We start from the raw sequence: 44229 nt of genomic DNA on the forward strand, positions 1-44229 counted from the left end.
AGCACCCCGGATGGGTGTCAGGCACCAACAAGATAAGGATGTGGAATGAACGAAAAGTACGCCGCACTACGCGCCAACGTAGGTATGCTGGGTCAGCTGCTGGGTAAATCCATCAAGGATCATCAGGGTCAGGCCTTTCTCGACAAGATCGAAACCATTCGCCAATTGGCCAAGTCCTCCCGCAAGGGCAATGAATCAGACCGGGAACGTCTGCTCGATACCCTGCGCACCCTGAGCGATGATGAACTGCTGCCGGTGGCCCGCGCCTTCAGCCAGTTCCTCAATCTGGCCAACGTGGCGGAACAGTTCCACACCATCTCCCGTCGCTGTGAAGAGCAGGTCTGCACCCCGGACCCGCTGGAGCAGATGTTCGACAAGCTGAAAGCGTCCAACCTGTCGCAAGAGGCCATCATTCAGGCCGTGCGCGAGCTGGATATCGATCTGGTGCTGACCGCTCACCCCACCGAGGTGACCCGTCGCACCCTGATCCACAAGCACGTACAGCTCAACGACTGCCTCGAGGCGCTGGAGCTCTCCGACCTGCTGCCCCGCGAGCGGGACAAGATCCTCAATCGCATCGAGCAGCTCATCAATCAGGCGTGGCACACCAACGAGATCCGCGAACAGCGCCCGACTCCGGTCGACGAGGCCAAGTGGGGCTTCGCCGTGGTGGAGAACAGCCTGTGGCCTGCCATCCCCGAATTCATGCGCAATCTGGACGAGCGTCTGCAACACCATCTGGGTGTGCGGCTGCCGCTGGATGCCGCGCCGGTCAAGTTCACCTCCTGGATGGGCGGTGACCGCGACGGCAACCCCTTCGTCACCGCCAAGGTGACTGCCGAAGTGCTGGAGCTGGGCCGCTGGATGGCGGTGAGCCTGTTCTACAAAGACATCAAGGAGCTCACCTCCGAGCTCTCCATGTCCGACTGTACCGACGCCGTGCGCGCTCGCGTTGGCGATCACCCCGAGCCCTACCGTGCGCTGGTGCGCGAGCTGCGTGAAGCGCTGCGCGAAACCAAGGAGCATCTCACTGCCAAGGTGCAGGGTCAGGCGAGCGAGAGCCAGGATCTGGTCAAGACTACCGCCCAGCTGCGCGAGCCGCTGGAGCTCTGCTACCACTCACTGCACGCCTGCGGCATGGGCAACATCGCCGATGGCATGCTGCTGGATGTGCTGCGCAAGGTCGCCTGTTTCGGCATCCATCTGGTCAAGCTGGATATCCGTCAGGATGGCGAGCGTCACGGGCTGGTCTTCTCCGAGCTGACCCGCTATCTGGGTCTGGGTGACTACGCCGAGTGGAGCGAAGATGACAAGCAGGCCTTCCTGCTCAACGAACTGAACTCTCGCCGCCCGCTCATTCCCCACGACTGGGAACCGAGCGCCGAGGTGCGCGAGACGCTCGATACCTGTCAGGTTATCGCCGAGCACGACCCCGATGCGTTCGGCATCTACATCATCTCCATGGCCGGTGCGCCGTCCGATGTGCTGTCGGTGCAACTGCTGCTCAAAGAGGCGGGCTGCAAGTTCCGCATGCCGGTCGCCCCGCTGTTTGAAACCCAGGATGACCTGATGGCAGGCACCGCCGTGATGGAGCGTCTGCTCTCGGTGGACTGGTATCGTGGCTACATCCAGGGTCGTCAGTACGTGATGATCGGCTACTCCGATTCTGCCAAGGATGCCGGCATGATGGCTGCTGGCTGGGCCCAGTACGCCGCCATGGAATCCCTGGTGGGACTTGCCGAAGCCAACAATATCCGCCTCACCCTGTTCCATGGCCGTGGCGGTACCGTCGGTCGTGGTGGTGCGCCTGCCCATCAGGCCATCCTCTCCCAGCCGCCGGGATCCCTGCGCGGCGGTCTGCGTACCACCGAACAGGGGGAGATGATCCGCTTCAAGTTCGGTCTGCCGAAAGTGGCGATCAAGAGTCTGGAGCTCTACACCAGCGCCGTGCTGGAAGGGAACCTGCTGCCACCGCCCAAGCCGAAAGAGTGCTGGCGCGAGGTGATGGAACAGCTGGCCGCCGACTCCTGCGAGCACTACCGCAGTATCGTGCGCGGTCATCCGGACTTCGTCCCTTACTTCCGTGCCGCCACCCCGGAGATGGAGCTCGGCAAGCTGCCGCTCGGCTCCCGTCCCTCCAAGCGCAAGCCCAACGGCGGCGTCGAGAGCCTGCGCGCCATTCCGTGGATCTTCGCCTGGACCCAGAACCGCCTGATGCTGCCGGCCTGGCTCGGTGCCCACAAGGCGCTGCAACAGGCCATCGACGGCGGCAAGCTGGCGGTGCTGGAAGAGATGAGCGCCCAGTGGCCCTTCTTCCGCACTCGCCTCGAGATGCTGGAGATGGTGTTCCTCAAAGCGGACGTCTGGCTCGCCGAGTACTACGACACCCGTCTGGTGCCGCAGGAGCTGTGGGGCCTTGGCAAACAGCTGCGTCAGGAGCTCGCCGAATCTATTGAAGTGGTGCTGAAACTGAGCCCGCGCGGGGATCTGCTGGAGGATCAGCCCTGGATCAAGGAGTCCATCAAGCTGCGCAACCCCTACACAGACCCGCTCAACGTGCTGCAGGCCGAGCTGCTCAACCGCTCCCGCAACCACCCGGAGACCCTGCACCCCGAGCTGGACAAGGCGCTGATGGTCACCATCGCCGGTATTGCCGCAGGTATGCGCAATACGGGTTGATAGCCAGCCCAAGCAAGAGGCTTTAGTTATATCTATCAAGCCAAAGGGCGCCAATAAGGCGCCCTTTGTTTTTTTGTTGCCCGGCAGAATTCGGCTCGATGGGAGCCTCACCCATGTTTTGGGCGGTATTTTGTAGGGTGCAATAAGCACAGCGCATTGCACCGCTCGAAAATGCTCTTTGCCTAGTCTCGTCCTGTGTTTCATAGGGCAAGTGGCACAATTCACCTTGTTAATTGCACCCTACGTATTATCGGTGATGGGTACATATTTCCCCTCCGGCTTGCATCCCTCGCCATGCAGGCGCAGACTGTTTGGCCTTGTTTTTATGCGATTCGATTCAAGGCAACCATCATGACTCCTGCCATCAACCTGCTGAAGAAGCTAAAAATTCCCCACAAGCTCTACCCCTACGAGTGCGAAGCCCACGACGATTTCGGCAAGCATGCCGCGACCCAGCTCGGGCTGCCGGAGGCGCAGGTGTTCAAGACTCTGGTAGCCCATCACGACAAGCAGGCGGTGGTGGCCATCGTTCCCTCATCCGGCATGTGCAGCCTGAAGCAGCTGGCCAAGGCGACCGGCCTCAAGAAGGTGGAGATGATGAAACCGGCGGAGGCGGAGAAGCTGACCGGTTACAAGGTGGGCGGCATCAGCCCGCTGGCCCAGAAGAAACTGCTGCCCACCGTACTCGACGAGTCGGCGCTGCAGTTTGACGAGATCCTGGTGAGCGGCGGCAAGCGCGGGCTTTCGGTGGGGGTGGCGCCGCAGGATATGCTGACGCTGATGAAGTGGATCGCCGCACCTATCGGCGAAGAGTAGTGCCGGGCAAGGTGTGAACCCGCTATCCGGGCCTGTGGTGGCCCGGATTGCCCCACCTGTGAGCGGGCGCGAGCCCTGTGCTCAACGGGGTGCGTGCCAGTCTATACTGGGTGAACCCTGTTGTATGAGTTCAGCCATGATGTACCGACTTCTGTTGCTTTGTCTCTGTTTATCCTTCCCCTCTGCCTTGCTGGCTGCCACCCGTTTTACCCTGCTCAGTCCTGAAAACAGTCAGGACATGCGGATGCGTTATTACCGTGAGGTGATGCAGCTGGCGCTAGAGAAAACTCGCCCCGAATATGGCGACTACGAGTTGCTGGACTCCCTGCCGATGAACAAGGCGCGGATGCGGATCGAGGTGCAGGAGCAGGGCAAAAACGCCCTCTTTATTGTCGACAGCTGGCCTTATCAGGGGGAGGCAGTGGCGGATCAGGTGGCATCGATCCCGTTCCCGATCGATATGGGGATCCTCGGCTATCGGGTCTGTTTCGTCGGCTCGGATCGTGCTGCCGAGCTGGCGCGGGTGAACACCCTGGATCAGTTGCGCCACTTCACTCAAGGGGTGGGCACCGGCTGGCAGGATGCGGTGATCCTGCGCAACGGCGGGCTGACTGTGCATGAGGTGGATAACTACGAGTCGCTGTTTCGTATGGTGGCACGAGGGCGCATCGATCTCTTCTGTCGTGGGGCCAACGAGATCCTGTCGGAGTGGCAATCTCATCAGGGCAAGGTGGCCGGTTTGACGGTCGATCGCCATCTGGCCCTTTTCTATCCGCTGATCCACGTGTTCTACAGCAATGCCCGCTACGTTCAGGAGCGCGAGCGCCTTGAGCGCGGTCTGCAACTGGCCTGGCAGGATGGTTCGCTCAAACGGCTCTGGCGCCATCACTTCCAACCCTCGCTGGTGTTTGCCAATCTGGGGGCTCGCCAGATTGTCCGGCTCGGCAATCCGCAGTTACCCAAGGACGGTTTTGACTATCGCCCCTACCTTTACAACCCGCTGACGGATGATTTCGGTTCACAACCCTGAGCCGGGTTATCAGGTGCGCAGCTCTGATAGAGTAAGGGAGAGATCATTGCCGCAAAGGAGATGGCCCATGCACGCATCTGCCCTCTCCTTGCTCTTCATCGCGTTGCTGCTGCCTGCCACCGGCGGTGCAGCCCCGGTCTTTACGCTGCGTACCTGCCTCGAAAACAGTGACTCCTACCCCTGGCTGCTGCAATCGGGGGAGGGGATTGTCCAGTATCACCTAAAGGCGGTTGCTACCGCCCTCAATGCCGAGATCGTGCTGACGCCGCTGCCGTGGAAGCGCTGCCTCTCTCGGGTGAGCAGTGGCCAGATGGATGCGGCCATCAAGATGAGTTACAGCGTCGAGCGGGCGACCAGGGTGGGGGTCTATCCCATGCGTGAGGGCAAACCCGACCCCGCCAAGCGGCTGCTGACCGAGAGCTACAGCCTCTACCAGCTAAAGGGGGGCAAGAACCTGTGGGATGGCACCACCCTCAGGATCAAGGGCATGGTGGCGGCCCAGTCGGGATTCTCCATCGTCGACTGGTTGCAGGCTGCGGGAGCCGAGGTGGATGACTCCAGCCGTGACCCGCTGATCATGTTGAAAAAGCTGGTGATGGATCGGGCGCAGGCGACCGCCATCCAGACCGAGGTGGCCGACAGCATTCTGGCGGCCCATCCCGCGTTGCAGGCCCGTATCGAGCGGCTGTCGCCGGTACTGGTGGAGAAGCCCTACTATCTGGTCTTCTCTCACCGCTTCTATCAATCTCATCCCCGACAAAGCCGGCAGGCGTGGGATGCTATCGAGCAGGTGCGCGACTCTGCTGCCTATCAGCGTTATGCCACATCGCTCAGAAGCACACCTCCGGTGGGGGAGTAGGCTGATGGATGCGACTGGCCGAAAAGTGGAGGAGAGCGTGGGGTGGCGGCAGGGCCGAGCGGCCAAGCTAGGGGCTACACTGAAAGAACCCCTTCAGCCAAGGCGCGGTTTATGTCACCCCTGCATCTGCTGGCTGCCGCTCTGCTCTGCATGTTGTCGCTGACCGGACAGGCGGCCACCCGGTTTACCTATATCAGCCCGGAGAGCGAGCGGGACCCGCGCACCACTTATGATCGGGAGCTGCTGCGGCTCGCCCTCGACAAGACCCGCGACCAGTTTGGCGACTATCTGTTGGAGCCTGCGCCGCCCATGACCAAGGCGCGCGAGCGGGTCAGCATGCAGCTCGACAACTATCCCAACCTCTTTGTAATGGACAGCTACAGCAGCACCCGCGAGGATCTGGGGCTCGCCTATGTCCGTTTTCCCATCCATCTGGGCATCGTCAGCTACCGCATCTGTTTTGTCAGCCCGCAGCAAAAGGGGGCGGTGAGCAAAGTGACCGACCTCAAGGGGCTGCGCCAGTTCACCTTCGGTCAGGGCAAGGGGTGGCTGGATGTGGATATCCTGCGTTACGCCGGGATGGAGGTGGTGGAAGTGGAGGGGTACGAAAAGCTGTTCAAAATGGTGGCGCGGGGCCGCTTCGATCTCTTCTGCCGCGGGGTGAGCGAGCTGCGCAGCGAGCAGCTGACCCACAAGGAGATGACGGACCTGCTGGTGGATGATGCATTGTTGATCTACTACCCGCTGCCCCGGGTTTTCTACACCAATCCCAACAATCGCGAGGCGCTGCAGCGGGTCGAGCGGGGGTTGCAGCTGGCGTGGCAGGATGGCTCGCTACAGGCGCTGTGGCGCAAGAGCTTTGGCCCGGCCATCGCCTTTGCCAAGCTCTCCCAGCGCCGACTGCTGCGACTGGATAACCCCTTCCTCGACGGGATCAGCTTCGATTTCCGCCCCTACTTCTACAATCCGCAGACCGATCGCTTCGGCGATTACTGAGGTGCCTGCCGCTGGCGGCAGAGGGCCAACCAGGCCTCGGCGGTGCGGGAGAGATAGCGCTCGCTCGGCCAGATCACCCCGAGTCGCCAGCTCAATTCGGGCTCCAGCGGCCGCAGCACCAGACCATCCGGGGTCAGCCGGTGGCAGACCGGCTCCGGCAAGAAGGCGACCCCCATGCCGCTGCGTACCATGGCGGTGAGAAAATCCCACTGGCTGCTGCGCGCCGCCACCTGCGGCACAAAGCCCGCCTCCTGACATGCCTGCTCCAGCCGCTCGCTCAGGGTAAACGCCTGGGTATAGAGCAGGAAGGGCTCCTCCTGCAGGGACTCCAGCCGCAGCGGCGTCTCGCCATGCCAGCGGGGTTGATCAGGCAGCACTACCCGGATCGGGTATTGATCCAGCTCCAGCGCGCTGAGGGCCCCCCCCTCTTTGGTCGGCAGCATGGTGATGGCGAGATCCAGCTCCCCCTCCAGCACCGCCTGTTCGATACGGCGACCGCCATACTCCACCAGGGTCAGCTCCACCTTGGGATAGCGGGTGCGGTAGGCGCGGATCAGATCCGCATAGACGTGACCCACCATGGGGGGAATGCCGAGGGTGAGGCGACCGTGTTGCAGGCTCTGCAGATCCGCCAGTTCGGCCTCCAGCTGCTGCATCTCCGCCAAGATGGTCTGGGCCCGGTTGAACAGCACCTGGCCGCTGTCGGTCAGGGTGAAGCGGCGCCCTTCCCGGTTGAGCAGGGGTTGGCCCAGCTCCTCTTCGATATTGCGGATCATCTTGCTGATGGTGGGCTGGGTGACGAACAGCTTTTCAGAGGCGCGGGTGAAGCTTTTTTCCCGCACCAGTTCGACAAAATAGCGCAGGGCGCGAATATCCATGGACTCTCTCGACTCGTGTTGGCGGGTACGGGATGAAGTATGCCTATGCGGCATGAATTTGATAATTTTAATTCATTTCTGGCAGGTTTTGCTCAACTCTATACTGTGAGCCGGTTCACAGAAAGACGATGATCATGAAAGCCCTCTGCTTGCGCTGGTTACAGACTCCCTTCCAGATTGTGTTGCTGGCAGCCATCTGGCTGCTGGCCGATACCGCGGTGCGTACCCTCCATCTGCCGCTGCCCGCCAACCTCACCGGCATGTTGTTGCTGCTGGCCTGCATCCTGCTCGGAGTGGTCAAGGCCGAGTGGTTCAGTGCCGGTGCGCGCTGGCTGCTGGCCGAGATGCTGCTCTTCTTCGTCCCCGCCGTGGTAGCGGTGGTCAACTATCAGGAGCTGCTGCTGCAAGAGGGGTGGCGCATCATGGTGGTGCTGCTGGTGAGCACCACCCTGGTACTCGGCACCACGGCGCTGGTGGTGGATCGGGTTTACCGCCTCGAACTGAAACTGGCCCGCCGGAGTCGCCGTCATGTCTGATACCCTGCTCGGGCTGATCTGTTTCGCCCTCACCCTGCTCTTCTACTACGCCAGCAAATGGCTCTACGGCAAAAAGCGGATCCTGCCGCTGATGCCGCTGCTGCTGGCGCCGACCCTGCTGGTGGCCGTGGTGCTGCTGTTCCACATCCCCTATCAGGATTACATGGCGGAATCCCACTGGCTGCTCTGGCTGCTGGGCCCCGCCACCGTTGCCTTCGCCGTGCCGGTCTACGAGAACCGCCAGCTCATTCGCCGCCACTGGCTGTCGCTGTCGGTAGGGGTGGTCGCATCGGTCATCATGGCGGTGGGGAGTACCGTGCTGCTGGCCCGCTGGCTGGATCTCTCCGACATGTTGCAGCGCAGTCTGGCGATGCGCTCCATCACTACGCCGTTTGCGGTGGAGGCGACCCGCGCCATCGGCGGTCAGAGCGATCTCACCGCGCTGTTTGTGGTGCTGACCGGGGTGATTGGTATGGCGGTGGGGGAGAGCGTGCTCACCGTGCTGGCCATTCGCAGTCGCCTCGGCAAGGGGGCGGGGTTTGGCGCCTCGGCTCACGGCGCCGGCACTGCCAGGGCTTATCAGATGGGTAATGAGGAGGGAGTGGTCTCCAGCATGGTGATGATGATCGCCGGTATGGTGACAGTGCTGCTGGCGCCCCTGCTGGGCCGGATGTTCTGGTAGGCCTGGCTTCCCTTTAGAAGGCTGCTCGCCCCGGCGCTACACTCTAGTGAGCGTGTATTCCCGGGATGAGCAGTATGACCTTTCATCGCCTCGCTTCCTGCTTGCTGCTGTGCAGTCTTTCCCTCCTTGCCACTCCCCTAAGGGCGAGCGACGTCATCACTCATATCAGCCCCGAGAGCGATCGGGACTTGCGTACCCTCTATTTTCGCGATCTGTTGCAGCTGGCGCTGGAGAAGACCCGCGACAGCTTCGGTGACTACGAGCTGCGGACCGCACCGCCTATGAACCGTATCCGGATGAGACAGATTGTGCAGACTCAGCAATACCCCAATCTGTTTGTGGCCGACAGTCTGCGTCCGGCCGCAGAGAGCGGAGCGCTGGATTACGTCCGCTTTCCGGTGGAGCTGGGCATCCTCGGTTATCGCATCTGCTTTGTCAGTCCGCAGCAGGCCGACGCAGTGGCAAGGGTCAATACCCTGACCGAGCTGCAGCAATTTCTGCACGGGCAGGGGCGTGGCTGGCAGGATGCGGAGATCCTGCGTCATGGGGGATTCAAGGTGCAGGAGGTCGACGGTTACGAGCGGCTGTTCAAGCTGGTGGCCCGTGGCCGCATCGATCTCTTCTGCCGCGGTGCCAACGAGCTCTTTATCGAGCAGGAGCAGCACAGTGATCTGCCCGGCCTCACCGTGGATCGGCGAGTGGCGCTGCACTATCCCTTCCTCCATCTCTTCTACACCCACAAGGATAATCAGGCCGCCATCCGCCGCCTCTCGGTCGGCCTCAAGCTGGCGTGGCGGGATGGCTCGCTGCAACAGCTCTGGCTGTGCCACTTCAAACCTTCCCTCGAGCAGGCGCAGCTCCCCAGACGCCTGTTGTTCGAGTTGGCCAATCCGCGCCTTGATAAGGTGGACTTTGATTATAGGGCCTACCACTACAACCCCGTTGACGGGACGTTCGGGCCCGGGCTGCCTTGAACCTGATGGTGTTGTTAGCGGATAAAGGGCCGTCTCTGCTGATGTGCTAAACCATGCCAAAAAGGCATGTTTTTTATTATTTAAATTCATTTTTTGATGGTTGTTGCGCTGCATATACTGGGGGTCGCTTCACGGTTCAGGTTTGCTCCTGTCCGCTTCTGGCTTGCGCGAGTGAGCCTGAATCGTCCTGCTGCGGCGTCTTGATGTTCTGCATGAAGGCGTCCATCACTGGGCCGGGATCGATCCCGGCAGGTATTACAGCTGACGGAGCCTTGTTATGTTTAATCCCCACTCTTGCGCCCTGATTGTCGAAGGGGGCGCGATGCGCGGCATCTTTGCCAGCGGCGTGCTCGATGCGTTTGTCGAAAGTCACCACTACCCGTTCGATTTCGTCATGGGCGTCTCGGCCGGTGCCACCAATCTGGTCTCTTATCTGAGCGAGCAGCCGCGCCGCAGCCACCACATCATCACCGAGCTGGCTTGCAGCTCCCGGTTTCTCGATCCCCTGCGCTTTGTCAAAGGGGGCGATCTGGTGGACATCGGCTGGCTGTGGCAAGCCAGTCGCCATCGCTTCCCGCTCGATCTCGAGACTTTCTGCGCCCGCGACATTCCCTTCTATGCGGTGGCGACCGATGTGGCGAGCGGCAAGGCCATCTATCTGCCGGTGCGGCCCGACAACATGGATGAGGTGCTGACCGCCACCTGCGCCCTGCCGGTGGTGCAGCATGATACCCCCTGTGTCGATGGTCGCCCCATGGCCGATGGCGGCATCAGCGACTCCATTCCGGTGATCGAGGCCTATCGGCGCGGTGCACGGCGGATGACAGTGGTGCTGTCGGAACCCCGGGGCTATCGCAAGAAGCCGGCCCGTTTCTGCTGGATGGTCAAAGCCTTGCTGAAAACCCAGCCTGCACTGGCGCAAGCTATGCTGGAGCGGGATCGCGCCTACAACCGGGCGCTCGATTTCATCGCCAATCCCCCTGCCGATTGCGACATCGAGGTGATCGCGCCACCGACCGATTTCATGGTCTCCCGTTTTACCCAGGATCCGATCAAGCTGGAGTCCGGCTATCTGCAGGGTTACTGGCAGGGGCGCCAGAGCGTGCTGCGGGCAGTCAGGACTGTACGTGCCGCTTAGCGGCAACCTGGTGTCTTTAAACGTTGCCACCCTCTGAGGCAGGTCACTGAATCGGGGGCGCTGGCGTGGTTAAATGGTCGGCTCACATCTTGCCGGATATTGCTGTGACCATGCCATCTGACCTTCAGCCGCTGCTCGCTTGGCCTGACTATCTGCAGGCCTCCTGGCTGCGCTGCGCCCACCAGACCAGTGCCACCCTCTGGCATCCACCCCACAGCGCCAAGGGGCAGACCTTGCAGAGCCTGCGCCAGCGCAAACGGGATCTGCTCACCACCGGCGAGATGGCCCTCGAAGATCTCTACGAATTTATGGAGGGGCGCCCCTGCGCCCTGCTGCTCACCGACGAGAGCGGCTGCCTGCTGGCCCGGACCGGCCACCCCGCCACCCTGCGCGAGCTGGCGGCGCTGGGGTTTGGCCCCGGCGCCTTTTTCAGCGAGGGGCGTATCGGCACCAATGCCATCAATCTGGCCGCGCTGGAGGGCGTGCCGCTCTGCGTCAGCGGTGCTCAACACTTCAATCAGACCCTCCACCCGTGGCACAGCTGTGCCAGCCCGGTCTACAACAGCAATGGCCGTCAGGTCGCCATCATCGCGTTGATCTGCAAGGTGGAGGAGGCGAGCGCCGGCGATCTGGCGCTCACCGTCAGCGCCGGGCGCGAGCTGGCCCATCTGCTGCAGATGGAGACCCTGATGCAGGAGTCCCAGCACCACCTGAGCGAGCTTTACGCCCTGCTCGATGGCATGGATGACGGCGTACTGGCTTGGGATCCGCAGGGCCGACTGCGCTACCTCAACGCGTTGGCGGCACACCGGCTGCGGCTCGATCCGGCGCTCTGTCTCGGCCAGCCGCTGGAGCAGCACCTGCTGCTACCCCAGCGGTTGCAGCTGGCCATCAGGGGGCAGACGCCGCTCAGCCATGTGGAGGTGACGCTGGAGCGGCTCGGCGCGCAGGAGGGGGAGTTTATCAATGCGTTGGTGAGCCTCAAGCCGCTGCCGGGGCCGGAGGGGGTCAGCTTTATCGCCCTGCTGCACCCGGTCGATCGGCTGCGGGCCATTCACCAGTTGCGCCAGACGGTGCCCGAGTTGTCGGCGCTGGTGGGGGAGTCGAGCGCCATGCGCAAGCTGCTGCGCTACGCCCGGCAGGCGGCCCAGAGTCAGGGGCCGATCCTGCTGCGCGGCGAGGAGGAGGTGGGCAAGGCCCAGCTGGCGGAGGCGATCCACTTTGGCAGTGAGCGGGCCGCCGGGCCGCTCATTACCCTCAACTGCAAGGCGCTGCCGAGCGAGCGGATGGCGCTGGAGCTGATGGGTTCCGACGAGGCGGGGCAGGAGCGGGCGGGCAAGTTCGAGCTGGCCCACGGCGGCACGCTCGTGCTGGAGCAGGTGGAGTGCCTCTCTGCCCCCATGCAGGCGGCGCTGCTGCAATTGCTCAAGACCGGCCGCATCCAGCGCTTCGATTCGGCCCGTATCCTGCCGCTCAAGGTGCGGATCATCGCCACCAGCAGCGCTCCGCTGGAGCAGCTGGTGCAGGAGGGGCTGTTTGGCCGCCAGCTGCTCTATGCCTTGCAGGCGTGCGAGCTGTGGCTGCCGGGGCTGCGGGAGCGCGCGGCGGATTTGCCGGGCCTGATCAGCCAGCAGCTAGGGGCGCAGGGGCGCGAGCCGGTGCGCCAGTTCAGTCCGGCGGCCCTCGACTGTCTGCTCGCCTATCCATGGCCCGGCAATCTGGGGGAGCTGCGCAGTGCCGTCGAGCATGCGCTGCTTCACGCCGGTCAGGGGCCGATCCCGCCCGAGGCGCTGCCTGCCGCCATTCGGCACGGCTATCAGCGGGTGGCGGATGAGGTGGTGGGGCAACCGCTGCTCACGCTGGCGGAGCTGGAGCGGCAAGCCATCCTGCGCTGCGCTCACGCCTGCAAGGGACAGGTGAGCCAGATGGCCCAGCATCTGGGCATCAGCCGCACCACCCTGTGGCGGCGGCTCAAGCTGCTCGAGATCGATCCCGCCGACTATCACGGCTGACGGCGACCCGTCGCCAACTGGCCCGCAGAAAACGAAACGGCCCCGCAGTTGCGGGGCCGTTTTTATATGGCAAGGTCAGTGGTGGCGCTGCTACAGCCCCAGTTGGTGGGCGGTGACGATGGCCGCCAGCACATCCTCGGCAGTGACCTTGAACGGCATGTTGTGGATGGTCTCGCCCTCGGCGGTAGAGGCTTTGGCCACCTCCATCAGGCGCGCCATATCCAGCTCCTTGACCCCCATCATATGCAGGTTGGTCGGCAGGCCCACAGAGCGGCAGAAGCCCAACACGGTTTCGATCTCCGCCATCGGCGCGTTCTCCAGCACCAGCTGTACCAGGGTACCGAACGCCACTTTTTCACCGTGGTAGAGGTGGTGACACTCGGCGAGCTGGGTCAGACCGTTGTGGATGGCGTGGGCAGCGGCCAGCCCGCTGCTCTCGAAGCCGATACCGCTCAGATAGGTGTTGGCCTCGATGATGTTCTCCACCGCCTTGGTGCAGAGCCCCTGCTCCACCGCCAGCTTGGCCTTGTAGCCATCGGCCAGCAGGGTCTTGTAGCAGAGCTCGGCGATGGCTTGCGCCGCCAGCGTGGAGGCACCACCGGCCATGGTCTGGCAACCGGAGACCTTGTTGGCGCGAGCCTCGAAGTAGGTGGAGAGCGCATCCCCCATGCCGGAGACCAAGAGCCGCACCGGGGCGCGGGAGACCACGCCGGTATCCATGATGACCATATTGGGGTTGGTCGGGATCATCAGGTATTCGCTGAACTGCCCTTCCGGGGTGTAGATGACCGCCAGCGCGCTGGTGGGGGCATCGGTGGAGGCGATGGTGGGTACTATGACCACCGGCACCTTCTGGTAGAAGGCGACCGACTTGGCGGTATCCAGCGTTTTGCCGCCGCCGATGCCGATGATGACGTCAAACGGGGTCTGCTTGCAGCGGGCCAGCAGGCGGTCGATCTCGGGGCGGGAGCATTCGCCGTTGAAGCAGTCGAACTCCGGCTTAATACCGGCGCCGTGGAAGCTGGTAGCCACGGTATCGCCCACCAGCTTGGTGACGAAGGCGTCGGCCAGGATCAGCGGCTTGCTGCCGAGCGCTTTAACGTAGTTGCCGATATTGGCGAGGGCCCCGTTGCCTTGCACGTATTTGCTGGGGCTGATGATAATGCGGTCCATATTCTATCCCTCTCTCTTTACTGATTAAGAATCGGGGCGAAGGGGCGGCAGTGCCGGGGACTCCTTCGTCTTGAATGGTGCTGCACAGGCTCCGCGAGCGAGTGCAGCCCCTTGAAACAGTGGCGTGCGGCGTCAGTCGCCGAAGCGATCAAAGGCCAGCTGCTGGAAGCAGGTCAGTGCGGCGTTGGCATCCTCGCCGCGCGCCAGCAGGGTGAGCTGGTCGCCCTGACGCACGTTGAGCATGGCGAGCCGGGTCAGGCTGCGGGGATTGGCCTCTTTATCCCCCTTTTGCAGCTTGAGTTCAGCGGCAAAGGGCTTGAGGGCGGCCACCAGTCGGGCGGCGGGGCGCACATGCAGGCCGTGGGGGTTATCCACCACCACCTCGCAGCGCTGCCAGCCGTCGTCGACAACGTGGGCCGTCTCGGTGGTAGCCTGTGCCGCGCTGGCAGGCAGCATCGCCTGTTTCGGGCCAAGGGCGCCGAGCGCCTCGGCGGCCACCTCGTCCAGCGTCAGGCCTGAACCGGCCGCTACCACGGCGGCCAGAGCACCTTCGACCAGCGGGGCGGGGCAGAGCCGCACCCGTGCGCTCAACTCCGGTGGCAGCAGTTCGAGGGCGGTTTCGGCGCTGAGCAGGGCGCTGCCCAAGTCCATCAGTACCAGCACGCCGCTACCGTCGTCCGCTTCTTCAATCGCACTCATCACTGCGATGGCATCGGTGCCGATGGGGTGGTCGGGGTCATCGACCCCAGCCGCCAGCAGCAATCGGGCCGGGCTGCCGAGCTGGTCGGCCAGCGCTTTCAAGCCGGCCGCCAGCATGGCGCTGTGAGAGACAACTACGATTCCGATCATGTCACAACCTCGCTCTGTCACGCAGGGCGGTCAGCAGCAGCAGGGTCGAGGTGGCCCCGGCATCCTGATGGCCGATGCTGCGCTCGCCAAGATAGCTGGCGCGCCCCTTGCGGGCCTGCATCTGAATGGTGGCCTCGGTACCGGCTGCGGCGGCTGCTACTGCCTTGTCCAGCGCTTCGTTGAGGGGCAGCTCTTGCTGCTGCGCCTGTTGCAGGGCTGCCAGTGCCGGCCACCAGGCATCGCACATGGTCTTGTCGCCCGGCTCGGCGCGGCCGCGGGAGACGATCCCCTCGACCCCGTCGCTCAGCATTTTGCACAGCTGGCTGAGGCTGAGGCTCTGGCAGGCATCGCTGCTGGCCGCGGCCCGGATAAAGAAGGTGCCGTAGAGCGGGCCGCTGGCGCCGCCGACCGAGGAGAGCAAGGTCATGCCGGTGGTTTTCAGCACCTGCCCGATATCCTTGTCCGCTACCGCCGGCAGCTTCTCGGCCACCTTGGCGAAGCCCCGCTGCATGTTGAGGCCGTGGTCGCCGTCGCCGATGTCGGTATCCAGCGCGGTGAGGTAGTCACGCTGCTCGGTAAAGATGTGTTCGCAGTCCAGCAGCCAGTTGACGATGTGATGCTTGCTTAACATGGGTTCTCCTTAGCAGCCGCGACGCAGGGCGGGGGTGTGAACGGGGGCATCCCACAGGGTCATCAGTTCGTCATCTACCTTGAGCAGGGTGATGGAGATGCCGGTCATGTCGAGGGAGGTGCAGTAGGGGCCGATCAGGTTGCGCACCAGATGGATGCCCACCTCCTCGCACAGGGTAGCGAGGCGGCCATAGACGCCATAGAGCTCGGAGATGGGGGTGCCGCCGAGGCTGTTAACCAGCGCGATGACCCGATCGCCCTTGTTGAGCGGTTCGATAAAGGTGTGCTCTTCCTGCCAGCTGCCGCTGGTGCGATCCCAGTGGCGCAGGGTGCGCCCATAGGGGGTATTGTCCGCCAGCTCGCTGAACATGTCGTCCACCAGCATATTGAGGTCGGTGAAGGGGCGGCGCTCGATGCCCGGCTCGCCGTGGATACCGACGCCGAACTCCATCTCGTTGTCCGCCAGGGTGAAGGAGGGCTTGCCAGCGGCCGGCACGGTGCAGGCATGCATGGCTACGCCTATGGTGCGGCTCTGGTTGTTGATGCGACGGGCCAGCGCCTCGCAGCGCGCCAGATCGTAGCCCGCCTCGGCGGCGGCACCGACCAGCTTCTCGCACAGCACGGTCGTGGCAACGCCACGGCGACCGGCGGTGTAGAGGCTGTCTTTGACCGCCACGTCGTCATCGATCAGGGCGAAGCCTACCTTGACCCCGTCGCCGTGAAGCAGCTCGACCGCGGTCTCGAAGTTGAGCACGTCGCCGGTGTAGTTCTTCACCAGAAATAGTACGCCCGCGCCGCCATCAACGGCCTGACCGCACTCGTACATCTGATCCGGCGTCGGAGAGGTAAAGATCTCGCCGGGGCAGGCGCCATCCAGCATCCCTTTGCCCACCAGACCGCCGTGCATCGGCTCGTGGCCGCTGCCACCGCCGGAGACCAGCGCCACCTTGCCCATCACGGGGGAGTCGGCGCGGGTGATGTAGTGGGGTTCGATACGTACCTTGAGCTCGGGGTGGGCGGCTGCCATCCCCATCAGTTGTTCACGGACCACGGCATCGACGGCATTGATCAGTTTCTTCATGGCTCACTCCTTGGCTTGCCACCGCACGGGTGGGCAAATGGTTGATGCAGCCAGTCTAACGACAGAAAAAGTGATAAAAATGACGGCCGATTTGGTTCGGATTTGAAACAGCAGAAGGGGGATGGATGTTTCAATCTGAAACGGCGCAGAGCAAACGGGCGGGAAACTGTTAGCTGACTCACAGCCATGAAAAAGGGCCCCGCAGGGCCCTTCGCTATAACCGGAATATGTAGACGGGTTAGATGGCCCAGCCACCGGCGTAGAAGACCACCAGCGCCACGGCGATGATAACGGTGCCGACGTTCAGCTTCTTCCACTCGGCAGCGAACAGGCGACCGATGACCAGCGCCACGAAGCCCAGCATGATGCCGGTCACGATGTTGCAGGTGAGCACGATGAAGACGGCGCACAGCATGCCGGAGAGGGCATCGACCGAGTCGCTGAAGTCCAGCTTGGTGACGTTGCCCAGCATCAGCAGACCGACGTACATCAGGGCCGGTGCGGTGGCGTAAGCCGGTACCAGATAGCTCAGCGGGGAGAGGAAGATCATCAGCAGGAACAGCACGCCGACCAGCGCGGCGGTCAGACCGGTCTTGCCACCGGCTGCGGTGCCTGCGGCGGATTCGATGTAGACGGCAGCCGGAGCGCCACCAACGGCACCTGCCACCATGCTGCTGACGGAGTCGGCAGTCAGGGCCTTGCCGCCGCTGATGATGTGGCCACGTTCGTTGATGAGACCCGCCTGTCCGGCCACGGCACGGATGGTGCCGGTGGCGTCAAACACGGCGGTCATCACCAGCGCCAGTACGGTCGGAATGACTACCGGATTGAGGGCGCCCAGCAGATCCATGCTGCCTACCAGCGAGCCTTTCTCGCCAGTCAGGCTCGGCATGGCGAAGAAGCCCTGCCAGGTCACTTTCGGGTCGAAGATAAGGCCGAGGATGGAGATGGCGATGATCACCATCAGGATGCCGCCCGGCACCTTGCGACGCTCCAGACCGAAGATGGCAGCCAGACCCAGCACCGTCATGATCACCGGGAAGGCGGTCACTTCACCGAGCTGTACCGGCAGACCGGCCCCTTCGTTCTTGATCACCATGCCAACGCCGTTGGTGGCGATCAGCAGCAGGAACAGACCGATACCGATGCCGGTACCGTGGGCGATGCCGGAGGGGAGGTTGTCCAGGATCCACTGGCGCACGCCGGTGACGCTGATCAGGGTAAACAGCACACCCATCAGGAAGATGGCGCCCAGCGCGACCGGAATGCTCAGTCCCTGACCCAGCACCAGACTGAAGGCGGTAAAGGCGGTGAGGGAGATCGCGCAACCGATAGCCATCGGCAGCTTGGCCCACAGGCCCATCAGCAGGGAGCCGAAGGCGGCGATCAAACAGGTGGCCACAAACACCGGGCCCTGCTCAAAGCCGGCAGCGCCCAGCATGTTCGGCACCACTATGATGCTGTAGACCATCGCCAGGAAGGTGGTCAGCCCCGCGACCAGCTCCTGACGCACGCTGCTGCCGCGCGCAGAAATGGAAAAATAAGAGTCCAGAAAGCCGCCAGTCCCTGTTTGGGCGGCCATATCTTGCTTTGCCATAACTAATCCTGAAAGTGTGAAGGAAATCGTTTGCGTTGGTGGCGCGCAAAATAGCAAGAATTCGCGGCAAATACAGCGGATAACCTGACTTTTTCGTCACTATTTTACATTTTGAGTCCATTCGGAGCTCATTCTAAGACTCAAGCGGTGAGAGCGTGTAAGGGAGGGATCAAGCGGTCGGGGGAGGGGAGGTCAGTGAGGAAAAAAGCGGGGAACAACAAAAAACCCGCCGAAGCGGGTTTTTTTAAATTCTTGCAGAGCTGTCAGCAGTTGGCATAAGCCATCAGCAGCATGCTCCGGCTTGAATTACAGACCAACTACGTTGGCAGCAGCCGGGCCTTTCTGGCCTTGCTCGATGGTGAACTCAACGCGCTGACCTTCGTCCAGGGTTTTGAAGCTGGTGGACTGGATAGCGGAGAAGTGTACGAACACGTCTTTGCTGCCGTCAGCCGGGGAGATGAAACCAAAACCTTTCTCAGCGTTGAAGAACTTAACGGTACCAGTCATTTTGTTAGACATAATAATTTCCTTAAATAGTGTTGAATGCCACCTAAATGGCAATTTTTGATTTTTCGTCAGCAATACGTATTGGGAGCACTAAAGAAGGAGAATTATTTGATAAGAATTATCCGAGGATAACGCTTATGCTAATCACTGCTTTACTAAAATGACTGCCTAACATAATCAGGTCTGAACTGCCGAACCATCGAGAAAGATTAAAACACGCTCTCATTTTTAAAGCAAACTTTATCTCGATATTAATGTTTTGTAACAGCCAAAAATATCATTTTTTATAGTAAACATGATGCATTTCAACGGCATAGAAAAATCAGTGCGGACTCATATCACCCTGTGGCAAGTCAGATTCGGCTTTTTTGTCCTGACTATGTAGCCAGTTCTGACAAAAAATATGAGAAAAAATGAAAAGGTGGCGAGAGACGTGGATTGTCAGTTGGCGTTTTCTCTAACTCACAATGTAAATCACTTCTTTGCTGCTGCGATTAGCTTCTGAGCGGCAAATCAATGGCAGCACCAAATCTGGCGCATCGAGCATCGTCCAGACATGCAAACGCCCGCTGGCACCAAGTGCCAGCGGGCGTTTTGCAAGAAGGGATCAGCGCTTGCTGCGAAACTTGTTGCTGACCGAATCAATCCAGCTGAAGGTTTCCGGCAGTACCTGGTTCTTGGCACGCTCTTTGGCTTTCTCGCGAGCCAGCTTGGAGGCTGCCTTGGCCGCTTCGGCGCGGTCGGCCACAATTTTCAGGCGACCCTCTTCGCGGATCTTGTTCCGCTCTCCGTTGGTCAGCTGGTGGTCTACATTGGCTTGTGCCTTTTGCAATAACAAGGCTATCTCGGCTTTTTCGGCCTCGGTCAGATCTTTCATTTCCAGCTTTTTCACGGCGCGCTCCTGCGGCAGGGTGGTTAGACACCCTAACACAGTTGTGCCGATCACTTCTTATGCAATCGGCTTTCCGGCAGTAAAAATGCGGGTTTGTGCCAACTTTCTGTTATTTCGCTGCCACTTTCCCGCCTGTTTGCCACATTTCAATTTATGGCGAGCGGTGAGGGCAGCTCTTGCTCCTCCGGCTCGACGTGGATCAGCACGATGGCGTGGGGCAACTGCGCCATGATGGCGTGTTCGATGCGATCACAGATATCGTGGGCTTCGCCGATGCTCATCTCCGTGGGCAGGGTGAGATGGAAGTCGATATGGCGACGACGACCGGCACGACGGCTGCGCAGATCGTGAAAACCGCTGGCGGCAGGGCAGCATTCGGTGATGATGCGGCTGGTCATCGCCAGCTCTTCCGGGCTCATGCTCTGGTCGATCAGCGGCTGGAAGGCCTCGTTGAGCATGCTGATCGCCTCTCTGACAATAAAGATGGCGACCGCAATGGCGACCAGCGGGTCGAGGATGGCGAGTGAATGGCCAAACAGACCGGCCAGCCAGATCCCGCCAAGACCGACGGCGACCCCGGCGGAGGTGAGCACATCCGCCTTGAGATGGAGCGCATCGGCCGCCAATGCAACTGACTCTTCTTCCCGGGCCACCTTGTAGAGGTAGGCCGAGACGCCGCTGTTGACCAGCGCCGAGATCACCATCACCAGCACGCCCCAGCCAATGCTTTCAATCGGGCTGGGGGTGATCAGCTTGTCGACGGCTTCGAAGATGATCCAGCCCGCGGCCAGCAAGATAAGCAGTGCTTCGATGACGCCGGAGACATTTTCAATCTTGTCGTGACCATAGGGGTGGCGTTCATCGGGCGGGAGATCGGACTTTTTCACCGCGAACAGGGCGATCAGGGCCGCCACCAGATCCATGGCGGAGTGGATCGCCTCCGAGATGATACTGACCGAGCCGCTGGCGAACCCGGCCACCATTTTCATGATGATCAGACTGATATTGGAGCAGACCGACACCATGGCGGCTCTGGTTTTTCTGTTCATGTCACAGCTTCCTGAATAAAAACGGATATTTCGGTGCGGCGCGCATTATATCCGGCTGACCGGAAATAACCTATTCGGTGTTGTAACCTGATGTTTCCGGTGATATTGCGAATGCTTATTAAAATGGTGGCCTCTTGCGCGGTAATAAATAATGAGAGGGATTTATATTTATCCGTGAAAATATCCAGGTAACGATGGCTTAATATAAGCGTGACAACATTTAATAATGCGAATTACTCTTTTTTGGTCTTTCCTGTCGAGGTCGTTTGGCCTCCCAGCTCAAGGGGCTGCGTGCGACATCTTTTGGACGAGAATGAGGCTGGATCCGGATGCCGCTGGAGGGTATGCTGGGTCTGGTGATGGTCTTGCACCATCCCACCAAGCGTACTGAAGTTGATGATTCGGATGGCATGCTGGCTCCCATGAGGAACCAGCTGTCTGGGTAACATTTTTGGAGTTTGATGATGAGTAACAAAGAACATCACAACGGCAAAGATGCCAAGAAAAAACCGCAGATGTCACTGAAAGAGAAACGCGAAGCCAAACGTCAGAAAGCAGAACTGAAAAACGGCAGCGCAATGAAGTAACGCTCCCCTACTGCTGTTCCTTCGGAGCCAGTACAAAGCCAGCCCTTACCGGCTGGCTTTTATGTTTGTGGCTCACGGCGTGGCGCCGTAAGCCGCGAAAATCTGGTGATAACGACCATCCTGACGCATCGCCTCAAGGCGCTTATCAAACAGATTGCGGGCATCGGCCGTTCGGAAGGCAAAGTGATAGACGGTGGGCGGGAAGAGGTCTGCTTGCCTGATCTGATTGCGCTCGTAGTGCTCGCCTGCCTGGGCGGTGGCAATCAGCTGGTCGAGGTAGTAATAGAACACCCGCTCCTCCAGTACGACTGCATCCACCCTGCCGCGCATTAGCTGATGTACCTGCACCTGCTGCTTGGCTACCTCCTCATAGTGGGGATTCTGGTTGGCCATGGTGGCGAACGCGCCCCCCAGAATGATCCTTGCCCGTTGAAAGGCGGTGACCCGTTTTGAATGCAGATCATCCAGGGTACTGATGTGGGTGCTGCGCAGGGTGAAGATCCGGTTATGGAAGGTGATAACGGGCTGGGTCAGAACGTGAGGATCAACCATACCGGGTCTGACGTTGATGATGGCATCCAGCTTTCCTGACTCGAACAGGCGGAAGGTGCGCTCCAGCGGCAGAAATTCAAAGCTGGGCTCATAGCCGCTGCCAGCGAACGCCTCTTTCAGCAGATCCAGCTCGATGCCACGCTGATTACTTTCGATGACATAAGGGGGGATGGCAAAGCTGACCCCGACCTTGAGTGGCGTTGCCTGCAACTGGCCGGAGAGCATGCTGGTCAGCATCAGCAATAAAGGGGTGAGCAGTTTCATTGCACTTTTCACAAAGCGTTCCTGTGGAGAATATCCATCACTGTAGGGGAGGCAACCAAAAAGCGTTATATCCCTTTCGGGCTGAGAGGTTCAGCCTGAGTGCATAAAAAAAGACCCTGAGTTATCAGGGCCTTTTCAATATTCTGTTCTTAGAACGGGATATCGTCGTCGAAATCCATCGGTGGCTCGTTATATACCGGCGGCGCAGATTGCGGCTGCTGGGCAGGACGGCCATAACCGCCTTGCGGCTGCATGTTCTGCTGCGGAGCCGGCGCCGGGCGCTGCTGATTCATCGGCTGCTGCATGGCTTGCTGCGGTTGACCCCAGCCACCTTGTTGGCCACCCATGTTCTGGCCCATGCCCTGACCACCTTGCGGACGGCCACCCAGCATCTGCATGACGCCGGTGAAGCTGTCGACCAGCACTTCAGTGGTGTAGCGCTCCTGGCCACTCTGATCCTGCCACTTGCGGGTCTGTAGTTTGCCTTCCACATAGACCTGGGAGCCTTTCTTCAGGTACTCGCCAGCCACTTCGGCCAGCTTGCCCATGAAGACGACACGGTGCCACTCGGTGCGCTCTTTCTGCTCACCGGTCTGCTTGTCGCGCCAGGTTTCAGAGGTGGCCAGAGTAATGTTGGTCACAGCACCGCCACTCGGCATGTAGCGTACTTCCGGGTCTTGCCCGAGGTTACCGATCAGAATGACTTTATTGATGCCTCGACTGGCCATAATCTCTCTTCCACCTTATTTACCGGCCAGGTCGAAACCTGGTCCAACACGACTAGATACCTGATTAGTTGCTGTGTACGGGGCGCAATGTCCCGCAGACGCATGTGACGGTCATAGTAACAGTTGCGAAGCGGATTGGCAGCATCCTTAACCGGCTTGATGTGCCAAAGGCAACGGTTGGCTCCTGCTGTGGTGATGGTCGGGTTGCATCTTTTTTCGGCGCATCCTGCATCACATTTCTGCCATATATTCCTGTTATGCTGGCAGATTGGCGAATTGGGAACAGTTTTTAAATCGACTAAAAACATATGGTTACGATATTTATGAGATCCATTCTCATACTTTTTTAATATTGTGCTCCCATACCTCCTTGGTAGACTCAGTCGGCCAGATTAGGTGGTTTACAGGTTCAAGGAAGAGCACACAATGAAAGCCGCATGCCCGATCGCACTGGTCACTGAAAATAATGTGCAGGCCAGCACATTTGCTGCATATCTCATCTCTCATTTGAGCCGTCCCGTCCAGCTAATCCACGAGATTAATCAGCTAGATAACCAGTGTGACGGCACGCTGTTTCTCATCGATCTCGACTATATCCGCTCCGGCCAGTCACTGGGCTGGAACCGGGCGATCTCTGAACGCTTTGGCATGGCGGCCACAGTGCTGCTCAATGCTCCCACTGCGACGGATCGCGACCTGCTGCTGATGTGGCCGCAGGTCTGCGGTCTGTTTTTCCGTCAGGATCCGCTCGACCGACTGGTTGCCGGGTTGCAGAAAATCCTGTTGGGCGAGTACTGGATGCCGCGCCACCTGCTGTGCGAGCTGGTCGAATACTATCGCCAGGGCAATAGCTACCTGCTGCGTAACGACACCCTGCTGACAGCCAGAGAGCAGGAGATCATCCGTTATCTGATGACGGGCGCCTCCAATGTCGAGATCGCCGACAGCCTGTTTGTCAGCGAGCACACCGTCAAATCCCACCTCTATAACGTTTTTAAAAAGCTGAACGTGAAGAACCGGATCCAGGCGGTGAGCTGGGCCAAAGAGTATCTCGATGCTCCGGACTCCCACTGATGAAAGCGTTCTCTCTGGCGTGTTGCCTTGTGCTGCTCTGGGGCTTCACGACCGTTGTGGCGGCCGAGGCCGATGCTCCGCTGGAGTCGGTACAGCCGGAGCAGGAGAGTGATCGGCTGGATGTGGATGGTTTGGTGCTGGACCGCACTTTTACCCGCTTCGGTCAGGGCTTTTATAACGAATTTACCCGGTTGCGCAGTGATGAAGACCCGAATGCCAGAGAAAATCTGACGATTCATGAGCGCCCGACTGCTCGCTGGGGCAGCCTGATCTGGATCACCCATAACCGGAAGGTGATTTTTAAAACCGCGCTCTCTCCCGGCCGCAATCAGCAGGAGCAGAGCGCCAAACTGGCTTGGTCACAGGTCAGGCAGACCCTCGAACAGCAGAAGATCGCGACCCTGTTCATGGATACCTTCGATTTGGAACATGATGAACTATAAGGATATTTCTCATGCGTGCCCGGTTATTGCTAGTTGCAGCACTGATAGCGCCAGCGCTCCATGCGTCGGAGCTTGTCTATCGCCCCGTCAACCCCAGCTTTGGGGGTAACCCTCTCAACAGCAGTCATCTGCTTGGCACCGCCAATGCGCAGAATGATTACAAGGATCCCGCCAGTGGCAGCGGTAGCAGCGGTACCTCGGCGCTGGATCGCCTGACCTCCAACCTGCAATCCCGCTTGATCAGCCAGCTGCTGGCCGATATCGGCAAGGATGGCAGCCAGAGTGGCAGTCTGGTGACCGATGATTTTGCCATCAATGTGGTGGATGAAGATGGCACTCTGGTGGTTTCGATCACCGACCGGGTGACCAACCAGACCACCATGATCGAAGTGAATGGCCTGATTGCCGACTGAGGGCGCGATGAAACGACAACTGTTATTGATAGTGCCCCTGCTTGCGCTGGCTGGCTGTGCGACCCATATCGGCTCGCCCGTTGCCGATGAGAAGGCAACCCTGATGCCGCGATCCGTCTCTTACAAGGAGCTGATCAGTCTGCCCAAGCCAAAAGGGAAAATTGTCGCGGCCGTCTACGATTTTCGCGATCAGACCGGTCAGTATCTGCCAGCACCGGCATCCAACTTCTCCACGGCGGTCACCCAGGGCGGGGTCGCCATGCTGAGCACGGCTTTGTGGGATTCCCAATGGTTTGTGCCGCTGGAGCGGGAGGGGCTGCAGAACCTGCTGACCGAACGCAAGATTGTGCGGGCGGCCCAGAACAAGCCCAACGTTCCCGGCAACAATGCCAATCAACTGCCCTCGCTGGTCGCCGCCAACATCCTGATCGAGGGGGGGATCGTCGCCTATGACAGCAATGTGCGCACCGGCGGGGCGGGGGCCAAGTATTTTGGCATCGGTGCCAGCGGGGAGTACCGGGTCGATCAGGTGACGGTCAATCTGCGAGCCGTCGATATCCGTTCAGGCCGGATCCTGAACAGTGTCACCACCTCCAAGACAGTGCTGTCGCAACAGGTGCAGGCAGGGGTATTCCGCTTCGTCGAGTACAAGCGCCTGCTGGAGGCCGAGGCCGGTTTCAGCACCAATGAGCCGGTACAGATGTGTGTCATGTCGGCTATCGAGTCCGGGGTGATCCGGCTGATTGCCAATGGCGTGCGGGACAATCTGTGGCAACTGGCCGACCAGCGGGATATCGACAATCCGATCCTGCAGGAGTACCTGCAAGACAACGCCCCGCTGCTTTGAGTTTTCCCGCTCTCGCAATGCCCTCCCTGGTGGAGGGCATTTTTTTGGCCTCTATCGAATACGACTTAAGACTTTCTGCTCAACGACAGGGCGGTGTTTTTCATCCTCGAATCAGCGGAGTGCCTGATAGGCCGCCTCTTGTCTGACAGGGATACTGTGGGCGTTTTCCAACAAGGCGATGGCGCGATGAAACATCTGTTGAGTGCTCTCTTTTTTCTGCTGATATCGGGCGCCCCGCAACTCGCCGCAGAGCCTGCCGTCTTTGATGAGCTGGCGATGGCAAGCGAGCTGGATTCCGGTTTGCAGAACGACGGGAATCAGGCGCTGTTGTGGCAACTCGGTAGCGAGCAGCAACTGCACCTCACCCAGCAAGGGGAGCTGAATCAGGCGCGCCTGCTGCAACAGGGTTGGGCCAATGAGTTGGCGCTCTCCCAGGTAGGAGATGAGAACTGGGTCAATGGTGCGCAACTGGGTGAGGGCAATAGCGCCGAACTCTATCAGGCGGGCATCAATAACCGGATTTGGCTGCTGCAACAAGGCAGCGGCAATGAAGCCTGGATCAGTCAGCAAGGGGCAGACAATCAGGCCCGGGCGATCCAACTGGGTGATGGCAATCAGGCCAGCATCGAGCAGAACGGAATCGGATTAACGGCCACCGTCATCCAGATGGGGGCCAATCAGCAAGTAAATGTCGTTCAAACCAACTGAGCCTAGGCTCAACCATTAGCACGAGAGGGAAATCATGTTTAAACGTACCATCATTGCCTCGGCAGTTCTTCTGGCGACCAGCACCGCTTGGGCGGCATCTACTGGCAACCAGGCTACGGTGAACCAGGCCCAGAGCGGCAATATCGCCACCATTAACCAGGTGGTGGGAAGCGTCGATAACAAGGCTAACATCGATCAAGCTGGTAACAACAACACAGCTGTTACCACTCAAAAGAATACCGGCCAGTCAGATGCCGATACTCGGCAGGTAGGTGACAGTAACGAGGGTTACATCTTGCAACAAGGTGACACTAACCTCTCCAAAGCCTCCATCGATACAAAGGGGAACGACAACTTTGCTGATGTGATTCAGCAATTTGAGAATGGCGGTGCGGTTGCCGGGGTTGTGCAGGATGGGGATCGCAACGACGCCAAGATCAAGCAAGATAATGGTGACTTAGCTGACTCCAGGATCACTCAAATCTCGGATGGTAATCGGGCTGTCATTAATAACCAGATATCCGATTTCGCTCGGGCGAGTGTACAGCAGCTAGAAGGGGGGGCTCACCAGGCTGACGTGACCCAGACAGCGGCTGATGGAGCCAACGCCGAAGTGGTACAACGTGGAGAGAGCAATATCACCAAGGTGCTGCAGGCAACCGGTAACTATGACTATGCACCGGCGGAAGGAACATCTGCAGTGGTGACTCAGAGTGGTTCTTTGAACAATGCAGACGTCACTCAATACGATAGTGCCAACGTAGCGACTGTTGAGCAAAGTGGAACCCGCGGTGAAGTGGTGACTCTGCAGCAAGGGTCTGATGCCGGGAATGGCAACGGCCTGTTGGCCAAACAGTCTGGAACCGGGGAGTTTGCTGACCTGACACAGGATGGTAATCGCAACCGGATTGAGACCGACCAGCAAGGTACTGGCAATGATGCCTTGGTCAACCAGACAGGTGATGACAACAAGGCCGTGGTCAACCAGTTAGCCAGCAGTACCGATGGTGCGGTCACCATTGATCAGGTAGGTAATGACAACTATGCCAATGCAGTGCAACAAGCAGGCAGCGGCAATACCATCGATATCGACCAGAACGGAACTGGCAACCAGGTTGCCTCTGCTCGTGATGGTGAAGGCAAAGGCGCCTGGACCTGGGGCTCGGACAACGAGCTGGTCGTTGCTCAGAAAGGCACTGACAACTGGGCCTATGCCGATGCGTCTCACTCTGAGTCTGTGGTCAAAGTGACCCAGGATGGTGAGTTGAACAATGCCAAGGTTGAGTCCTACTTGGGTAGCGAGAACAAGCTCACCGTGACCCAGAACGGCGCTGAGCACGAGGCCAATGTCTACGTCAATGCTGGGGTTGGTGGGGGGCGCAACACCGTTGATGTGGTGCAAAACGAAAGCTTTAATACTGCCAATGTGACCGTATTGGGCAGCGATAACCATGCCTATGTCTATCAAGGGGCTGGTAGCAACTGATGGTCATCTCCGGATTCAGGGGCCTGCGGGCCCCTCTTTTATTGGTGCTGCTCTGTGGGTTGATGCTGGTTCATCGCGTCGCTTCCCCAGCAAGCGCTAGGGGAAACGAGATGGAGCCCGATCCGTCGATCCGCTTGTCCCTCAATATTGCGCAGAACGAGCAGGGGCTGTCACTTGCGCCAACGCTGCTCAGCAAGCGCGACTTGACGGTGAGTGTCAGCTTGCTGGTGCATGGCGAAGGGGCGGCCGGGAGCACGACTCAGCGCCAGAGCCGTAATCTGTCGCTGCAGGCTGGAGTGGTCATGGCGGTTGGCAAAATAGGGCTGGGTTTGCGTTGTCCCTATCGGGTCGAGGTCACCGCTCTGATATGGCAAAACGAGCGGCTGCTGGTGGAGAAAAAAGAGCAGATGGCGTGCGCCGGATGATGCGCATTTCATCTCATGACTGTCTATTCATCCAGTAGTCTCTATGCCATACTGACTCGCTCAGGTTTCCGTATCGAGCGTGCAACAAGATGGAAAAGATCGTGGTCCGGGGTGCTCGCACCCACAACCTCAAGAACATCAATCTGACCCTGCCCCGCGACAAGCTGATCGTGGTCACCGGCCTCTCCGGCTCGGGCAAGTCCTCTCTGGCGTTCGATACCCTCTATGCCGAGGGGCAGCGCCGCTATGTGGAGTCCCTCTCCGCCTATGCCCGCCAGTTCCTCTCCCTGATGGAGAAGCCTGACGTCGACCATATCGAGGGGCTCTCGCCCGCCATTTCCATCGAGCAGAAGTCCACTTCCCATAACCCGCGCTCGACCGTCGGCACCATCACCGAGATCTACGACTACCTGCGTCTGCTGTTCGCCCGGGTCGGTGAGCCACGCTGCCCGACTCACTCCATTCCGCTAGCCGCCCAGACCATCAGCCAGATGGTGGATCAGGTGCTGGCCCAGCCGGAGGGGAGCAAGCTTATGTTGCTGGCCCCGGTGGTGCGTGACCGCAAGGGGGAGCACACCAAGCTGCTGGAGAATCTGGCGGCTCAGGGCTACATCCGTGCCCGCATCGACGGCGAGGTGTGCGATCTCTCCGATCCGCCCACGCTGGAGCTGCACAAGAAGCACACCATCGAGGTGGTGGTGGACCGTTTCAAGGTGCGCGATGACCTTGCCTTGCGTTTGGCCGAGTCGTTCGAGACGGCGCTGACCCTCTCCGGTGGCATCGTACTGGTAGTGCCGATGGACGGCGAGGAGGGGGTCGTCCCCATGACCTTTTCCGCCAACTTCGCCTGCCCGGAGTGCGGCTACTCCATGTCGGAGCTGGAGCCGCGCATCTTCTCCTTCAACAACCCGGCTGGTGCCTGCCCTACCTGCGACGGCCTCGGGGTGCAGCAATATTTCGATCCGGCCAAGGTGATCGGCGATCCGGCCATCAGCCTGGCCAACGGCGCTATCCGCGGCTGGGACAAGCGCAGCTTCTACTACTTCCAGATGCTCAAATCCCTCTCCGAACACTACAAGTTCGATCTGGAGACGCCGTGGGAGGATCTGCCACTGAAGACCCAGGAGGTGATCCTGCGCGGCTCCGGTCGCACCGAGATCGAGTTCCGTTACATGAACGATCGTGGCGACGTGGTGGTGCGCAAGCACCCGTTCGAGGGGATCCTGCACAACATGGAGCGGCGCTACCGGGAGACCGAGTCCAACTCGGTGCGTGAAGAGCTCTCCAAATACATCGCCAACAAATCCTGTACCAGCTGCGGTGGTAGCCGACTGCGGGAGGAGGCACGCCACGTATTCGTCGACAACCGCAACCTGCCGGCCATCGCCGAGCAGTCCATTGGCGATGCGCTGGCCTTCTTCGAGGGGTTGAACCTCACCGGTCAGCGCGCCCAGATTGCCGAGAAGATCCTCAAAGAGATCGTCGAGCGGCTTGGCTTCCTGGTGAACGTCGGCCTCAACTATCTGAGCCTGTCGCGCAGTGCCGAGACCCTCTCCGGCGGCGAAGCGCAACGCATTAGACTAGCCAGCCAGATCGGTGCCGGTCTGGTAGGTGTCATGTATGTGCTGGACGAGCCCTCCATCGGCCTGCATCAGCGCGACAACGAGCGGTTGCTCAAGACCCTCACTCACCTGCGTGATCTTGGCAACACGGTGATCGTGGTGGAGCACGACGAGGATGCCATTCGCCTCGCGGACCATGTGCTCGACATCGGCCCGGGAGCCGGGGTGCACGGCGGGGCCATCGTCGCCCAGGGTACGCCGGAGGAGATCATTGCTAATCCCGAGTCACTCACCGGTGACTACCTCTCCGGTCGCAAGCAGATCGCCATTCCGGCCGAGCGGACTCCGCTTACCGGCAAGTGGCTGAAACTCAAGGGGGCGAGCGGCAATAACCTGCGCAACGTCAACCTGGATCTGCCCATCGGGGTGATGACTTGCGTCACCGGCGTCTCCGGCTCCGGCAAGTCGACCCTGATCAACGATACCCTGTTCCGCATCGCTCACCGCGAGCTGAACAAGGCCACCGAATCCACCCCGGCGCCCTATCGCAGCGTGGAAGGGCTGGAGCATCTGGACAAGGTGGTGGATATCGACCAAAGCCCCATCGGCCGCACCCCGCGCTCCAACCCGGCTACCTACACCGGCCTGTTCACCCCGATCCGCGAACTGCTTTCCGGCACTCAGGAGGCGCGCTCGCGCGGCTATCAGCCGGGCCGCTTCTCCTTCAACGTGAAAGGGGGGCGCTGCGAGGCCTGTCAGGGGGATGGGGTCATCAAGGTGGAGATGCACTTCCTGCCGGACGTCTACGTGCCGTGCGACGTCTGCAAGGGCAAGCGCTACAACCGCGAGACGCTGGAGGTGAAGTACAAGGGCAAGAACATCCACGAAATCCTCGAGATGACGGTGGAAGATGCCCGCGAGTTCTTCGACCCGGTACCGGCAGTGGCGCGCAAGCTGCAGACCCTGATGGATGTGGGTCTCTCCTATATCCGCCTCGGCCAGTCGGCCACCACGCTCTCTGGCGGTGAGGCGCAGCGGGTGAAGCTGGCGCGCGAGCTCTCCAAGCGGGATACCGGTCAGACCCTCTATATTCTGGACGAGCCGACTACCGGGCTGCACTTCCACGATATTCAGCAGCTACTCAAGGTGCTGCACCAGCTGCGGGATCGCGGCAACACCATCGTCATCATCGAACACAATCTGGACGTCATCAAAACCGCCGACTGGATCGTCGATCTGGGGCCGGAGGGGGGCGCCGGTGGCGGCTGCATTCTGGTGACGGGGACGCCGGAGGAGATATGCGCCAATAAAGAGTCTCATACAGCACGCTTTTTACGGCCCCTGCTGGAGAGATAAACCGTTATAATCGTGGGGCCTTGGGCCCCTTTTTTATGATGAAAATCGGGAGCGTGGAGGTTTCGGGCGATGCGAGGCATCGCAGCATCACTGCAATGGATATGTCGGTTTATGGCTCAGGCTTCGCGCACCATCGATCATCAGTTGGCTTACTCCATGTTCCCCATCTGGCTGGGGGCGATCCTGCTATTGCTGGTCCTGCTGGCGTGGGCCCAAATCCCGGCTGCCAGCCGGATTGAAGAGCAGCGAATGAAGGAGCATCTGCTGCGCGTGACCAAGGCGGTGCAGGCGGATGTGGCCGCTCTGGATGCATTCAGTCGGGATTGGGGCATCTGGGATGACAGCCATCGTTTTATGGACAACAAAAGCAGGGGGTACATCGAATCCAACCTGTTCAGTGATATGCCGATGCGGGATTTTAGTCTCAACCTGATGAGCTTCATGGATCTCACCGGCTACGAAATCTGGACGCGCACCCTGCTACCCGATGCGCCGGGGATCAATCCGGATCAGTTTCCCTACTTCCTTGATGAACTGAAAAAGCAGTTAAGGGCGCGCTCGGTGGCGCACGGGGGCATCAATCTGCACGGGATCCGAGCTTCCCAGTGGGGGCCGCTGATGTACTCGTGGCAGCCGATCAGAAACAGTGACGAGTCGGCACCGTTCAACGGTTTCTTGCTGGTTGTACGTTGGCTCGACAAGGCCTATCTCGAGCAGGTATCGGAGCGTACCGCGCTGCCTCTGGCGATTTCCCACGCCAATCTGGATGTCACCGCTACCTTCAAACCACTGAAACCGCAAATAACGTATCGCCTGATCGACCTTGGGCTCACCCGGCTCAGGGGAGAGGTGCGACTGCTCAACAGCGATAACCAGCCGGTGCTGACTCTGGTGATTGAGGAGGAGAGAAAGATCTTGAGTGGCGTCATGGAGGGGGCGCTCTGGACCTTTATCGGCATGCTGTTTATCAGTTTTATCTGCGTCATGATCGCCATGTACCGGCTCAACAGCATTGTGCTCACCCCGTTGCAGCAGCTGGTGTCGGCGCTGCAACGCTTTGGCGATCGGCCTGATGCCACCTTGATCCCCTATATCGACAGCAGCGCCGAGATGGCGACCCTGAGCGGCAAGTTCAAGGAGATGGCCAGCAAGGTCAGTCAGCAACACGATGATTTGTTGGAAAAATCCAGCCAGATGGAGATGGCTGCATTCACCGACCCTTTGACCCGTTGTTTCAATCGTCGCTATCTCGATGGCTGGTTGCAGGCCAACCGGGCCAAACCTTGTCTGTTATTGCTGCTGGATCTGGATCATTTCAAGCGGATCAATGACCGCCTTGGCCATGACATCGGGGATCTGGTGCTGAAACAGTTGGCGGATCTGCTGCGCAAGGTGGTGACAGGAGAGCGCGAGCCTATCATCCGGCTGGGCGGGGAGGAGTTCTTGTTGCTGTTGCAGGTGGATGACGAGCAAGAGTTGGCGCTGCGGGTCGAATATCTCCGCCAGCGTGTCGCTCAGCACCGCTTTGGCAGAGAGGATGCGCCACTCTGGTTGACGGTGTCGCTGGGGTTCTGCCGCTATCCGTTGCACCCGGAGTACCCGGATTCATTCTGGAGTCATAGCTTCAAACTGGCGGACATGGCGCTGTACCAGGCCAAAGTCGGCGGGCGAAATCGGTGGTGTGGCTACGCTGTTAGCCTCTCTGCTGAGGGAATGGGTCAGACTCCGGAACAGCTTGCCGAAGGGGGAGATATCACCCTGCTGCACTCTGTCAATCCGGATTAACCCTGCCGTACCAATACCAGATAGGCCAAGGCGACAATAAAACCGAGCAGGATAAAGAGAAAGGATCCGATTCCCCACACGGCCGCGAGAAAGGCTCCCACCTTTTGCCATTTCGACTCATTTTTCATAAATAAACCATTACTTCCCAGTAACTTGTATGGCGCAAAAAATACGCTGATTTGCCCATGTTAACAACAATTAATAGCCGCTCTGCCGCGCAATAAGGTGTGGTTTGTTTGCTCCTTTTGGCGCTGGATGCGGGTAGTTACAACCTGTCGAAACAGGTATTTCAGCTTGTTGTCTGGGGACTCAAGGAGATTGGGATGGCGCGCAAAGATGTCACACCAATCGATTTATTTCTGTGCAACCTTTGCTCCAAGTCAATAACTTTGCATTTACAAGGGCATATAGTCAGCGGGCTTACAGCATCAAATGAAAACAAAAAAAGGGATTACGTGATGAAAAAATTACTTCCTCTGATGATTGCCGCTGCAGTGACCTCTCCTTTCGCCATGGCCCATCAGGCTGGCGATATTCTGGTTCGTGGTGGTTTGGCATTTGTATCGCCGCAGGAAAGCAGCACGCCTGTAGAGCTGGAAATTAATGACAACATGCAATTGGGATTGACTCTCTCTTACATGATTACTGATAACTGGGGTGTCGAATTGCTGGCTGCAACCCCTTTCTCTCATTCAGTCAAACTGGGTGGCTCTGAAGTTGCCAAGATCAAGCATTTGCCGCCGACTCTGATGGGTCAGTACTATTTTGGCGATGCTCAAAGCAAGGTTCGCCCGTATGTCGGTATTGGCGTGAACTACACCACCTTCTTTGATGAAGAGGGCCGTGGTGCATTGGCCGGGACCGATGTCAAAGTCGATGACTCTTGGGGTGTTGCCGGACAAGTTGGTATCGATATGGCGATCACTGACCGCTGGTTTGTCAACGGTTCAGCCTGGATCATGGATATCGATACCGATGTGCATACTGCGATTGGCACCATTAATACCAAGGTCGACCCGATGGCCTTTATGGTGGGTGTTGGCTACCGCTTCTAATGATTCTGACTGCGGCTCTGATCGGACCGCGGAAGATAGCAAAGTACGTCTCTTTCAGCCCGGCTTTTGCCGGGCTTTTTTCGTATTGCTGATTTTGTCTGGACTGTGATCCAACCCGATACAAATCAATTAAATCCCTGTCGCTTTATTTCAGTTATTCGCCACCCCTGCCGATAGTGACTATGTTCACTTTACCTTCCCCCAATGAGTGAGGATGTCTCCATGGGCTTATCTATTGTGCAGCGGATCATCGCCGGATTCGTGTTGATGCTGCTGTTGCTGATCCTGCTTGGTGTGATCAGTACCTTTAAAATCAAGGGTATAAATGACGGCCTCTCTGCCGTATCTGACCGGGCAACCCCGCTGGTAGTGGCTGTCGCAGGTCTAAAGGGGGCACTGCAGGATAGTAACCGCTGGGTGCTGGTCTACCGCACCAGTGAAGATGCCGCCCAGTTGCCGCAGCTGGCCAATCAGTTCAAGGAGCAGCAGAACCGCTTCGCCCAGCTGAGTCAGGAGATGGGTAAATTTACCGACGTAGCGGATGCTCGTGCCCGCTTCCAACAGGTCGAGAGTGCTACCACCCAATTTTATGGCTTGGCAGATCAGGTGTTGGCCCAGCATCGGCAGTGGGTCAGCGCGCTGGAGCAGCGCCACAAGCTGGAGATGGAATTTATCCGTCTTGAGGATACCTACCAGTGGGCGGCGGATCTGCTGCTGCAACAGACTGCCAGCAAGCGTTCCATGCGCAATAAGGCGGAGCTTATTACCTCGGGTATCGCCCGCGACCTGAAGAATATCCGTCGTGCCGATGCCAAAACCGACCTGAACGAGCTGGAAAAGGTACTCAGCAAGGATATCGAGATGGCCCGCAAGCGGTTGGAGCGGGTGCTGGTGCCTGATGATGTGAAAGCGCGCTTTGTCTCCAATCTGGATCGGATGCAGGAGCTGGCGCTTGGCGCTCAGGGCTTGTTGGCGACCATGCGTCAGGCTCAGCAACTGGCGCTGTCGCTGGCCACGCAAAATCAGCAGTTGGATGCCAGTCTGGTCAACAGCCTCAATTTGCTCGATGAGATGGGCAAGTCTGCCGGAGCCATCGCCAGCGATAGCCGGATCAACGCCGATGCGGCGGTCAGCAGTGCCAGCTTCTGGATCCTGGTGGTTGCCGCGATGTCGGCCGCTGCGGCGCTGGTGATCGGCTATACCACGGCGCGCAGCATTCAGCGCCCGTTGCAGATGATCAACAAAGAGCTCGATTACATGGCGGCCGGTGATATGACCCGCCGCATCAACTACCGCAGCAGTTGCGAATTTGGCAGCCTCTCTCGCTCCATCGATACGCTGGCGGGCAAGACCGGCGAGCTGCTCTCTCAAATCAATGCAGGCTCCCGCCATCTGGTGGATGAAGCGAGCCGCGCCGCCGAGATCAGCGAACGGGCCATGTCCCGGGTACAGGAGCAGAAGAGCCAGACCGATCAGGTGGCCGCCGCCATTACCGAGCTGGAAGTGAGCGCCACCGAGGTGGCCCGCTCTACCGATGGCACCAAGCGGGAAGTGGATCTGGCCGATGAAGAGGCACGCAATGGTCGCCAGAAAGTGGCCACCACTCGCCGGCTCACCGAGCAGCTGGCTGGCGCCATGGAGGAGGCGGTCGGCATCACCTACAAGCTGGGCGAATTCAGCAACAACATCGGCAGCATTCTCGACGTGATCCGCAGTATTGCCGAGCAGACCAACCTGCTGGCCTTGAACGCCGCCATCGAAGCTGCCCGTGCTGGCGATGCCGGTCGCGGTTTCGCGGTGGTGGCCGATGAGGTGCGGGCGCTGGCCAATCGCACCCAGACTTCGACGGAGGAGATCCAGGGGATGATTGAGAACCTGCAGAGCTCCAGCAAGCATGTGGTTGAAGTGATGGGGCGCAGCCAGGAGCAGACCCAGAGCTGTGTCGAGCAGACCCGCGAGATGGATGTGGCGCTGCAATCCATTGCCGATCGGATGGGGGCCATCAAATCGATGGCTGATCAGGTGGCCCATGCCGCGCAGGAGCAGATCTCCGTCAGTCAGGGGGTCGCTCGTCATATCGCCGGTATTGCCGATGTGGCATACGAGACCGAGCGGGAGGCGCGCGAATCCGCCAGCAGCAGTGAAGTACTGGCCGACCTGGTCGCCAAACAGCAGCAATTGATCGCACATTTCAAGGTCTAGGAGGGCTTATGTCTAAAAAGTGGATTGGAGCCCTGAGTCTCCTGTTGTGTGGCCAGCTGATGGCCAGCGAGCTGGTGATTGAAAGCTGGCGAACCGATGACAAGGCGTTGTGGGAGCAGAAAATCATCCCGGCCTTTGAAGCGGCGCATCCCGGTATCAAGGTGAGTTTTCATCCGGTGCAGAACGTCAACTACATGCCCACCCTGTGGGAGAGCCTGAAAGGCGGTAAGGCGGGGGATCTCATTACCTGTCGTCCGTTTGATGACTCGCTCGCCCTGTTCAAGGCGGGCCATCTGGCCGAGCTGACCGAAATGGCAGGAATGGAGAACTTCCCGAGTTTTGCCCAGTCACCCTGGCAGACGGATTCCGGTGCCCAGACATTCTGTGTACCCATGGCCTCGGTGATCCATGGCTTCTTCTATAACAAGAAGATCTTCAGTGAGTTGGGGCTCACCTTGCCGCAAACCCGCGACCAGTTCTTCGCCGTGCTGGACAAGATCAAGGCCGACGGGCGTTATGTGCCGCTGGCCATGAGTGGTTCCGAGAGCTGGGTTGCCTCCGAACTGGGGTTCCAGAACATTGGTCCCAACTACTGGAAGGGAGAGGACGGTCGTCTGGCACTGATCGGCGGGCAGGAGCGGTTGGACAACCCGCAATATGTGAAAGTGTTCGACGAGCTGGCCCGTTGGCGTTCCTACCTCGGTGAAGGTGGTGAGAGCCGCGATTACGCGACCAGCAACGAGCTGTTCACGTCGGGCAAGGCTGCCTTTTATGTGGCGGGCTCCTGGGAGATTGCTCCCTTCACCGGCAAGGTCGATTTTGGCGTCATGCGTCCGCCGGTGGCTAAACAGGGTGATGGCTGTTTCTTTACCGACCATACCGATATCGGTATGGGGATGAACCCGGCCAGCAAGAACAAAGAGGGGGCGATGGCCTTCCTGCAGTGGCTGACGACGCCGCAATTTGCCGAGCTCTATACCAACTCGCTGCCGGGATTCTTCTCCCTCTCCAACCACTTCTTCGATGTCACCAATCCGGCAGCCAAAGAGATGATGGAGTGGCGCGATCAGTGTGACTCGACCATTCGGGTGGCGACCCAGATCCTCTCCCGTGGTACGCCCAAGTTAGGGGATGAACTGGCCGAGGTGAGTCAGGCGGTGCTGCTTGGCAAGATGGAGCCCAAGGCGGCCGCGGATCGACTGGAAAGTGGCTTGAAGGGCTGGTATGCCCCTCATCAGGGCAACAAGGCCAAGAGCGCGGATTGTCAGTGTGATGCGGTTGCCCCTGCTCCGGTTTCTGCTCCGACGACTGAGGTGTCCGCAGCCCCCGCGACCAGTGAAACATCGGCCGTGGTGTCACCTGCTGTGACTTCCGCAGAACCCGCATCAGCGGTTGCTGCCCCATTACCGGCGCAGTCGGATGAGGTAGAGCAGGCGCTCTCCAACGAGTTGGAAGCGCCACAGCAGCCACAGCAATAGGTCATCGGTATCAATAAAAACGGGAGGCATCAGCCTCCCGTTTTTTATGGCTCGCGGCCAGCATGTATTGCTTTATTGTGCTTCGTGGGGCCAGCGGCAGAGGCTGCCGATGCGGGCAACGGGGGCGAACCCCAGAGAGCGGTAAATGCGCTGGGCATGGTAGTGCTCGTCGGCCACTATGATTAGCTGTTTGGCGCGGGACAATCCTGCGCGAGCCACCTGACTCAGCAACTGGCGGCATAACCCCTGGTTGCGCCACGCATGGTGCGTACGTACCAACTGGAAGCGCCCAAGTGTGCCGCAAAAGAAGAGACCGCAGCTGGCGACCAGTTGCCCCTCTCGCCAGATCCCCCACCAGTCCCCGAGACCATCGGCAATCATGGCCTGATAGAGCGCCTGACGGGATCCAAGATAGGGGAGATAGCTCTGTTCCGAGTGCCCCTCATCCCGTTCATTGAGTTCGAAGTCGAGCCACTCAGGCCAATCAGCAGTGGTGAAGGTGCGTGCCTCAACCTTGTTCATGTCGCTGTGAGGGGGCGGGCAACTCTGTTCATCCAGCGCCAGCACCACGCACTCCATATATTGGTAACCCGTTGCGACAAAACCGGCGATCCGGCTGTTTTGTCCGGCCGCCAGTGGCCATTGGAAGGTGCGGTGGCGCACTCGAGGATCCTGGCCGATCAGCTGATCAAATGTGGCTTCCAGCCAGCCTTTGTCATGGTCGCTGGGCGGGGTGGGGAGTAGCAGGTAGTTGCCGAAGTAGTAGTCGGGAGCATCCGGCGTGCGAACCGCCCAGAACTGCTCATGCTGGATGACCTCGCCCTGGTAGCGATCAAACAGCAAGTCGGTGGCAAAGCCGGGGTGGGTATCCATGATGGTGCTCCTGCAAAGACTCATTCTGTTATCGGCAGGAGTGGGAAATAGATGAAAAGGGGCCGGAGAAACCTCCGGCCAAACAATCACACGCAGATTCAGAACGTCCAGGACGATCTGACCCCATCATAACTCGACTGGGGCAATTTTGGGATGGGCACTTTTCGGTTACGTACCGTTAATTTTGTAATTATGAAGTTCGTCAGATCGGATGTGAGGTAAATCCCTGTTGACTTTGTGTCGTTTTACTCATAAATATAAAGACGTTTAGACGTCCAAACATCCGTTTTGACGTAGGCAGATGGATTGCAGGACAGGGAGAAGAACATATGGGATTTCACAGTGCACGTCAGGTTGAGGCGCTCAACCAGAGCTTGGCAGATTTGAATGGCGATATATCGGTCAGTTTCGAGTTTTTTCCGCCCAATAGTGAAGGGATGGAGAATACCCTCTGGCAGTCCATCGAACGGCTGAAAGTGCTGGAACCCAAGTTCGTCTCCGTCACCTATGGTGCCAACTCCGGCACCCGTGATCGCACCCACAAGGTGATCAAGGACATCAAGGAGCGGACCGGCCTGATTGCGGCGCCGCACCTGACCTGTATCGATGCCAGCCGCGACGAATTGCGCACCATCGCCCGCGACTACTGGAACAGCGGCATTCGCCATATTGTGGCTCTGCGCGGTGACTTGCCGCAGGGGTTGGAGAAGCCGGATATGTATGCCACCGATCTGGTTGCTCTGCTCAAGTCAGAGGCGGACTTCGATATCTCGGTTGCCGCCTATCCGGAAGGGCACCCAGAGGCCAAGAGTGCGCAATCCGACCTGCTCAACCTCAAGCGCAAGATTGATGCCGGTGCCAACCGCGCCATCACCCAGTTCTTCTTTGATGTGGAAACGTATCTGCGCTTTCGGGATCGCTGCGCCGCCATCGGTATCGATGCCGAAATCGTGCCGGGGATCCTGCCGGTCTCCAACTACCAGACGCTGGCCAAGTTTGCCGGTTTCACCAATGTGAAGATCCCGCGCTGGATGCATCAGCGTTTCGAGGGGCTGGATAACGATCAGATGACCCGCAATCTGGTGGGGGCTAGCATCGCCATCGATCAGGTGCGCGTGTTGAGTCAGGAGGGGGTGAAGGATTTCCACTTCTATACCCTGAACCGCTCCGAGCTGACCTATGCCATCAGTCATACCCTGGGGGTTCGTCCCAAGGGCTGACCTGTGCTCACCGCGATAAAAGCAAAAAGCCAATGAGTTGCTCATTGGCTTTTTTGTTATGGCCGATTATCAAGGTCTGGTCGGGGCGATCTCTTTTGGCTCAAGATCGATGACCGCATTACCGGCAGCCCCCGGATACTGGCGATAGACCTGATCCTGCTCCAGTGTGTAGAAGGTATCCAGATAGTCGTCGTTGTTGGTCATCCAGGAGTCGGGCAGAGCCTTGACGATGCGACCGCCGAGATCGAGGAAGGGCAGTGCTTCCGGCACGCCACCCGCGGTAAAGCCGAGTTTGAGGGCTTCAATCAGCATGGCGCTCAGCTCCTTGTAGTTGACGTTGTCATCCTGCTCCATCATCACCACATCGACGGCACCCCAGCGATAGCGATCCCAGTAAACCAGGATCTGGTTGGGGGTGTAGTCTGTGTTGTCATAGTCGAGGTAGGGCATGTCGACAATATCGACCACAGGCTCATCCCGGCTGGGATTGACCCCTGCGACCACCGCATACACTTCGGCTGCGCCGAGCAGCCAGGGCTCCTGATCATCCTTCAGTCTGATCTTTTTCAGGATACTGGTCTTGAGTGGCGCCGTGCTGGCCGCCACTCGCGGAGCGCTTTGCAGATCCGCATCGGCCAGCGCCTTGCGCATCACCTTCAAGCCTGCGTTCTTGGCTTTGACGGGATCGGCTTCGACTACCAGAACCGGCCGGGCCGGTGCCTTGTCCACATCCAGATAGACGGGATTGCCAGCGCTGTCGAACGCTTCAATGGCGCTCCAGCTCTTCTCATCCCCACTTGGAACATAGGCGACCAGCGGTTCGACCCCCTGTTGCAGTGCGGCGGCCTGATCGGTGTTGGCCAGCCGCAACTGCATCAGTTGCTTGACCTCGCCATCCAGTCCTTGTCGGCTGATGGCCGCCTGGTTGGCATCGGTCGCCTGCCGCTTAAGGCGCGGGCTGGCCTTCTGCAGCAGGTTGGGAAGCGGGCTCTGGTATTGCTGATTGCTCAGCAGGGGCAGCAGGTTTTTCTGCTGAAGTGCGAGCTGGCGAGCCAGCTCTCGATCCGTATCGGCAGCCTGGACGCTCGTAGCACCCAGTATGGCCAGTAGTAACAAGACAGCCTGATTTTTCATTTTTATTCTCCGTTGCATGGAACCTGACAGGGCACCATGTCCGGGAAGATTGGTGCCCTGGCACCACTAGAAGGAAATTAGTTTCACTTGTGAATCATTTTATCTGGATAGTGTGCAGAGGTTCACGATTTGAGGTTCAATTGATTCCTTTGTCGATATAATTGGAACTGATAGATAGCCAGACCAATCAGCAGACCCCAGCAGGCTGCCGCGATGCCGAGCAGGCTGATCCCGGACGCGGTAATGATAAAGGTGAGCAGCGCAGCTTCTCGCGCTTCATCCTGTTGCAAGGCGGAGTGCAGGCTGTTGCCGATGGTGCCTAACAGGGCCAATCCGGCGACGCAGGTGACAAGGGCTGCCGGAAAGGCGCTAAACAGGGCCGCGACGGTTGCGCCGAAGCAGCCGGTCAGGAGATAAAAGTAACCCGCCCATACCGCAGCTGGCCAGCGGCGCTTGGTATCCGGGTCGACCTCTTGGCCCATGCAGATGGCGGCAGTGATGGCGGCCAGATTGAAGGCATAGCCGCCAAAAGGGGCTAGCAGCAGGCCAGTCAGGCCAGTCCAGCTGATCAGCGAGGAGGTGGAAGGCTGATAGCCATGGGCTCGCAAGATGGCGATCCCCGGCATGTTTTGCGATGTCATGGTGACAATGAACAGCGGCAGCGCGATACCAAACAGGGCATCAAGGGAGAAGGCTGGCCATGTCCAGACCGGGCTGGCGAGTTGCCAGTGAAGGGTGCCCATTTGCAAATCCCCCCGCACGCTGCAGATCAGCATCCCCACTCCCAGTACCAGTACCATGGTATAGCGGGGCCAGAGATGACGCCCCAGCAGGAAGGTCAGCAGCAGGGTGCCAAGCAGCAAGGGATCTTGCGGGGCGACCTTGAACAGATCCAACCCGAATCTGAGCAGCACGCCAGCCAGCATGGCGGCGGCCAGTGGAGCCGGAATATGTTTCATCAAACGGTCGAACCAGCCGCTGATGCCACACAGCGTGATCAGCAGGGACGAGATCACAAAGGCGCCGATGGCTTCCGCCAGAGTGAAGTTGCCCAGCGTGGTGATCAGCAGTGCCGCGCCCGGTGTGGACCAGGCGGTCAGTATGGGTATGCGGTAATAGAGAGAGAGGCCGATGCAGCTCACCCCCATGCCGATCCCCAGCGTCCAGAGCCAGGAGGCAACTTGGGCAGTATCAGCACCCGCTGCCGTGGCGGCCTGGATGATCAGGATGACGGAGCTGGTGTAGCCGACCATTACGGCGATAAAGCCTGCGACCAGATGGGGGATGGCGAAGGGCATGACTCTTCCTCTTGGCGTTGTGACGCGCTGTGCGTTATTACGTACAATAAAGCTTTGACTATATCGCTGTGCGCTATAGCGCACAAGGCGCATCGTGCAAGAGTAATAAAGAGGCCGTTATGCAAGAGATGAGTCAGCATCTGGCTGCTCGACTGAAGGGGCTGCGCAGCGAGCGCGGCTGGAGCCTGGATGCCGCCGCGCGCGAAACGGGTGTCAGCAAGGCGATGCTGGGGCAGATTGAGAGGGGAGAGTCCAGCCCGACTGTGGCGACGTTGTGGAAGATAGCCACCGGTTTTCGAGTCTCATTTTCCAGTTTCATTGAGCCCACACCCGCCACGCCGGAAGAGGTGCTCTATCGCACCGCCGATGCCATTCGCCAGCAGCCAGCGGGAGAGGGCATGCAAGTGGCACCGCTCTTCCCTTATGAAAACCGGTTTGGTTTCGAGTTGCTTGAGCTGACCCTGTTGCCGGGTTACCAGCGTGAATCCGAGCCCCATGAGCCGGGAGTGACCGAGCATGTCATCGTCATCAGCGGAATGATGGAGGTGTTGGTGGAAGGGGAGTGGCGCTCATTGGTGCAAGGGGAGGCTGTGCGTTTTGCTGCCGACCGTCCCCACGGTTATCGCAATCTGGGCATAGCCCCGGCGATTTTCCACAACCTCATCCACTATCCGGTGGCAACACCCTGAACATGTTCCGCAGTCATCAACCCGGTCGACCATCTGCTCTGGGGCGGATCAGTATCGGGGTATAGACCCAGACAAACAGACCATAGGCCGCGATCCAGGCAAGCGCGCTGAGGTTCCAGCCATGCAGGGTATAAGCAGGCCAGAGCAGGGGAATCACCACCCGCATTGTGGCGGCGGCGATGACCAAGGCAAATGCGCCAGTGATCCTGCGTCCCACTTGCAAGGCCCGACCGCTATGGCCGAGGGAGACTCGCGCAATCATGCCTAGGATCATGGTCCCCATGCAGCCTGCGCTGAGCAGGTGACTGGCTATCGACAACGTGATGGGCAGACCCGCGCTATGTGCCGCAAGGGCGAGCAGGCCAAGAGGGATAAACAGATAGGCGAGATGGAGTGACCACAGCAGGGGATGCGCAAGGGTCGATGGCAGATGCCAACGCAGTTGCCGCCACAGATGCAAACTCGCCGCCACTATGTAGAGAGGCACTATATATATGCTGGTGACCCATTGGGTGGGGAGTAACAGCCAGCAGAGCAAGATAAGCCACAGTGTCGCGAGCGCAGTCCGTTCCAGCCAGAGCTGAGGTGCAGCTTTCTCCTGACCGGTTGCCCGGGCGGTAAAGAACGGAATCACCCTTCCACCCATCACGGCGATCAGGGTGGTAAACAACAGCACAGTGGTGATCAATAGGTGCTCAACGGTGGTCCAATCGACCTGCCATAACCAGCTGGCACCATTGAGCAAGGTCAGTATCAGCAACAGGGGCACGAAGAAGAGGTTGCGCCATTGCCGGGTTATCAAGATAGGCTTGGCAAGGAACCAGGCGCAAAGCGGTAACCAGAGCAGGTCTGCCACCATCAGGAGCGTATTCTCCTCACCCAGCCAGGGTAACAAGGTCCTTGGCAACATCCACAACCCCACCACCATTGCCAATGGCCAGCTCCGAACACCGGGATGGGCCGTCCAGTTCTGCACCGCGGTGAGCAGAAAACCCGCGACGATGGCAGCCCCGAAACCAAACAGCATTTCATGACCATGCCACCAGATCGGGTTGGCAATCCCTGGCAAGGTAAGCCAACCGTTGAGCTGCCCCAGCCAGAGCAACATGGCGACTGCCGCAAACAGAGCCCCGAACAAGAAGAAGGGTCGGAACCCCAAGCGGAACAGCGGGATGATTTGCTCTTCCTTATGGCTATCGAGGATTTGATGCATGAGGGTATTCCAATTAAACATTTGAGATGGCAATTATAAATTAGCTTTTCAAATGTTCAATTTAAATCCGGCAATAGTCAGGATTGATGCCATTTCGTGCAAAAAAAGAGATGATTGTTTGATATCTGAGCGAACGAACTTTTTTGCTGAAAAAAGCCCTTGTCATCCCGGAGCAGCTCCCTATAATGCGCCCCTACCAGCACGGCGGAACACGCCAACCTGATGAGCCAGCTTCCTAGTGAAGTAGGCGCCGAAAGAAAAGCGAAAACAATCGCTTGACTTTCGAAGTGAGAAGCGTAACATGCGCCTCCTCAACGCGACAAGCGTGCCGCTCTTTAACAATTTGAATCAAGCAATCTGTGTGGGCACTCACAGCATCGAACATCAAAAACAATTTTTGATTTTCAATGTCTGGTGAAGTGACCAAAGCAACGAAAGTTGCAGTAGTTAATTCAGCAA

The 44229-nt window shown here is 59.2% G+C and carries 41 protein-coding genes; 25 read left to right on the forward strand and 16 right to left on the reverse strand.

Going from position 1 to position 44229, the window contains the following annotated elements:
- Window positions 1-45 precede the first annotated feature (45 nt).
- The 5 genes from ppc to G5221_RS14150 all read left to right on the forward strand — a co-directional run bounded on the left by ppc (window position 46) and on the right by G5221_RS14150 (window position 6380).
- Window positions 46-2679, forward strand: a complete 2634-nt coding sequence (ppc, locus tag G5221_RS14130) for a phosphoenolpyruvate carboxylase (RefSeq protein ID WP_069554237.1) — start codon at window positions 46-48, stop codon at window positions 2677-2679.
- Window positions 2680-3030: 351 nt separating this feature from the next.
- The gene (gene ybaK, locus G5221_RS14135; RefSeq protein ID WP_005336092.1) at window positions 3031-3495 is read left to right on the forward strand and encodes a Cys-tRNA(Pro) deacylase; all 465 of its coding nucleotides are present in this window, start codon (window positions 3031-3033) and stop codon (window positions 3493-3495) included.
- A 136-nt stretch (window positions 3496-3631) separates the two neighbouring features.
- Window positions 3632-4525 (forward strand): hypothetical protein, encoded by an 894-nt coding sequence (locus tag G5221_RS14140; protein ID WP_421263441.1) that lies wholly within the window; start codon window positions 3632-3634, stop codon window positions 4523-4525.
- Window positions 4526-4592: 67 nt separating this feature from the next.
- Complete coding sequence (locus G5221_RS14145; RefSeq protein ID WP_421263442.1) at window positions 4593-5384, forward strand: substrate-binding periplasmic protein; 792 nt, start codon at window positions 4593-4595, stop codon at window positions 5382-5384.
- A gap of 111 nt (window positions 5385-5495) precedes the next feature.
- Window positions 5496-6380: a transporter substrate-binding domain-containing protein gene (locus tag G5221_RS14150; RefSeq protein ID WP_216952182.1), complete on the forward strand. Its 885-nt coding sequence runs from the start codon at window positions 5496-5498 to the stop codon at window positions 6378-6380.
- On the opposite strand, the gene G5221_RS14155 is transcribed toward G5221_RS14150, so the two are convergent.
- Complete coding sequence (locus G5221_RS14155) at window positions 6374-7258, reverse strand: LysR family transcriptional regulator (RefSeq protein ID WP_216952181.1); 885 nt, start codon at window positions 7256-7258, stop codon at window positions 6374-6376. The two genes, G5221_RS14150 and G5221_RS14155, sit on opposite strands and share 7 nt — an antisense overlap.
- Window positions 7259-7392: 134 nt before the next feature.
- Between G5221_RS14155 and G5221_RS14160 the strand changes: the two genes are divergently transcribed.
- From G5221_RS14160 to dhaR, 5 genes are all read left to right on the forward strand, one after another.
- A complete protein-coding gene (locus G5221_RS14160; protein ID WP_041202734.1) occupies window positions 7393-7794 on the forward strand; it encodes a CidA/LrgA family protein in 402 nt (133 codons plus the stop codon).
- Window positions 7787-8476, forward strand: a complete 690-nt coding sequence (locus tag G5221_RS14165) for an LrgB family protein (protein ID WP_005341581.1) — start codon at window positions 7787-7789, stop codon at window positions 8474-8476. The genes G5221_RS14160 and G5221_RS14165 overlap by 8 nt, the downstream gene beginning before the upstream one ends.
- A 74-nt stretch (window positions 8477-8550) precedes the next feature.
- A complete protein-coding gene (locus tag G5221_RS14170; RefSeq protein ID WP_227341848.1) occupies window positions 8551-9450 on the forward strand; it encodes a hypothetical protein in 900 nt (299 codons plus the stop codon).
- A 277-nt stretch (window positions 9451-9727) separates the two neighbouring features.
- Complete coding sequence (locus tag G5221_RS14175) at window positions 9728-10588, forward strand: patatin-like phospholipase family protein (RefSeq protein ID WP_216952179.1); 861 nt, start codon at window positions 9728-9730, stop codon at window positions 10586-10588.
- 110 nt (window positions 10589-10698) lie between these two features.
- Window positions 10699-12600 (forward strand): dihydroxyacetone kinase operon transcriptional regulator DhaR, encoded by a 1902-nt coding sequence (gene dhaR, locus G5221_RS14180; RefSeq protein WP_421255482.1) that lies wholly within the window; start codon window positions 10699-10701, stop codon window positions 12598-12600.
- A gap of 90 nt (window positions 12601-12690) precedes the next feature.
- Here the strand turns inward: dhaR and G5221_RS14185 are convergent, their stop codons facing one another.
- From G5221_RS14185 to G5221_RS14220, 8 genes are all read right to left on the reverse strand, one after another.
- On the reverse strand, window positions 12691-13773 hold the full coding sequence (locus tag G5221_RS14185) for a glycerol dehydrogenase (RefSeq protein ID WP_064337434.1): 1083 nt from the start codon (window positions 13771-13773) through the stop codon (window positions 12691-12693).
- 132 nt (window positions 13774-13905) lie between these two features.
- Window positions 13906-14622, reverse strand: coding sequence for a dihydroxyacetone kinase phosphoryl donor subunit DhaM (gene dhaM / locus G5221_RS14190; protein ID WP_213390492.1), 717 nt, complete (start codon window positions 14620-14622; stop codon window positions 13906-13908).
- Between the two features lies 1 nt (window position 14623).
- Complete coding sequence (dhaL, locus tag G5221_RS14195) at window positions 14624-15253, reverse strand: dihydroxyacetone kinase subunit DhaL (RefSeq protein ID WP_021231630.1); 630 nt, start codon at window positions 15251-15253, stop codon at window positions 14624-14626.
- Between the two features lie 9 nt (window positions 15254-15262).
- Window positions 15263-16333: a dihydroxyacetone kinase subunit DhaK gene (dhaK, locus tag G5221_RS14200; RefSeq protein ID WP_421263443.1), complete on the reverse strand. Its 1071-nt coding sequence runs from the start codon at window positions 16331-16333 to the stop codon at window positions 15263-15265.
- 238 nt (window positions 16334-16571) lie between these two features.
- Window positions 16572-17930 (reverse strand): NCS2 family permease, encoded by a 1359-nt coding sequence (locus tag G5221_RS14205; protein ID WP_042032197.1) that lies wholly within the window; start codon window positions 17928-17930, stop codon window positions 16572-16574.
- A 306-nt stretch (window positions 17931-18236) separates the two neighbouring features.
- On the reverse strand, window positions 18237-18449 hold the full coding sequence (cspE, locus tag G5221_RS14210; RefSeq protein ID WP_005316548.1) for a transcription antiterminator/RNA stability regulator CspE: 213 nt from the start codon (window positions 18447-18449) through the stop codon (window positions 18237-18239).
- A gap of 595 nt (window positions 18450-19044) precedes the next feature.
- Entirely contained in the window at window positions 19045-19329 is a 285-nt protein-coding gene (gene yjbD, locus G5221_RS14215; protein ID WP_421209399.1) for a DUF3811 domain-containing protein, read from the reverse strand.
- Between the two features lie 146 nt (window positions 19330-19475).
- The gene (locus G5221_RS14220; protein WP_245097308.1) at window positions 19476-20378 is read right to left on the reverse strand and encodes a cation diffusion facilitator family transporter; all 903 of its coding nucleotides are present in this window, start codon (window positions 20376-20378) and stop codon (window positions 19476-19478) included.
- 464 nt (window positions 20379-20842) lie between these two features.
- Here G5221_RS14220 and G5221_RS14225 point away from each other — a divergent pair, with 464 nt between their 5' ends.
- Complete coding sequence (locus G5221_RS14225) at window positions 20843-20965, forward strand: hypothetical protein (protein WP_005306071.1); 123 nt, start codon at window positions 20843-20845, stop codon at window positions 20963-20965.
- A gap of 72 nt (window positions 20966-21037) precedes the next feature.
- Here the strand turns inward: G5221_RS14225 and G5221_RS14230 are convergent, their stop codons facing one another.
- Both G5221_RS14230 and G5221_RS14235 read right to left on the reverse strand, forming a co-directional pair.
- Window positions 21038-21781 carry a substrate-binding periplasmic protein gene (locus tag G5221_RS14230; protein ID WP_421263454.1) on the reverse strand — a complete coding sequence of 248 codons (744 nt, stop codon included), beginning with the start codon at window positions 21779-21781 and terminating at the stop codon, window positions 21038-21040.
- A gap of 149 nt (window positions 21782-21930) precedes the next feature.
- Entirely contained in the window at window positions 21931-22509 is a 579-nt protein-coding gene (locus G5221_RS14235; protein ID WP_204480312.1) for a single-stranded DNA-binding protein, read from the reverse strand.
- A gap of 426 nt (window positions 22510-22935) precedes the next feature.
- Here G5221_RS14235 and G5221_RS14240 point away from each other — a divergent pair, with 426 nt between their 5' ends.
- From G5221_RS14240 to G5221_RS14295, 12 genes are all read left to right on the forward strand, one after another.
- A complete protein-coding gene (locus tag G5221_RS14240; RefSeq protein WP_421263444.1) occupies window positions 22936-23583 on the forward strand; it encodes a LuxR C-terminal-related transcriptional regulator in 648 nt (215 codons plus the stop codon).
- Window positions 23583-24026, forward strand: a complete 444-nt coding sequence (locus G5221_RS14245; protein WP_201952785.1) for a curli production assembly/transport protein CsgE — start codon at window positions 23583-23585, stop codon at window positions 24024-24026. The genes G5221_RS14240 and G5221_RS14245 overlap by 1 nt, the downstream gene beginning before the upstream one ends.
- Before the next feature lie 11 nt (window positions 24027-24037).
- Window positions 24038-24439 (forward strand): curli assembly protein CsgF, encoded by a 402-nt coding sequence (locus tag G5221_RS14250; RefSeq protein ID WP_270905357.1) that lies wholly within the window; start codon window positions 24038-24040, stop codon window positions 24437-24439.
- A 7-nt stretch (window positions 24440-24446) separates the two neighbouring features.
- Window positions 24447-25286, forward strand: a complete 840-nt coding sequence (locus G5221_RS14255; RefSeq protein ID WP_005355003.1) for a CsgG/HfaB family protein — start codon at window positions 24447-24449, stop codon at window positions 25284-25286.
- 186 nt (window positions 25287-25472) lie between these two features.
- Window positions 25473-25994 carry a curlin gene (locus G5221_RS14260; RefSeq protein WP_201952781.1) on the forward strand — a complete coding sequence of 174 codons (522 nt, stop codon included), beginning with the start codon at window positions 25473-25475 and terminating at the stop codon, window positions 25992-25994.
- Window positions 25995-26028: 34 nt separating this feature from the next.
- Window positions 26029-27480, forward strand: a complete 1452-nt coding sequence (locus G5221_RS14265; protein WP_216952160.1) for a curlin — start codon at window positions 26029-26031, stop codon at window positions 27478-27480.
- Between the two features lie 110 nt (window positions 27481-27590).
- Window positions 27591-27905 carry a curli-like amyloid fiber formation chaperone CsgH gene (csgH, locus tag G5221_RS14270; protein ID WP_254204223.1) on the forward strand — a complete coding sequence of 105 codons (315 nt, stop codon included), beginning with the start codon at window positions 27591-27593 and terminating at the stop codon, window positions 27903-27905.
- A gap of 89 nt (window positions 27906-27994) precedes the next feature.
- Window positions 27995-30823, forward strand: coding sequence for an excinuclease ABC subunit UvrA (gene uvrA, locus G5221_RS14275; protein ID WP_421220259.1), 2829 nt, complete (start codon window positions 27995-27997; stop codon window positions 30821-30823).
- A 111-nt stretch (window positions 30824-30934) separates the two neighbouring features.
- Window positions 30935-32608, forward strand: a complete 1674-nt coding sequence (locus G5221_RS14280) for a diguanylate cyclase (protein WP_421263445.1) — start codon at window positions 30935-30937, stop codon at window positions 32606-32608.
- Between the two features lie 458 nt (window positions 32609-33066).
- Window positions 33067-33663 carry an OmpW family outer membrane protein gene (locus G5221_RS14285; RefSeq protein ID WP_127008721.1) on the forward strand — a complete coding sequence of 199 codons (597 nt, stop codon included), beginning with the start codon at window positions 33067-33069 and terminating at the stop codon, window positions 33661-33663.
- 222 nt (window positions 33664-33885) lie between these two features.
- Window positions 33886-35865: a HAMP domain-containing methyl-accepting chemotaxis protein gene (locus tag G5221_RS14290; RefSeq protein ID WP_421263446.1), complete on the forward strand. Its 1980-nt coding sequence runs from the start codon at window positions 33886-33888 to the stop codon at window positions 35863-35865.
- 8 nt (window positions 35866-35873) lie between these two features.
- Window positions 35874-37343, forward strand: coding sequence for an extracellular solute-binding protein (locus G5221_RS14295; RefSeq protein ID WP_421263447.1), 1470 nt, complete (start codon window positions 35874-35876; stop codon window positions 37341-37343).
- Between the two features lie 72 nt (window positions 37344-37415).
- Here G5221_RS14295 and G5221_RS14300 read toward each other — a convergent pair whose 3' ends face one another.
- Window positions 37416-38216, reverse strand: a complete 801-nt coding sequence (locus G5221_RS14300) for a GNAT family N-acetyltransferase (protein WP_421263448.1) — start codon at window positions 38214-38216, stop codon at window positions 37416-37418.
- A gap of 329 nt (window positions 38217-38545) precedes the next feature.
- Here G5221_RS14300 and metF point away from each other — a divergent pair, with 329 nt between their 5' ends.
- On the forward strand, window positions 38546-39436 hold the full coding sequence (gene metF / locus G5221_RS14305) for a methylenetetrahydrofolate reductase (RefSeq protein ID WP_421263449.1): 891 nt from the start codon (window positions 38546-38548) through the stop codon (window positions 39434-39436).
- A gap of 69 nt (window positions 39437-39505) precedes the next feature.
- Here metF and G5221_RS14310 read toward each other — a convergent pair whose 3' ends face one another.
- On the reverse strand, window positions 39506-40570 hold the full coding sequence (locus tag G5221_RS14310; RefSeq protein ID WP_421263450.1) for a DUF3103 family protein: 1065 nt from the start codon (window positions 40568-40570) through the stop codon (window positions 39506-39508).
- A gap of 122 nt (window positions 40571-40692) precedes the next feature.
- On the reverse strand, window positions 40693-41868 hold the full coding sequence (locus G5221_RS14315) for a benzoate/H(+) symporter BenE family transporter (protein WP_421263451.1): 1176 nt from the start codon (window positions 41866-41868) through the stop codon (window positions 40693-40695).
- 119 nt (window positions 41869-41987) lie between these two features.
- On the opposite strand from G5221_RS14315, the gene G5221_RS14320 reads away from it, so the two are divergent.
- Window positions 41988-42557, forward strand: a complete 570-nt coding sequence (locus G5221_RS14320; RefSeq protein WP_110304488.1) for a helix-turn-helix domain-containing protein — start codon at window positions 41988-41990, stop codon at window positions 42555-42557.
- Between the two features lie 16 nt (window positions 42558-42573).
- Here the strand turns inward: G5221_RS14320 and G5221_RS14325 are convergent, their stop codons facing one another.
- Complete coding sequence (locus tag G5221_RS14325) at window positions 42574-43770, reverse strand: NnrS family protein (RefSeq protein WP_110304490.1); 1197 nt, start codon at window positions 43768-43770, stop codon at window positions 42574-42576.
- Between the two features lie 235 nt (window positions 43771-44005).
- The coding region (locus tag G5221_RS14330; RefSeq protein WP_421263452.1) for a hypothetical protein at window positions 44006-44229 on the reverse strand (224 nt) is incomplete at its 5' end.

Source organism: Aeromonas sp. 602200 (assembly GCF_049173895.1).
GTDB classification, from domain to species: Bacteria; Pseudomonadota; Gammaproteobacteria; order Enterobacterales; family Aeromonadaceae; genus Aeromonas; species Aeromonas veronii_A.

Excerpts from the sequence above, each read along its gene's own strand:
- G5221_RS14315 (WP_421263451.1), bottom strand. The coding sequence starts at position 41,868 with ATGCCCTTCGCCATCCCCCATCTGGTCGCAGGCTTTATCGCCGTAATG.
- G5221_RS14310 (WP_421263450.1), bottom strand. The coding sequence starts at position 40,570 with ATGAAAAATCAGGCTGTCTTGTTACTACTGGCCATACTGGGTGCTACG.
- G5221_RS14250 (WP_270905357.1), top strand. The coding sequence starts at position 24,038 with ATGCGTGCCCGGTTATTGCTAGTTGCAGCACTGATAGCGCCAGCGCTC.
- G5221_RS14155 (WP_216952181.1), bottom strand. The coding sequence starts at position 7,258 with ATGGATATTCGCGCCCTGCGCTATTTTGTCGAACTGGTGCGGGAAAAA.
- G5221_RS14265 (WP_216952160.1), top strand. The coding sequence starts at position 26,029 with ATGTTTAAACGTACCATCATTGCCTCGGCAGTTCTTCTGGCGACCAGC.
- uvrA (WP_421220259.1), top strand. The coding sequence starts at position 27,995 with ATGGAAAAGATCGTGGTCCGGGGTGCTCGCACCCACAACCTCAAGAAC.
- cspE (WP_005316548.1), bottom strand. The coding sequence starts at position 18,449 with ATGTCTAACAAAATGACTGGTACCGTTAAGTTCTTCAACGCTGAGAAA.
- G5221_RS14165 (WP_005341581.1), top strand. The coding sequence starts at position 7,787 with ATGTCTGATACCCTGCTCGGGCTGATCTGTTTCGCCCTCACCCTGCTC.
- G5221_RS14240 (WP_421263444.1), top strand. The coding sequence starts at position 22,936 with ATGAAAGCCGCATGCCCGATCGCACTGGTCACTGAAAATAATGTGCAG.
- G5221_RS14255 (WP_005355003.1), top strand. The coding sequence starts at position 24,447 with ATGAAACGACAACTGTTATTGATAGTGCCCCTGCTTGCGCTGGCTGGC.
- G5221_RS14290 (WP_421263446.1), top strand. The coding sequence starts at position 33,886 with ATGGGCTTATCTATTGTGCAGCGGATCATCGCCGGATTCGTGTTGATG.
- G5221_RS14300 (WP_421263448.1), bottom strand. The coding sequence starts at position 38,216 with ATGGATACCCACCCCGGCTTTGCCACCGACTTGCTGTTTGATCGCTAC.
- G5221_RS14260 (WP_201952781.1), top strand. The coding sequence starts at position 25,473 with ATGAAACATCTGTTGAGTGCTCTCTTTTTTCTGCTGATATCGGGCGCC.
- G5221_RS14235 (WP_204480312.1), bottom strand. The coding sequence starts at position 22,509 with ATGGCCAGTCGAGGCATCAATAAAGTCATTCTGATCGGTAACCTCGGG.
- G5221_RS14320 (WP_110304488.1), top strand. The coding sequence starts at position 41,988 with ATGCAAGAGATGAGTCAGCATCTGGCTGCTCGACTGAAGGGGCTGCGC.
- G5221_RS14285 (WP_127008721.1), top strand. The coding sequence starts at position 33,067 with ATGAAAAAATTACTTCCTCTGATGATTGCCGCTGCAGTGACCTCTCCT.
- G5221_RS14245 (WP_201952785.1), top strand. The coding sequence starts at position 23,583 with ATGAAAGCGTTCTCTCTGGCGTGTTGCCTTGTGCTGCTCTGGGGCTTC.
- G5221_RS14185 (WP_064337434.1), bottom strand. The coding sequence starts at position 13,773 with ATGGACCGCATTATCATCAGCCCCAGCAAATACGTGCAAGGCAACGGG.
- G5221_RS14160 (WP_041202734.1), top strand. The coding sequence starts at position 7,393 with ATGAAAGCCCTCTGCTTGCGCTGGTTACAGACTCCCTTCCAGATTGTG.
- G5221_RS14295 (WP_421263447.1), top strand. The coding sequence starts at position 35,874 with ATGTCTAAAAAGTGGATTGGAGCCCTGAGTCTCCTGTTGTGTGGCCAG.
- G5221_RS14170 (WP_227341848.1), top strand. The coding sequence starts at position 8,551 with ATGACCTTTCATCGCCTCGCTTCCTGCTTGCTGCTGTGCAGTCTTTCC.
- G5221_RS14175 (WP_216952179.1), top strand. The coding sequence starts at position 9,728 with ATGTTTAATCCCCACTCTTGCGCCCTGATTGTCGAAGGGGGCGCGATG.
- G5221_RS14145 (WP_421263442.1), top strand. The coding sequence starts at position 4,593 with ATGCACGCATCTGCCCTCTCCTTGCTCTTCATCGCGTTGCTGCTGCCT.
- dhaR (WP_421255482.1), top strand. The coding sequence starts at position 10,699 with ATGCCATCTGACCTTCAGCCGCTGCTCGCTTGGCCTGACTATCTGCAG.
- metF (WP_421263449.1), top strand. The coding sequence starts at position 38,546 with ATGGGATTTCACAGTGCACGTCAGGTTGAGGCGCTCAACCAGAGCTTG.
- G5221_RS14220 (WP_245097308.1), bottom strand. The coding sequence starts at position 20,378 with ATGAACAGAAAAACCAGAGCCGCCATGGTGTCGGTCTGCTCCAATATC.
- dhaK (WP_421263443.1), bottom strand. The coding sequence starts at position 16,333 with ATGAAGAAACTGATCAATGCCGTCGATGCCGTGGTCCGTGAACAACTG.
- ppc (WP_069554237.1), top strand. The coding sequence starts at position 46 with ATGAACGAAAAGTACGCCGCACTACGCGCCAACGTAGGTATGCTGGGT.
- G5221_RS14325 (WP_110304490.1), bottom strand. The coding sequence starts at position 43,770 with ATGCATCAAATCCTCGATAGCCATAAGGAAGAGCAAATCATCCCGCTG.
- G5221_RS14140 (WP_421263441.1), top strand. The coding sequence starts at position 3,632 with ATGATGTACCGACTTCTGTTGCTTTGTCTCTGTTTATCCTTCCCCTCT.
- ybaK (WP_005336092.1), top strand. The coding sequence starts at position 3,031 with ATGACTCCTGCCATCAACCTGCTGAAGAAGCTAAAAATTCCCCACAAG.
- G5221_RS14150 (WP_216952182.1), top strand. The coding sequence starts at position 5,496 with ATGTCACCCCTGCATCTGCTGGCTGCCGCTCTGCTCTGCATGTTGTCG.
- csgH (WP_254204223.1), top strand. The coding sequence starts at position 27,591 with ATGGAGCCCGATCCGTCGATCCGCTTGTCCCTCAATATTGCGCAGAAC.
- dhaL (WP_021231630.1), bottom strand. The coding sequence starts at position 15,253 with ATGTTAAGCAAGCATCACATCGTCAACTGGCTGCTGGACTGCGAACAC.
- G5221_RS14205 (WP_042032197.1), bottom strand. The coding sequence starts at position 17,930 with ATGGCAAAGCAAGATATGGCCGCCCAAACAGGGACTGGCGGCTTTCTG.
- G5221_RS14225 (WP_005306071.1), top strand. The coding sequence starts at position 20,843 with ATGAGTAACAAAGAACATCACAACGGCAAAGATGCCAAGAAAAAACCG.
- G5221_RS14280 (WP_421263445.1), top strand. The coding sequence starts at position 30,935 with ATGGCTCAGGCTTCGCGCACCATCGATCATCAGTTGGCTTACTCCATG.
- dhaM (WP_213390492.1), bottom strand. The coding sequence starts at position 14,622 with ATGATCGGAATCGTAGTTGTCTCTCACAGCGCCATGCTGGCGGCCGGC.
- G5221_RS14230 (WP_421263454.1), bottom strand. The coding sequence starts at position 21,781 with ATGAAACTGCTCACCCCTTTATTGCTGATGCTGACCAGCATGCTCTCC.